The sequence below is a fragment of the Pseudoalteromonas sp. CH_XMU1449-3 genome (genome assembly GCF_037027245.1).
Lineage (GTDB): Bacteria > Pseudomonadota > Gammaproteobacteria > Enterobacterales > Alteromonadaceae > Pseudoalteromonas > Pseudoalteromonas shioyasakiensis.
Genome location: NZ_JAYMDY010000010.1, coordinates 115344 through 173014 on the forward strand (window position 1 = coordinate 115344; position 57671 = coordinate 173014).

49 protein-coding genes and 1 pseudogene (1 of these 50 only partly in view) are annotated in these 57671 nt (G+C 40.8%); 26 read left to right on the forward strand and 24 right to left on the reverse strand.

Translation table 11 applies throughout. From position 1 onward, the window contains the following. From WA256_RS13710 to WA256_RS13735, 6 genes are all read left to right on the forward strand, one after another. On the forward strand, positions 1 to 260 hold the 3' portion of the coding sequence (locus WA256_RS13710; RefSeq protein WP_335992319.1) for a GGDEF domain-containing response regulator. The gene continues 664 nt to the left of window position 1, outside the view; the window shows 260 of its 924 coding nt (coding positions 665-924); its start codon lies beyond the left edge, outside the window; it ends in the stop codon at positions 258 to 260. An 83-nt stretch (positions 261 to 343) separates the two neighbouring features. Next, positions 344 to 1612 (forward strand): ABC transporter substrate-binding protein, encoded by a 1269-nt coding sequence (locus WA256_RS13715; protein ID WP_335992323.1) that lies wholly within the window; start codon positions 344 to 346, stop codon positions 1610 to 1612. A 9-nt stretch (positions 1613 to 1621) separates the two neighbouring features. Continuing rightward, positions 1622 to 3880, forward strand: coding sequence for a hybrid sensor histidine kinase/response regulator (locus WA256_RS13720; RefSeq protein WP_335992327.1), 2259 nt, complete (start codon positions 1622 to 1624; stop codon positions 3878 to 3880). A gap of 1 nt (position 3881) precedes the next feature. Then, positions 3882 to 7355, forward strand: a complete 3474-nt coding sequence (locus WA256_RS13725; RefSeq protein WP_335992330.1) for an ATP-binding protein — start codon at positions 3882 to 3884, stop codon at positions 7353 to 7355. A gap of 238 nt (positions 7356 to 7593) precedes the next feature. Further along, positions 7594 to 9210, forward strand: coding sequence for a TIGR04141 family sporadically distributed protein (locus WA256_RS13730; protein ID WP_335992333.1), 1617 nt, complete (start codon positions 7594 to 7596; stop codon positions 9208 to 9210). A 603-nt stretch (positions 9211 to 9813) separates the two neighbouring features. Then, positions 9814 to 10005, forward strand: a complete 192-nt coding sequence (locus tag WA256_RS13735; RefSeq protein WP_335992336.1) for a hypothetical protein — start codon at positions 9814 to 9816, stop codon at positions 10003 to 10005. Positions 10006 to 10083: 78 nt separating this feature from the next. Here WA256_RS13735 and WA256_RS13740 read toward each other — a convergent pair whose 3' ends face one another. After that, positions 10084 to 11715, reverse strand: coding sequence for a tyrosine-type recombinase/integrase (locus tag WA256_RS13740; RefSeq protein ID WP_335992340.1), 1632 nt, complete (start codon positions 11713 to 11715; stop codon positions 10084 to 10086). 272 nt (positions 11716 to 11987) lie between these two features. Here WA256_RS13740 and WA256_RS13745 point away from each other — a divergent pair, with 272 nt between their 5' ends. After that, positions 11988 to 12242 (forward strand): YfhL family 4Fe-4S dicluster ferredoxin, encoded by a 255-nt coding sequence (locus tag WA256_RS13745; RefSeq protein WP_062565833.1) that lies wholly within the window; start codon positions 11988 to 11990, stop codon positions 12240 to 12242. A 108-nt stretch (positions 12243 to 12350) separates the two neighbouring features. Next, complete coding sequence (locus WA256_RS21055; RefSeq protein ID WP_442961439.1) at positions 12351 to 13670, forward strand: methyl-accepting chemotaxis protein; 1320 nt, start codon at positions 12351 to 12353, stop codon at positions 13668 to 13670. A gap of 31 nt (positions 13671 to 13701) precedes the next feature. On the opposite strand, the gene WA256_RS13760 is transcribed toward WA256_RS21055, so the two are convergent. Both WA256_RS13760 and WA256_RS13765 read right to left on the reverse strand, forming a co-directional pair. Next, a complete protein-coding gene (locus WA256_RS13760) occupies positions 13702 to 13953 on the reverse strand; it encodes a TIGR03643 family protein (RefSeq protein ID WP_062565831.1) in 252 nt (83 codons plus the stop codon). Between the two features lie 45 nt (positions 13954 to 13998). Next, the gene (locus tag WA256_RS13765) at positions 13999 to 14883 is read right to left on the reverse strand and encodes a LysR family transcriptional regulator (protein WP_062565830.1); all 885 of its coding nucleotides are present in this window, start codon (positions 14881 to 14883) and stop codon (positions 13999 to 14001) included. A 102-nt stretch (positions 14884 to 14985) separates the two neighbouring features. On the opposite strand from WA256_RS13765, the gene WA256_RS13770 reads away from it, so the two are divergent. The 3 genes from WA256_RS13770 (at position 14986) to WA256_RS13780 (ending at position 17422) form a co-directional block, all read left to right on the forward strand. Further along, positions 14986 to 15615 (forward strand): NAD(P)-dependent oxidoreductase, encoded by a 630-nt coding sequence (locus WA256_RS13770; RefSeq protein WP_335992349.1) that lies wholly within the window; start codon positions 14986 to 14988, stop codon positions 15613 to 15615. Between the two features lie 68 nt (positions 15616 to 15683). Then, positions 15684 to 16706 carry a Kelch repeat-containing protein gene (locus tag WA256_RS13775; protein ID WP_062565828.1) on the forward strand — a complete coding sequence of 341 codons (1023 nt, stop codon included), beginning with the start codon at positions 15684 to 15686 and terminating at the stop codon, positions 16704 to 16706. After that, positions 16703 to 17422 carry an SIR2 family NAD-dependent protein deacylase gene (locus tag WA256_RS13780; RefSeq protein ID WP_335992355.1) on the forward strand — a complete coding sequence of 240 codons (720 nt, stop codon included), beginning with the start codon at positions 16703 to 16705 and terminating at the stop codon, positions 17420 to 17422. The genes WA256_RS13775 and WA256_RS13780 overlap by 4 nt, the downstream gene beginning before the upstream one ends. Before the next feature lie 33 nt (positions 17423 to 17455). Here the strand turns inward: WA256_RS13780 and WA256_RS13785 are convergent, their stop codons facing one another. Beyond that, a complete protein-coding gene (locus tag WA256_RS13785) occupies positions 17456 to 19051 on the reverse strand; it encodes a carboxylesterase/lipase family protein (RefSeq protein WP_335992358.1) in 1596 nt (531 codons plus the stop codon). Positions 19052 to 19245: 194 nt separating this feature from the next. Between WA256_RS13785 and WA256_RS13790 the strand changes: the two genes are divergently transcribed. Further along, positions 19246 to 20562, forward strand: coding sequence for a methyl-accepting chemotaxis protein (locus WA256_RS13790; protein ID WP_335992360.1), 1317 nt, complete (start codon positions 19246 to 19248; stop codon positions 20560 to 20562). Positions 20563 to 20612: 50 nt separating this feature from the next. Here WA256_RS13790 and WA256_RS13795 read toward each other — a convergent pair whose 3' ends face one another. Next, positions 20613 to 21611: a DUF4382 domain-containing protein gene (locus tag WA256_RS13795; RefSeq protein ID WP_062565824.1), complete on the reverse strand. Its 999-nt coding sequence runs from the start codon at positions 21609 to 21611 to the stop codon at positions 20613 to 20615. A 226-nt stretch (positions 21612 to 21837) separates the two neighbouring features. Here WA256_RS13795 and WA256_RS13800 point away from each other — a divergent pair, with 226 nt between their 5' ends. Beyond that, positions 21838 to 22278: a hypothetical protein gene (locus WA256_RS13800; RefSeq protein WP_269407286.1), complete on the forward strand. Its 441-nt coding sequence runs from the start codon at positions 21838 to 21840 to the stop codon at positions 22276 to 22278. A gap of 36 nt (positions 22279 to 22314) precedes the next feature. Here WA256_RS13800 and WA256_RS13805 read toward each other — a convergent pair whose 3' ends face one another. From WA256_RS13805 to WA256_RS13830, 6 genes are all read right to left on the reverse strand, one after another. Further along, complete coding sequence (locus WA256_RS13805; protein ID WP_335992363.1) at positions 22315 to 24003, reverse strand: methyl-accepting chemotaxis protein; 1689 nt, start codon at positions 24001 to 24003, stop codon at positions 22315 to 22317. A 98-nt stretch (positions 24004 to 24101) separates the two neighbouring features. Next, the gene (locus WA256_RS13810; protein WP_335992365.1) at positions 24102 to 24611 is read right to left on the reverse strand and encodes a GNAT family N-acetyltransferase; all 510 of its coding nucleotides are present in this window, start codon (positions 24609 to 24611) and stop codon (positions 24102 to 24104) included. 3 nt (positions 24612 to 24614) lie between these two features. Next, positions 24615 to 25958: an N-succinylarginine dihydrolase gene (astB, locus tag WA256_RS13815; protein WP_335992368.1), complete on the reverse strand. Its 1344-nt coding sequence runs from the start codon at positions 25956 to 25958 to the stop codon at positions 24615 to 24617. 48 nt (positions 25959 to 26006) lie between these two features. Further along, positions 26007 to 26237, reverse strand: a complete 231-nt coding sequence (locus WA256_RS13820; RefSeq protein ID WP_054562555.1) for a helix-turn-helix domain-containing protein — start codon at positions 26235 to 26237, stop codon at positions 26007 to 26009. Between the two features lie 590 nt (positions 26238 to 26827). Further along, entirely contained in the window at positions 26828 to 27841 is a 1014-nt protein-coding gene (locus WA256_RS13825; RefSeq protein ID WP_335992371.1) for a zinc-binding alcohol dehydrogenase family protein, read from the reverse strand. A gap of 93 nt (positions 27842 to 27934) precedes the next feature. Next, on the reverse strand, positions 27935 to 28366 hold the full coding sequence (locus WA256_RS13830) for a MarR family winged helix-turn-helix transcriptional regulator (RefSeq protein ID WP_332393505.1): 432 nt from the start codon (positions 28364 to 28366) through the stop codon (positions 27935 to 27937). Positions 28367 to 28489: 123 nt separating this feature from the next. Between WA256_RS13830 and WA256_RS13835 the strand changes: the two genes are divergently transcribed. Then, positions 28490 to 28918 (forward strand): organic hydroperoxide resistance protein, encoded by a 429-nt coding sequence (locus WA256_RS13835; RefSeq protein WP_054562552.1) that lies wholly within the window; start codon positions 28490 to 28492, stop codon positions 28916 to 28918. Positions 28919 to 28945: 27 nt separating this feature from the next. Here WA256_RS13835 and WA256_RS13840 read toward each other — a convergent pair whose 3' ends face one another. Together WA256_RS13840 and WA256_RS13845 are read right to left on the reverse strand one after the other, a co-directional pair. Beyond that, positions 28946 to 30679: a GMC family oxidoreductase gene (locus WA256_RS13840; RefSeq protein WP_335992376.1), complete on the reverse strand. Its 1734-nt coding sequence runs from the start codon at positions 30677 to 30679 to the stop codon at positions 28946 to 28948. A 25-nt stretch (positions 30680 to 30704) separates the two neighbouring features. Next, positions 30705 to 32138: a coniferyl aldehyde dehydrogenase gene (locus WA256_RS13845; protein WP_335992378.1), complete on the reverse strand. Its 1434-nt coding sequence runs from the start codon at positions 32136 to 32138 to the stop codon at positions 30705 to 30707. A gap of 107 nt (positions 32139 to 32245) precedes the next feature. Here WA256_RS13845 and WA256_RS13850 point away from each other — a divergent pair, with 107 nt between their 5' ends. Continuing rightward, positions 32246 to 33250, forward strand: a complete 1005-nt coding sequence (locus WA256_RS13850) for an AraC family transcriptional regulator (protein WP_335992380.1) — start codon at positions 32246 to 32248, stop codon at positions 33248 to 33250. A gap of 116 nt (positions 33251 to 33366) precedes the next feature. Beyond that, a complete protein-coding gene (locus tag WA256_RS13855) occupies positions 33367 to 35490 on the forward strand; it encodes a methyl-accepting chemotaxis protein (protein ID WP_269407279.1) in 2124 nt (707 codons plus the stop codon). A 399-nt stretch (positions 35491 to 35889) separates the two neighbouring features. On the opposite strand, the gene WA256_RS13860 is transcribed toward WA256_RS13855, so the two are convergent. From WA256_RS13860 to WA256_RS13870, 3 genes are all read right to left on the reverse strand, one after another. After that, positions 35890 to 36195 carry a DUF6966 domain-containing protein gene (locus tag WA256_RS13860; RefSeq protein WP_335992385.1) on the reverse strand — a complete coding sequence of 102 codons (306 nt, stop codon included), beginning with the start codon at positions 36193 to 36195 and terminating at the stop codon, positions 35890 to 35892. 37 nt (positions 36196 to 36232) lie between these two features. Then, complete coding sequence (locus tag WA256_RS13865; RefSeq protein ID WP_335992388.1) at positions 36233 to 36529, reverse strand: hypothetical protein; 297 nt, start codon at positions 36527 to 36529, stop codon at positions 36233 to 36235. A gap of 384 nt (positions 36530 to 36913) precedes the next feature. Then, entirely contained in the window at positions 36914 to 38386 is a 1473-nt protein-coding gene (locus WA256_RS13870; protein ID WP_335992391.1) for a sensor domain-containing diguanylate cyclase, read from the reverse strand. A gap of 401 nt (positions 38387 to 38787) precedes the next feature. Between WA256_RS13870 and WA256_RS13875 the strand changes: the two genes are divergently transcribed. Beyond that, complete coding sequence (locus WA256_RS13875; protein WP_335992394.1) at positions 38788 to 40305, forward strand: DUF3360 family protein; 1518 nt, start codon at positions 38788 to 38790, stop codon at positions 40303 to 40305. A gap of 45 nt (positions 40306 to 40350) precedes the next feature. Here WA256_RS13875 and WA256_RS13880 read toward each other — a convergent pair whose 3' ends face one another. Then, positions 40351 to 40875 (reverse strand): hypothetical protein, encoded by a 525-nt coding sequence (locus WA256_RS13880; protein WP_199527533.1) that lies wholly within the window; start codon positions 40873 to 40875, stop codon positions 40351 to 40353. A 52-nt stretch (positions 40876 to 40927) separates the two neighbouring features. Between WA256_RS13880 and WA256_RS13885 the strand changes: the two genes are divergently transcribed. Further along, a complete protein-coding gene (locus WA256_RS13885; protein ID WP_335992399.1) occupies positions 40928 to 41287 on the forward strand; it encodes a DUF1294 domain-containing protein in 360 nt (119 codons plus the stop codon). Between the two features lie 19 nt (positions 41288 to 41306). Here WA256_RS13885 and soxR read toward each other — a convergent pair whose 3' ends face one another. After that, positions 41307 to 41762 (reverse strand): redox-sensitive transcriptional activator SoxR, encoded by a 456-nt coding sequence (gene soxR, locus WA256_RS13890; RefSeq protein WP_054562542.1) that lies wholly within the window; start codon positions 41760 to 41762, stop codon positions 41307 to 41309. 76 nt (positions 41763 to 41838) lie between these two features. Between soxR and WA256_RS13895 the strand changes: the two genes are divergently transcribed. From WA256_RS13895 to WA256_RS13905, 3 genes are read left to right on the forward strand one after another with little or no spacing between them, the layout of a single operon-like run. Next, positions 41839 to 42303, forward strand: coding sequence for a flavodoxin family protein (locus tag WA256_RS13895; RefSeq protein ID WP_335992401.1), 465 nt, complete (start codon positions 41839 to 41841; stop codon positions 42301 to 42303). Positions 42304 to 42349: 46 nt separating this feature from the next. Then, positions 42350 to 42874: a DsrE family protein gene (locus WA256_RS13900; protein WP_058584657.1), complete on the forward strand. Its 525-nt coding sequence runs from the start codon at positions 42350 to 42352 to the stop codon at positions 42872 to 42874. Beyond that, a complete protein-coding gene (locus tag WA256_RS13905; protein WP_335992405.1) occupies positions 42874 to 43497 on the forward strand; it encodes an SGNH/GDSL hydrolase family protein in 624 nt (207 codons plus the stop codon). Before WA256_RS13900 ends, WA256_RS13905 begins: the two co-directional genes overlap by 1 nt. A gap of 53 nt (positions 43498 to 43550) precedes the next feature. Here the strand turns inward: WA256_RS13905 and WA256_RS13910 are convergent, their stop codons facing one another. After that, on the reverse strand, positions 43551 to 45809 hold the full coding sequence (locus WA256_RS13910; RefSeq protein WP_335992407.1) for a TonB-dependent receptor: 2259 nt from the start codon (positions 45807 to 45809) through the stop codon (positions 43551 to 43553). Positions 45810 to 46072: 263 nt separating this feature from the next. Between WA256_RS13910 and WA256_RS13915 the strand changes: the two genes are divergently transcribed. The 4 genes from WA256_RS13915 (at position 46073) to WA256_RS13930 (ending at position 50812) form a co-directional block, all read left to right on the forward strand. Further along, positions 46073 to 47080: a LacI family DNA-binding transcriptional regulator gene (locus WA256_RS13915; protein ID WP_335992409.1), complete on the forward strand. Its 1008-nt coding sequence runs from the start codon at positions 46073 to 46075 to the stop codon at positions 47078 to 47080. A 101-nt stretch (positions 47081 to 47181) separates the two neighbouring features. Beyond that, positions 47182 to 48432, forward strand: a complete 1251-nt coding sequence (locus tag WA256_RS13920; protein ID WP_062565806.1) for an MFS transporter — start codon at positions 47182 to 47184, stop codon at positions 48430 to 48432. Positions 48433 to 48441: 9 nt separating this feature from the next. Beyond that, positions 48442 to 49950 (forward strand): trehalase family glycosidase, encoded by a 1509-nt coding sequence (locus WA256_RS13925; RefSeq protein WP_062565805.1) that lies wholly within the window; start codon positions 48442 to 48444, stop codon positions 49948 to 49950. A gap of 163 nt (positions 49951 to 50113) precedes the next feature. Next, on the forward strand, positions 50114 to 50812 hold the full coding sequence (locus WA256_RS13930; RefSeq protein ID WP_062565804.1) for a helix-turn-helix transcriptional regulator: 699 nt from the start codon (positions 50114 to 50116) through the stop codon (positions 50810 to 50812). 116 nt (positions 50813 to 50928) lie between these two features. Here the strand turns inward: WA256_RS13930 and WA256_RS13935 are convergent, their stop codons facing one another. The 5 genes from WA256_RS13935 to WA256_RS13955 all read right to left on the reverse strand — a co-directional run bounded on the left by WA256_RS13935 (position 50929) and on the right by WA256_RS13955 (position 54570). Next, the gene (locus tag WA256_RS13935) at positions 50929 to 51327 is read right to left on the reverse strand and encodes a hypothetical protein (RefSeq protein WP_062565803.1); all 399 of its coding nucleotides are present in this window, start codon (positions 51325 to 51327) and stop codon (positions 50929 to 50931) included. A gap of 112 nt (positions 51328 to 51439) precedes the next feature. Beyond that, complete coding sequence (locus tag WA256_RS13940; RefSeq protein ID WP_054562529.1) at positions 51440 to 52213, reverse strand: CsgG/HfaB family protein; 774 nt, start codon at positions 52211 to 52213, stop codon at positions 51440 to 51442. Next, positions 52213 to 52638, reverse strand: coding sequence for a curli assembly protein CsgF (locus tag WA256_RS13945; protein WP_054562528.1), 426 nt, complete (start codon positions 52636 to 52638; stop codon positions 52213 to 52215). Before WA256_RS13945 ends, WA256_RS13940 begins: the two co-directional genes overlap by 1 nt. Further along, entirely contained in the window at positions 52628 to 53020 is a 393-nt protein-coding gene (locus WA256_RS13950; RefSeq protein ID WP_335992432.1) for a curli production assembly/transport protein CsgE, read from the reverse strand. Before WA256_RS13950 ends, WA256_RS13945 begins: the two co-directional genes overlap by 11 nt. Positions 53021 to 53055: 35 nt before the next feature. Beyond that, positions 53056 to 54570 (reverse strand): curlin, encoded by a 1515-nt coding sequence (locus WA256_RS13955; protein ID WP_063529713.1) that lies wholly within the window; start codon positions 54568 to 54570, stop codon positions 53056 to 53058. A 559-nt stretch (positions 54571 to 55129) separates the two neighbouring features. On the opposite strand from WA256_RS13955, the pseudogene WA256_RS13960 reads away from it, so the two are divergent. Next, a pseudogene (locus tag WA256_RS13960) lies at positions 55130 to 57628 on the forward strand (S8 family serine peptidase). The last annotated feature ends 43 nt before the right edge of the window (positions 57629 to 57671 follow it).

Sequence of the window (57671 nt, forward strand, 5' to 3'; positions counted from 1 at the left end):
AGGAGTTTCTTATCATACTGCCATACACTGACTTCGAAGGTGTTAAATTCATATGTGACCGTATATCAACTGAGCTTGAGACGATTAATATCCCGCATGTTAAGTCTATTTGTGGCCGCGCGACAGTCAGTATCGGTGGGGTTATCTATGAGCATCAAAATAAGGTGAGCTTTAATGAGCTAATTAATTGCGCAGATAAGGCGCTTTATGCGGCTAAAAGTGATGGGCGAAACTGTTTTAGGCTTAGTTTTTGTGATTGATTTAGGCTTTTCTTACTGCTTTTTGTAGAAACCTCAGGAACATAGCCTATACTTTGGAGATTGTTAACTTACCAAGAAATACAATGGAACATTCCCAAAAGCGTCGAGACTTTCTAAAAACACTCGGTGTTGGTGCTGCGGCATCAACACTTGCGTTTAAAGCCCCTTATGTTTTTGCAAAGAACAAAGTAACCCTTCGTGTAATGGGAACACATGTTACGTTGCAAGAAGAGCTTAGACAAAGAGCAATGCGCGAACTAGGTATAAACATTGAGTTTTCGCCAATGGGAAGTGCCGCCGTTTTGCAAAAAGCAGCAGCAGACCCTAGTTCTTTTGATTTGTATGAGCAATGGTCTGACTCTATTAATATTTTGTGGCAAGCAGATGCTATTCAGCCAATCGAGGTTGATAGACTTGTTTATTGGGATGAAATAAACCCACTTTCCAAGACAGGCAAAATTGTACCGGATGCAAAGTTAGGTTCAGGCGATTCACCAAATAAGCTTCTTTACGCACAGCCGGATGGTTCGTTACGAGAAACACCATCCAAATTAATTAGCTTCATGCCTTATGTACATAATGTCGATTCATTTGGCTATAACACGAATGTTATTGAAAAAGGTATTCCCTACGAAACAGAATCTTGGGCATGGTTATTAGATGAAAAGAATAGAGGGAAAGTAGCATTAGTGAATGCACCAACAATAGGCATTTTTGACGCTGCTCTAGCTGCTCAAGCTAAAGGATTAATGAAATTTAATGATTTCGGCAATATGACTATTGCCGAGATTGACCAATTATTTGCCATTTTATTTGAAAAGAAACGGCAAGGTCATTTTTCAGGTTTTTGGACGTCAGTACCGCAATCTGTTGATTTTATGAAAACAAAAAGAGTAAATATCCAAAGTATGTTCTCACCAGGTGTCAGTGCGCTAAATGGGCAAGGCATTCCAGTAACTTATGCATCGCCAAAAGAAGGTTACAGAGCATGGCATGGAGTTATGTGTTTATCAAAAAATACCCATGGGCATGTTAAAGATGCTGCGTATGAGTATATGAACTGGTGGTTATCTGGCTACCCAGGTGCATTTATAGCAAGGCAAGGATATTACATTTCTAACCCTAGTCGTAGCCAACCGCTTATGTCTAAACCTGAGTGGAACTATTGGTATGAAGGACAAGAAGCATCAACTGACTTGAAGGGAACAGATGGAAAAGTATCTATTAAAGCAGGCGAAATAAGGGATGGTGGCAGTTATATTAAACGGTTTTCGAATATTGCGGTTTGGAATACTGTGATGCCAAATTATGACTACAGTTTAGATAAGTGGTATGAACTACTTAACGCATAAGGAAGTAAATTGTTAAGTTTTTTTTCAAAATCTCTTGCAGTCAAAATGTCGCTAGCAATGGTGCTTGTCTTAGTTGCTATGAGCACGAGTTATTTGATTATGAATCAAAGGCTTAAAACGATTGAGGACTCTTTCAATAACATTGGTAAGATTAGCAACTATGCTGTGGATATTTTAAAAATTAATAAAGATATTGTTGAGATGCAAAGGGATATTTCAGTTTATGGTGCATCAGGTAGTGCCCCCGTTTTTAAAAAAATCATGGTAAATTATGACAGTATTGAAAAGCGATTAGCTGAAATTAATGTAGGAAAAGGTGCAGAAAGTATTCAAATTCATCTTAATGGTATGGCGGAGCTTGTAAGTCGTTATGGCGCTAATTTAAAAGTACTGACACTTCGTTTTACACAACGGAATGAATTAATTGAAAAAGAATTACCCCAAGTTTATTTGAATGCAGTTTCACTTCTTGAAAATTTAAAAGCTAAGGCTACTGATACAAATGAGAAATTGTTTGTCACAGAGTATCTTAACCTATGGCACATGCTGCATCGTGATGCTTATAAATTCTTAACAAAAAAAGATTATGCCAAAAGAGCTGAAGTTGAAAAAATACTGAACTCGCTATCTAAAAACGTTGCAGATAAATCTAAATTTAAAAATATGATCGATTTGTCTAATAGCTATCGAAATACTTTTTCAAAAAGTGTTCAGGCTAATCGAAACTATTTAAGCTTAGTAAATGTAGTAATGGCTGGAGATGCAATTGAATTTAGTACGCTTGCGAATAGCTTAAAGGAAGATTCATTAACTCAGCTAAAACAAATAAAACGGGATGCTCAAAAGACGGTTTCAATGACAGAAAGCATTTTAAATGTACTTGCTTTGATAGTTGTTATTTACATTGTCTCTCTATCAGCATTCTTTCACTTGCAAATTACACGTGCGATTAAACGCTTAACAAATAGCTTCACACATTTCTTAGACGGAGATTTGGAAGCACAAATTTATGATTTAAAACGAAAAGACGAAATTGGTATTTTAGCCAAGGCAGCTAATAAGTTTAGAGAGCTAAGTAAAGACCTATCTGAAGCGAAGCAAAGCGCGGAGCATACAACAAAAGTTAAGTCAGAGTTTTTAGCAAACATGAGCCATGAAATTAGAACACCGATGAATGGTATTTTAGGCATGGCTCGCCAGATGAGCCGCACGACACTCACACAAGAACAAAGCAAAATGCTACACCTCATACAGTCTTCAGGTGCAAGCTTATTAGTGATTATTAACGACATTCTTGATTTGAGTAAAATTGAGGCTTCAAAAATTGAACTTGAGTCTGAACCAGTAGATTTAAGCTATCTTTTAGAGGAGCTAAAACACCTATTTCAGGAGCAAGCAGATAGTAAGAATATTCAGCTTTATATCTCTACAACTCCGGAAGTTGAAAAGCTGGCTTTTTTGGCCGACGAAACACGCTTAAAGCAGGTGTTGATAAATTTACTGGGTAACGCTGTAAAGTTCACAGAGAGAGGAAGCGTTTCGTTAACAGTAAACATACAAGAGATTGGGCTTGATGAAGTAAAGCTTACGTTTAATGTATCAGACACAGGGATCGGGATTGCAAGTGAGCACTTGAGTACACTTTTTGAAGCATTTTCTCAGGCAGATACGTCTATTACAAGACGTTTTGGTGGTACAGGGTTGGGCCTCACTATATCAAATAGATTATTAGATTTGATGGAAGCACCTCTACAAGTCGAAAGTGCACTAGGTGAAGGATCTCATTTTTATTTTTCTCTGTTAGCAAAGCGCACACTATCTTCAATGGACTTAGATCACAAAGATGTTTTATTAACTAAACCTAAAGAAGATATAGATTTATCTAATATCAATGCGCTTGTTGTTGAAGATAATGACATTAATCAGATAGTAATTGAAGCGATGCTTAATGAATTTAATATCACCTCTATAAATATGGCAAATAATGGTCAGGAAGCTGTTGAACAATGTGAACTAGGCGTATTTGATATCATCTTTATGGATATGCAAATGCCAGTATTAGATGGCCCCCAAGCCGCTGTAAAAATCAGAGAGTTTTCTGCTTTCAAACATACGCCAATTATTGCTTTAACTGCTAATGTATTAAGTGCTGATAAGCAACGCTGTTTTGACGCCGGAATGGATGATTATATCGCAAAGCCACTCGAGTATGACGCTTTAAGGTCTATCTTGCTAAAGTGGTGTAGAACAAATATTGAACGGACATAGTATGAATATTCATGATAAAGGTGGTGCAAGTTTTGTTGGTTCAAAGATATTTTTAACAATAGTTTCCTTTGTGTTTTGCATTTTTGGCTTATTCGCAGTTTATTTTTTTGAAGGGCACGTTAAAAATGATGTTTTAGGCTCAATTGATCAAGAGTTTTCTGAGACTCAAGAGCGCTTAAAAGAAATAGTAACTAGTTCAATTGCTGAGTCAAAATCAGATCTCCGCTTTTTATACTCGACTCCCCCCATATCTGGTTTACCAAGAGCTGAATTTAATGATGGAATTGATCCATACGATGGTACTACATACAACCAGTGGAAAGAGCGTCTAGAAACCATATTTATTGGCTTTATGGAGAATAATCTTGCTGTTGAGCAACTCCGTGTTATTGCTGTTACGGCCGAAGGTAAAGAGTTAATACGCGTGCAACGGGTAGGCGCATCTGTGGAAGCTGTGCCTGATTACTCATTGCAGGCTAAAAGTGGTGAGCCATACTTTTTACCAAGCTCTCAGCTCGAAACGAGTCAAATTTACATGTCGCCACTTACTTTAAATAAAGAATTTGGTGAAGTGGTTTTTCCCTACCAGCCAATGCTACGTTTTTCTATTCCCATCTTTAGTGATAAAGGAAAGCGGTATGCATTTTTAATTATGAATGTAAATGCGAATTCACTCATTAATAATCTTAAACAAACAGTTTTCGATTACTCTGAGTTAATCATTAGTAGCTCTGAGGGGGACTTTGTTTACCATCCTATTGAAGAATATCAATTTTCACGAGACTTAAATCCTGACATTACGTGGGATAAACTTTACAAGCAGAAAATACAATATCAGGGGCTGTATACGATAGAACCAAAACTTAACCCTGAATTACAGTTTTATGTTCATTCGGAAAAGGTACAAACGAGGCCAGGTAAAAAGTATGGGTATATAAACTTTAGTCTTCTAGTTCCTGATAAACATATAGAGGCATTGATTAATGAGAAGCGTATCATTACATACAGTTTTTTAGTTGCAGTCATAGCTTTCACCTCTGTGCTATTAATCATGTTTTATCGAAATGCGACAAGAAGTCAGTTATTAGCAGAAGCTCGCAGAGAAGCGTCTGCAATAGTTGATGGGTCAATCGATGCAATCGTTGGGTTAAATCTAGAGGGTGAGTTAACAAGTGTAAATAATACGGCGGAGCGTTTGTTATCAATTTCTAAAGTGACAGCATTAGGAAAGCAATCCAAAGATGTTGAGTTTCTTTCAAAATTACCCATCCACACCTACGTAACTGATATTCAAAGCTCTAAATCACAAATTAAAGATGAATTATCTGAACAATTTGGCGAAACAACGCTTCATTACGCTATATCTGTGAGCCCCGTTTTTTCTGAAGACAATAACTTAATAGGGCTTGCTTTAATTATTAGAGATATAACAAAAGAAAAAGATGCAGAGATAAAAGTAAAGCGATTAAACACAGAGCTTGAAGCAAAAGTTCGAAAGCGTACTCAAGCACTTGCAGAGGCCAAAGATGATGCCATTAAGCATAGCGATATAAAAAGTGCATTCATATCGAATATAAGCCATGAGCTTCGTACTCCGCTAAATGGAGTCATTGGCACTTTAAACATTTTAAAACGAGAAGAGTTGTCTGGTAAATCACGAAACCTTGTTGAAATGATGGAGCTAAGTGCGTCAAATTTAAATCTATTAATTAATGACATACTTGATTTATCAAAGATCGAAGCAGGTAAATTGGATCTAAATCTTAAAACAATCAATCTACAACTGCTAATTGAAAGGCTAGTTGAATCGAGTGCTATTAGAGCCTTTGATAAAGGGTTAAATGTATATTTAGATACCAGTGACTTAAACTGTGAGAATGTTAAAACAGATCCGCTCAGACTCACCCAAATTTTAAATAACTTAATCAGTAATGCGATAAAATTTACTGATAAAGGCTATATCAAAGTCATTGTTAGTTCTGAGCGCATATCAGAAGGTACACACAATTTAAAAGTGAAGGTCCAAGATACGGGAATAGGGATCGCGTCTAGTACACAAGGACAATTATTTGATGCGTTTCAGCAGGCAAGTACAGCAATATCAGAAAAGTTTGGGGGGACCGGACTTGGCTTGTCTATTTGTAAACAATTATGCCAATTAATGGATGGAGACATCTCTGTCAGTTCAACGTTAAACCAAGGCAGTGTTTTCACCTTCAATATTAAAGTTCGCTGCAATGCAGAAAGCATTCAGGTTCCTGTAAAATGCTACGAGAATAAAGCCATTTTGGTGGCGAGCAGTAATCCAAATATTTGGGAGGTTTTAGATAAGACAATCAGTTTGCTAGGCGGTATTGTCAGCACATGCTCTATGGCAGAGCTTGGCGCACATAAAAGCAAAGTTTTTGACTACGTGTTCTTAGACTATGAAGATGATACAACGAATAACATAGGTTCTATTATTGAAGTTTTAAGCGAAAATAACCAAAGCGCTCAGTTTATAACACTTCATCAGCCAGGAAACCCACTTCCTAAAGGTATGGCGTCAAAAGTTTCTCAAATTACAAAGCCTGCAACCCAAACAGAGCTGGTGCAAGTAGCTGGCTACGAAGTGCCAAAAAGTGACCCATTATATCTACTTTCTGAAACCAGCGGCTTTGAACTTTCAGATGATGTCATTGAGCAATTAAAAGGTTGTACGGTATTGATTGTCGACGATAACGAAATCAACATTGAAGTTGCTAAAGGCGCATTAGATGAGCTGCTTATAAATATTTTAACAGCAAGTAATGGACGAGATGCAATTGAACTTTTAAATCACTTCAACACAAGTGAGAAGCAAATAAACTGCATACTGATGGACTGCCAAATGCCAATTTTAGATGGTTATCAAGTATGTGAAAAAATACGCACAGGAAAAGCAGGAGAGTCGTTTATTGATATTCCTATCATTGCAATGACCGCAAGCGCGATGGCTGGTGAAAAGGAAAAATGCTTAGCTGTGGGGATGAGTGATTATGTGAGTAAGCCAATTGAGGCAGTTAAAGTATTAGAAAAGGTCGTCAAATGGTCATTATCAAGCTACGAGGGGCAATCTAAAGCAATTCCTCTTGCCGGAAATGAACTCAAAGAAGAAAAGCTCTGGGACCGCGAACAAGCCCTTGCACGATTATTAAATAAAGAAGTCTTACTAAACAAAATTTGTGAAGTGTTTGTTGTTAAAGCGCCTATTAAAGTGCAGGAACTAATAGAGCAACACAAACAAGGGAATAGTGAAGAGGTCCGTCAAATAGCGCATGCGTTAAAAGGGATGTGTGGTGAAATAAGCGCTAACAAATTAAGAGAGTTATTCTCTGATATTGAGGTGATAGCAGAAAAAGGTAATTTGGACATAGGCACTCAGCTAGCCTCTGTTGAACAAATGATACCTAAGTTAGTAGAGGATGTTAAAAAAAGTACAACTTCTAGCAAGTAAACTCAGCTTAAGCCTAAAAGAGGCGAGGTCTAATATCTTAAAAGAGCGTTACCACCTTATGAAATTGTATAGAGCCGTCCGACGGATCTGACACATTTTTGTTCAATTATGAGTTGTTATACCAGCAGGCCGACAGGATAAACAACAAAGGATTACGGACAGTTTACGCAATTAAAACAGCTATTTTGTCTAATCTATGAGAGTACTAGTTTAATCTTACTTATCCGGGAAGGGAGTTATGGAAAAAGTAAAGCAAAACAGAAAAGAAAAACTTTCTATCTACTTGGCGAGAGATGGGAGCAAGCCAGACTCTGATGTTATAAAGTTAGAAAATACTAAGCAACCTATTGAGCTCTACTTACCAGAAACTGAATCAGCCCGTCTTTACATCAAAAAGCAGCCACCAAAAAATTCTCCTCCTTGGACTAGATTGTTTACAACAGATGCCCAAGTTAATGCGTCTGAATTCGGTACATCTTCAAATGTAGGGGCTGTATTTGTTGTAAGAATATCAGGAGCTACATTTGTACTGTCTTTTGGCACTGGTTTTCACCTTTTAAAACAAGAGTCTATTGAGCGTGATTTCGGTCTAAAAGTGACGCTGAACTCGGTAGATCCTGACAAACTTAGAAGCCTAGACAAAGCCAGTTATGACCACAATCCATTGAATTCAAGAACTCAAAGCACACGGGATGTAGATATATTTAATCTTCATCTGGATTCTGAGATGGAGATGCTTTATGCGGTAACAGGCACATCACTTGTAAAAGAGTTTGGTAGTCATGTAACTGGCAGGGATGCTCTGACAATAGCAGTAGAAACTAACCTTTCAGATATACCCGCGATTCTTTCAAAGTCCATCAAGCAATATCGTTCTAATCTTCCAGATAAATTTAGCTGGGTAGAAAATATCAATAGGGTTCGGGATTATGACGAGATTGAAATACTAGATTTGGAACTAGATCAATACTTGAGTAGTAACAATGTTGCTAATTTCTGGTTAGGGGAGCCAGAAATAGTAGACTGGGAAGGTCAAATCGGCTATTCATTTGATATGTATCAGAAAACTCTCCGACATGTGGTTTTATCTTTCGATGACTATATAGCATACCTGAATGATGTTCCCCCCACAGTTGAGTTAATGAAGAGTAACGTTGTTCACTTAAACAACAATGAGTATCAGTCTATTAAAAGTTGGCCTGTCTACCGCTGCTTGTATGCTGAAATTAAATTTGGAAACGATCATTATATTTTAAGAAATGGAGTATGGTACAAAGTAAACTGTGATTTTGTATCAGCAGTGGATGACTACCTCAGCGATATTGACATTCATCCATTCACTTTTCCCATATATTCTCATGACGACGAGGGCGACTACAACGAGCAGGTTGCAAAGGCAAACAGCGTTTTTTGCTTGATGGATAAAAAGAATATTCAGATTGGTGGCCCATATGACAAGTTAGAGCACTGTGATTTGATAAAGGGTGGAAATGAATTTGTTCATGTCAAGTTATACAGAAGCTCGAGCACACTAAGTCACTTATTCTCTCAAGGGTTTGTTGCAGCGGAAGCGTTTATAAAAGACTCTGATTACAGAGAAAAGTTGAACCCCAAATTGCCAGCATCAATCAAATTGGCTGACCCAAAACCAAGGCCTGATCCAAGTGAGTATAGGGTGGTTTATGCAATTGCTACAACCAAAGATATACCGAAAGAGCTCCCATTTTTCTCAAAGGTGACATTAAAGAATTCTTTAAAAACTCTGCGGGCGCTAAATTACAATATTTCACTATCTAGAATAGATATTGACCAAAATTGGTTAAAGACTAAAAAGTGCAAAACAAAGAAAAGCTAATAAAGCACTGCTGTTGGAAAAATTGTCCGCTGCGCTCCAAAATTGCAGCAGAATGCGGCGTTTTGTACCAGTGAGGAGTGTTTTGAAAAAAGGACTTATCTTGATAGTGGCTTTGCTTTTTGAGAGTAATTTATGTGCATAACCGAAGATGAGGTAAATTCGTAAGAAGCGTTATTTTGACTAACCCAACAACTTTCTTCAGTCACGTTAAGAGAACTTGTGAACCTTTCGGTTCGTTTTTTTTCCATCTATTTTTTGTGGGGTGAGCAGTAAATATGGTGGAAATTAAAGCCAACCCATCATTATGTATGATGTAACTCTTTTTATAAATCAAAAAAGGTTAAATAATGTGCGTTTGAACTGATTTTGCTTAATATTTTAACTTCAAACTGATCTGACCAGTATTGCTTTATTCGTAAATTTATTTTTTTTCCATTAATAATCACCAGCTTCCGATTGGTATCGTAATTACTTGTATACACAGTAGTTTTTTAAATGTAACCTTTTTCTCGAGGTATACAGTTCAAATACGAGAGTGGTTTAGATTTGCTTTAAAAAGGCATATTTAGGCATTGTTTTTAGCTTATAATTATTAGGTTTTAAATGACTGAAGAAATAAGGGCAGCAGAAGCTGCTAAGATTCTAAATATAGGTACATCAACATTTAAGCGATATGCTAAAGAGCATAAAAATAGAGATATACTTGTTGTATTTCGTTACTCGCATAAAAATGTTACTTACTCCAAAGAGTCTGTATTAGCTTTTAAATATGCCAATAAAGCTGATGTAAGTTAATAAATTTTATTTGAATCATAACACTTTAAATTAGAGCCACTTACATAGTTTTGTGGCTCTTTATTTGGTAAATTACAACTACAAGCCCAGCTCATCAAGATATTGCTCTACTTGAGTTCGCCCAACATTGGTCAGTATTAAATTTTTAATTGTATTATTTCCAATATAGCGGCTCATAAACTGCGAATATTCGCTTTTATTGTATTTGGAGCGAATTTTTAAGCGAATTTTATCTTTAGCATTATTAGCTACTTTTCTTTCAGCTTGCTCTTTTTCTAAACGAGTTTCCCGAAGTGGTTGAGCACTCAATAATTTGACCTTAGACATAATGCTGTAGATGTGTAGTTTTAGTGCATCAAACTTTAGTTTTGTATCTGTTTGATATAGCTCATCAGACTTATCATAGCTCTCACCATTAGGGTCATCTGTTTTTCTTATATGATGAAGAAGCGAACGTGAGATTGCCTCTGCTTCTAATTTTCGATAACCACTTTTGATTAGAATATCTTTGATATTAGATTTCGCAAAACTTCTGCACATTGTGCAGAAAGCCCCATTACTTCCTTTTACATTGATTTTTTCAACATTGCCTTTTATAGCATCTATGGGGCTATAGTCCTTTATTATTTTATCAACTGACCTTTTGGCGAATGGTAATTTGGGGTTCGTTGGCCGCAAAAAAACAAATTCATCATTGCACTTGTTTTTATTTTGTTGCATCCAATTATGCTGCTCTAAAAAAATGGCCCTCATTTCTTTACTAACAGGTAACTTAAACTCTTTTTTTCCCTTCATAGCATCGGCTGGAAATGTAATAAGTGTTGGAAAAGTAGGTGAGTCGAACCACTCCCACCGAAGTAATCTTGCATTTATAGGTCTGACACCTGTTAGAATCATAAATCTAACAATATTCTTTTGGTGAATACTTCGACAGTTCTCTAAGTTAATCCACAGCTCTGCAATTGAATCTATATCGGTATATGCATTACAAGGTGAGGGTAGGCCAGCTGCTTTAGTTACGTAGCTTTTATCAATGTTGAGCAGTGGGTTTTGACCGTAATTATACTTGTTTGCAGCAAAGCGCCATATATTTTTCATAGCTGCATATAGCTCGTTTGCATACCCTTTAGATTCTTTTTCGATAATCTCATCTAAAATAGTTTCTAACTCACCTGCAGTTAGATTTGAAAATGGTCCATCGATTTTGAAATAGGACCTTAACTTCTTAACTCTCGCTAAATAGGTATTGCACGAATTTTCTCGGAACCCCTCTGGGTTTCTCTTGGTTCTGTCTTTAAGTTGCTGCTCAAATGCCCTAAATACATACTCTATACTGAACTCATCGAAAGTATCATTTTTAATATTATTAGCCTTTTGTCGAGCTACATCTAATTGGAGTTGAGGAAACTCACCAAGCTTTTGACCTTTTAAACCAGGGTTTCTTGGGAAGTGCGCATAAATAGAAACATTCCCATTTACGTTAATAACAATCCGCAAGTTATTGCTCGGCTCATATTTAGTCATGCGCTTTTCTGGAGACTTACTGCTTTTTGAGTTTTTATGCTCATTTAATCGGTAGTTTATTATTGACTTTGCAGCTGTAACACAAGATCTGAGAGTGGTTGCTGTAAAAGGTGCTTCGATTGCTTTCCATTTTTCTTGTGCCTTCGAGTACTCATCCATAGTTACCTCATTCAAAAATTTACTCATTTAATTAAAACCTATTTATTAACAGTAAGTTAGTGTTATTTGAGAGATGTGCATACACATGTCAGCAAGAATGATAAAATAGGTTCGTCTGGTAACAAATTTTAAGATTTTTGAAAATGTAACTTATTTTTTTGTGTTACATTTTTGTGTTACGGGAGCTGAACCTCAACGAGTTTTATTGAGCTAATCGAGTTTTATTGAGCTTTATTTTTTGAGACTTAATCGTACTACAGCCCTAGTAAATAAAGAGTTTTTATAGGAAAAACATAGATATGGCATTACTCATCAATAACAAATGTATTAACTGTGATATGTGTGATCCAGAGTGCCCGAATGAAGCTATTTATATGGGCGCGAAGATATATCAAATAGACCCAAATAAATGCACTGAGTGTGTTGGGCATTACGATAACCCTACATGTGTTAGTGTGTGTCCTATTGATTGCATTAAGCCAGATCCAAATCATCGTGAAACTTTAGATGAGCTGGCTGAGAAATACGTTAAATTGACCTCTCAAGTTTCTTAGTTAAATTACTTTTCTTAATTCTTTTTCCTTATTTTAAAGTAGCGCCCTGCGTTAATTGTTCTACAATTTTATGAACAACAACACGTTAATAAAAAATCAGGGCGTTTTATGTGGTTTAGTAAATCCTTACAAGCTGAAATTGATGCGTTAAAAGCTGAGCTTTATCCGCTAAAAGATCTCACTTCGGGTATTGATGAAGAGATGTTGGTGCTTAGGCTGCGTGCTGATGGCACGATGGCTTATATTAACCAGAACTTTTTAGATGAATTAGGCTACTCGCACAACCAGCTAATTGACTCGCCCTTCCAAGATATTATTACTGAACAATCTCTAAATACTGACCAATTTAAAGACTTAAAAAACGCCATTGAAAATCAGCAGCATGGAGTAGGGCACTTACAAATAACTCGCTATGATGGCAAGCTTGAGTGGCTCCGTTTGATTGCACACCCGGTACACACAGAGCAAGGCGAACTTAATTACTTTGCTATTTACGGCACTGTGCTTACCGATGCAATTTCTACTTCTCGTGAACAGCGCGACACTATAAATGCCATCTATCGCTCGATGGCGGTTATTGAGTTTGACTTAGAGGGTAAGGTTATTAACGCAAATGAACCGTTTTTAGAGAGCATGGGTTATAAAAAAGAAGAGATAGTAGGTAAGCACCATAGTATGTTTTGTGAGCCTGAACTTGCTGAGTCAGCTGAGTATGAGAAGTTTTGGCAGCGCTTAAAGCGTGGTGAGTTTGTTGTTGATCGCTTTAAACGTGTTGACCGTCATGGCAATGAAGTGTGGCTTGAAGCTTCATACAACCCCATTTCAAATGATTTTGGTGAGCTTTACAAAGTGATGAAGTTTGCCACTGTGATCACTGAGCAAGTTAATCGTGAACAGGCAATTTCCCAAGCGGCCGAAATTGCGTATGGCACATCAACAGAGACTGATAGACTCGCTCAACAAGGGGCTGAGGTGTTACAAAACACCATGACGGTGATGAATGAATTAGCCCAGCAGATGGAGCAAGCAGCCCAAGAGATTTCAGCCCTTGATAAACAGTCACAGCAAATTGCAGCCATTGTGCAAAGTATAAGTAGCATTGCGGAGCAAACGAACTTGCTGGCGCTAAACGCAGCAATTGAAGCCGCTCGTGCCGGTGAGCAAGGTCGAGGTTTTGCGGTGGTTGCTGATGAAGTCAGACAGCTTGCTTCAAGAACCTCAAAAGCCACCGAAGAAATTGTTGAAGTGGTAAATAATAATCAGTCACTTACGCAAAATACAGTAAAGGTTATTGAGCAAGGTAAGGTGAAAGCTGAGCAAGGCGTGTCTTTATCAAATGAGTCTGGTCAAGTGATGGAAGACATACAGCACGGTGCCCAGCAAGTGGTTGATGCAGTAGGGCAATTTGCTAATCAACTGAATCAGTAATCTTTTTCATACTAGGTTTAAGCCGAGTAAACTATCTATGTTTATATTGGGTTTTACAATAACCACGGGATATATCTGGATGGCGTAGTTTTAAGTGTTTGGTTTGCCTACCCGCTGCGCGTTTTCGCCAAAGTTTAAAACTCGAAGGTGTTAATTGCTCACGCATTAGCGCGATAACGTTTTTTTCGTTTAATCCAAACTGTTGGTTTATTGCTTCAAACGGGGTTCTGTCTTCCCACGCCATCTCTATGATGCGTGATATTTCATGATCTAAGTGCTGCATTTCGGCTCCTTTTTATAGCCTATACGTATTTGCAGCAGGTTTAGATTATAAAATATCGTGTTGCCAGTGCTCTGCTAAAAAGTCGATGAACGCTCTCACCACATTTTGTTGGAAGTTACGCGATAAATACACCGCCCATAAGTGAGAGCCCATAGTAGTGTGCTCTGGCAGTACTTTTACAAGCTCACCTGATGCCAAATAGTCATTGGCGAGATCACATGGTAGGTGAGCTACCCCGATTCCTTGTTTTGCTGCTTTTAAAAGTACGCCCATATCGTTGGCAACAATGTTGCCCTTAACCGTGACTTTTTGTGTGTTGTCGTCGTGTTGAAATTGCCAAATAGTGTGTTTGTTATGAACAAGGCAATTGTGAACAGATAATTCACTCGGCTCATTAATCGGTGGGTTCGCAGCTAAATAATCGTTAGAAGCACATACGGCGGTTGCGATATACATTAGCTTACGGGCAATAAGACCTTCGTCAGGCTGGTGGATGTAGCGCAAAGCGATATCAACGCGGTCATCAACCAGCTGCGATAAACTATCTGAAAGTAACAGTTCAAAGCGCGTCTGTGGATGGCGTTTGGTAAACTCTTTAATGGCATCAAACAGTTTATGTTGGCCAAGCCCAATCGGTGAGGCAACGCGAATAGTACCCACTAATTCGTTGTTATGGCTATGCGCTCGGCTTTGTAAATCAGATACTTGATTTAATATTTGCTGGCAATAGCTAAGGGCTTCTTCGCCTTGAAGGGTTAAACTTACTTTGCGTGTTGTACGATGAAACAATCTTAAATTTAGCCACTTTTCTATATCTTGAATATGCCTAGAAACTTGTAATCGGCTTAAACCTAAATGCTCTGCAGCCTGAGTAAAACTGCCTGTACGGGCAACTTCGACAAAGCTAGTAATTGAATTGAGTTTATCCATTGGTATCTTAAAGTGAAACAATGTGTATCTATTTAGTGTATTTATCAGTAATTAGTGAACAAGTAAACTGCAATCATTGAAACAAACAACGGAGAATTCCTCATGAAATTAGCAGTTATTGGCGCAACAGGTTGGATTGGCAGCCACATTACTTCAGAAGCAATCGCACGTGGTCATCAAGTAAATGCATTAGTTAGAGACGTAAGTAAAGTAACTCAAGATAACGTTACTGTGACTGAATTTGATTTAACAAAAGACGATATCGCAACTGCAGCTACAGGTAGTGATGTTGTTATTGCGGCAATTGGTGGTCGTGCTTTAGGTAACCATGAAATTGTTGCAAACACAGCAAAGCAATTATTAAACGCGCTTGCAGGTACAGGCACACGCATTTTATGGGTGGGTGGTGCAGGTAGCTTAGAAGTGGCACCTGGTGTAACACTGGTATCAAGCCCAGACTTTCCTGCTGAATACAAAGCAGAAGCCATAGCTCAAGGTGAAGCACTTGATGTATTTAGAGCATCAACAGCAGATACAGCTTGGACTTTTGTATCACCAGCTGCGGTCATTTACCCAGGTGAGTCAGAAGGCCCGTACCGTGTTGGTGGCGACAGCTTCTTTACTGATGCAAACGGCGAAAGCAAAATATCAGTCACTGATTATGCTAAAGCGATGCTTGATGAAGCACAATCGGCAGCTCATTTAAATCAACGTATTAGTATTGCTTACTAATAGCGAGCCTTTCTTCAGGCTCATAAAATGGTATTCTTTAGCGATGTGTTAAGTTACCTATTTAATTTATGAGCCTGTTATTTTCTATTGCACTTGCAACCATACCTGCCTTACCTGAACCCGTCGCGAACAACGCTGTAGCCAAAGTTGTTATTGATGAACAAGCATACTTTTTAAGCTTTATGGGCTTGAGCTCAGGCAAAGCACATACAGATGTTCACAATAAAGTGTGGGTCCTTAAAGTGGGCGATAAGGCGTGGCAAGCAGCTAAAGCCGTACCAAGTACGTTGCCTCTTAGTGGCCGCTTGGCGAGTACTGCGGTGGGTGTGGGTCAACATGCCTATGTATTTGGTGGGTATACCGTTAGCGCCGATCATCAAGAAATCTCTACACCCGATGTATATCGCTATGATGTGCTCTCTAATTCATATACGCAACTGGCCAATATGCCAGTGCCGGTGGATGACAGCGTGGCGCTTTCGTACCAGCAGCGTTATATCTATTTAGTCAGTGGTTGGCATAACGATGGCAATGTTAACTTAGTACAAGTGTATGATACGCAAACGGATACTTGGCAACAGGCTTCGCCATTTTTAGGTCAACCGGTGTTTGGCCAAGCGGCGGCAATTAGTGGAAACACTATATTGGTATGTGATGGCGTTAAAACACAGGCGAATGCTGATAAACGCCGTTCTTTCGCTGCGGTTGCACAGTGCTTAAAAGGTACGATTGATGCTGATAACCCATTAAAGATAGATTGGCGTACCGTGCCACACCCAACAGGTGTTGCCCATTACCGTATGGCAGCAACCAGTTTTAATGGCGACATTTATATGATGGGCGGCTCTGATAACCCATATAACTACAATGGTATGGGGTACGATGGTAAACCAGCGCCAGCGAGTGATCATGTTTGGCGCTTTGATGTTGATAAAAACACGTGGCAAGTGATGCCAAAAGCCGGTACCGCGAGCATGGATCATCGAGGTTTATTAGAGCACCAAGGAAGTTTGTATCGTCTTGGTGGTATGGATAATAATCAACAAGTGACAGCCGATGCACTTGGTTACAAGGTAAAGTTATCTCTATGAATACACTCTATATTACAGGGGCGGGAGTGAGTGCCGCTAGCGGTATACCGACCTTTCGTGGCGAGGATGGTTATTGGACCATTGGCAGCAAAAATTATACGCCGATGGAAATGGCAACGCGTGCTATGTACGAAAATAATCCCCGCGAATTTTTAGCTTGGTATTATCATCGCTTTGCAACCTATCGCCATCACGGTCCCAATGAAGTGCATCATTGGTTGAGTGATAAAAATCTCATTACGCAAAATATCGATGGCCTTGATGGCAAAGCAGGTAACACCGATTTTATTGCTATTCATGGTCGCTTAGATCAAATGACACTATTTCACCATCAAGGTGACGATGTGATGGCTTTTAACGCGCCGTGGGATAATGTCAACGAAGACAACCTCCACAACTCCTTGCTTGAGGTGTTCAATATTAATAATGAAAGCCCCAAGCTCAACGAGTCGTTTAAGCCTTACGTGTTGTTATTTGACGAATACTACACTGAGCTTTATCGAATCTCTGAGGCGCAACAGCGCATGCTTGATGCCGATAAAATCGTCTTTATTGGCACCTCGTTTAGCGTCAATATTACCCAAATGGCACTCGATATTGCACGCAGTCAAGGCACGCCAATTGAAGTAGTAGACCCAGATCCTACTCACGTATTTCATCCTAATGTGACATATCACAAGATGACAGCGCTTGAGTATATTCAGCAGCAAGGATAAAAATAAGGCGCTTATATTAAGCGCCTTATTTGATTATTGTTTTTCAGCTTTTGTTTCTGTGATGTTTAACCGAGCTTGTAAGGGATCCGGTAAAAACTCTGCAGTCCCTGATTTACTCATTTGCAGTATATAAGATTCATCATTTTTATATGCTTGCCAAGTCGGTAAACCTGGGCCATTGGGTGTGCCTAATTTAATAAAATTCGTCACATAACGGTGCATTATTTTAGCGGCTTGCTTATCTTGCTCAGTGGTGACATGACCATATTTCGCTGCCACAGTATTAAAAAAGTATGGAATTTCGCTGGCGTGCTCTGCACCAGGTTTATCTAAGGTTTGCGCCACATAACCAAAACGATACAAAAAGGCATCTTTCCCCATATCTGTCACACGTTTTGCAACGAACCTTGCAGGCTCTTGCATTAAAGCATCTTGACCAACTTGGTAATTGAGTAAAGGCAATGGCGTTTCGCCGCTTGCATCGTAAGTCATTTTTGCTTGTGTACTGTGTGGAGCAAAACTTGCGAATAACGCCTCTTTAGAAGCAAAATTAGCAAAGCCTAAATCCATATCTGCTGTGCCAACCATGGTCGCAACATAGCTAAATGTGCCTTTACTCAAGCGCGCTTCAGTCGCCGAATTGATGATGGTGCCATCAATAATTGGCCCGCCAACGTACGTAGGTTCAACATCATTTTGTCGGTTTAATGTGCTCAGATTTAGGTCATCAACCACGTCTTCGGCAGATAACTCACGTAGTGCAGCAAGGGCATTTTCATCACTGCCTAAAATGGTGTGTTGCTTGGCAAAGTTTTCGCCAATTTTTTCGGCGCTTAATACGGTGTCATCATCACTAGTTAGAGGCAACTGCTTAAAAAGCTCTCGTCCGCCTGCTGACATAATAATCGCTTGCTGGAATAAGCCATTAGCAGCAGGGGTTTGCATCATCGCATGTACCGATGCGCCCCCTGCAGATTCACCCATTAGCGTTACTTTTGCAGCATCACCACCAAATTGAGCGATATTTTGTTTCACCCATTCAAGGGCCGCAATTTGATCCATTAAAGCGTAATTGCCCAGTGCATCGTTCTCAAAACGACTAAGAGCAGGGTGCGCAAAAAAGCCAAATCGGCCTAGGCGATAATTAAAGCTAACAAAAATAACCCCTTGTTTAGCAAAGCTCTCACCTGAATAAACAGCGGGTGATGCGCCACCATTTACAAAGCCACCACCGTGTATCCATACCACAACAGGGTAAGGGGTATCGCTGTGTTTAGTGGGTTTAAATACATTTAAATAAAGGCAATCTTCCGAAGGGGTTGTTGTAAGCGGTGCTGCATCGGCTGCAAATGGTTTTTGCATACAGTCAGGCGCATAATCGTTAAGTACTTTTACATCTTGCCACTTAGGCACAGGCTCTGGTGCTCGCCAGCGTAACTCTCCCACCGGAGGTGCAGCATACGGAATGCCTTTGTAGGCAATAAAACGCCCCTCTTTTTGCCCTTGGATGAGTCCGCCAGTGACGGCAATATGATCAGATTGAGGTTGTTCTTGGCAGCCTTGCAAAAATACGGCAGAGCCTAATAGAAAAGATGAGTAGAAAATCGATTTGAGAATACGCGATGTCATAACAAAGCCTAGGCTGTTTGGGTAAAGCTTATAATATTATATATTTGCTCAATGTTTAAGAAGAAAGCGCTTGAGTGTTAGAACTGGCAGTTGGTTAACCTGTTAATCATTAAGAAAAAAGAACCATTTTGTAATTCTATTTCTTGTGCTACTGAGCTAATATTTATTTAACTACCCTAATAACTGGTGTTTCAATGTGGTTTAGTAAAAATAAAGATCAACTCATTGATGCCTTGCAGCATGATGTTGATAAAAGTCAGCAATATTTAGCTGGGATCAGAGAAAATATTGCTTATATCGAATTTACACCAGATGGAACTGTTCTCGAAGCCAATGATTTGTTTTGTAAAACAATGAAAGTGCAAGCTGGCGATATTATTGGTCAGCATCATAGTAAGTTTTGTGCGCCTGAATATAGCAGCTCAAAAGAGTATCAAACGTTTTGGCAAGATATTGCTAGAGGCCAAGCAAAGTCAGGGGTTTTCTCGCGCATAAATGGTGCCGGCGAAAATATTTGGCTGCGTGCAACCTACTTTCCGGTACGCGGTGATGATGGCAAGGTGCGCTGTGCAATTAAGTTCGCTTCAGAAATTACTAAAGAAGTCGAAAAACTTGATGAAATGTCGGCAATCTATGATGCCGTTAATAAAAGCACCGCGATGATCCGCTTTACGCCGGATGGTCATATTATTTCTGCAAATGATAATTTCTTAAATGTTGTAGGTTACAGTCTTGCTGAAATTCAAGGTCAGCATCACAAACTGTTTTGTTATGACGACTTTTATCAAAAGAACCCCAACTTTTGGCAAGAGCTTGCTAACGGGCGCATTTTCTCTGGGCAATTTTCTCGTAAAAAACGTGATGGCAGCCCGCTTTACTTAGAGGCAACCTATAACCCTATTTTTAATAAACAGGGTAAAGTGACGCAGATCATTAAGTTTGCATCTGATGTCACTGCCAGAGTTAACAGCACCGAAGAAGTTAAACATGCAGCTGAAAATGCCGGCCACACGTCTGAAGAAACCTCGCAAGTCGTGACCAATGGTAAGCAACGAATTTTAAGCAGTGTTGCGTCATCAAAAAAAGTGAGCGAGCAAGTTCATCAAACTCGTGAACTGTCGGATGTGTTAGCGCAGCAGTCATCACAAATAGGTGAAATTGTAACAACCATTAATAGCATCGCAGAGCAAACAAACTTACTTGCCTTAAATGCAGCGATTGAAGCTGCCAGAGCCGGGGAGCATGGTCGCGGCTTTGCGGTGGTTGCCGATGAAGTAAGAAATTTGTCGCAACGTACTTCTGTGTCGACCAGTGAAATATCAGGCTTAATTGGTAAGACGCAAGAAATCGCAGCAAAAATGACGGCTCTTATCGAAGAAATTGAAGCTCTGTCTGGTGAGTCTCAGCAAAATGTTGAAGAAGTCAGCATGATCATGGAAGACATTAAAACCGGTGCGGATAAAGTGGTAGATCAGATATCCGAAGTGATTATTCGTTACGATACACTATAAACAACAAAAAGCCCGCACACAGTGCGGGCTTTTGATGGGGTATGCCAATATTATTCAGAAACAGTGAAAGACACGTCTAAGTCTTCACCCGATGTTACTGTAATTGGTTTTACTTGATAAAGCGTAAATGCTTCGTCTTGCGTTTCTACGTCATCGATGTGCGCTGCACAGGTATAAGCAAGTTGATAATCACCTGGTTGAATGAACGCAAGTTCAAATTCGTATTGGTTATCTTCGCTATCGAAAACAACATCCGCCGTTGCAAGAGGTGCATCTAATGGTGTTTCATCTTCGTTAACCTCATAGTTGTCCATTGGCATTTCAACATCGCTGCTATATAAGTAAACAGCATGACCGAATGAGCCATCTTCTAGTGCGATATCGATATTATCAGTTTCACAGTTAGCGATAAGTACATCGCTTACAGTGCCTTCGATATCTTCAGATTCAGCAAGGTTTTCTAAGCGAACACCGCGTGGTTTTAAGAAGATCTCATCACTATTTTGTGGATCAACTAGTGACTTTTTAAGGTCAAATTCAATAACAAACTCGTTACCAGCTTGGTTTAGGGTAAAACCATCAAGTTGAATTTCACCGATACCATCGTTGCCTTTACGTTTAACAACCAGTGGTGCAATGCTGTCATCTTCGTAAACAACATGCGAAGTCATGGTTAAATCGTTTGTGTCACCATTGATGACATCTGCACGGATCCATTGATATTCACCCGCAGCTACTTCTTCATCTTCTAATAAAGAAAATACATCATCACCTGTGTAGTCTAATAAATTAACCATTTCAGGCATGGTTTCATCATCATCTTCACGGGTCTCAAAAGTGAACTCTTCACCACCTTGGGTTTTCAATGTGATTGAATCAAACACAACATTTACAGCTTTTAAACCTGTCACTGGTGCATCAGACACACCTAACGTGAACTGTGCAGTTTGCGGCTGAGGATCAACTGAATCGTTCTTATCGTCATCTGAGCCACAACCAACAAGTGCAAATAAAACGGCGCTGCTAAGTAATGTAGTTTTAAAGTTCATCATTTCTTCCCTTTGTGTTCTAAAAATTTACTAATAGTGTAATAACTAAAACTTAATGTAACTTGAATTGCTAATGATAAGTTTCGATTAACACCTTTGTACCTTTTATGTAACAAGCTGAAAGTGAGAATAAAATAAATGCTAATTTAGCGTGCTTTTAGGTAAATCCATTTTTCTTCCACATTTTGCTGACACCATCGCAAAAAATAAAAATCTAGGAACAAAAATGAAGGTCATTGATTTAGAAAAGCGCTTTGAGTTTAGGGGATGGGCACTGTTAGCTGCATTTAACGTAATCTTATTTGTGGGATTCATTTATAGCTCATCAGAAGTGAGCAGCTTACTTTTTAGTTTTTTACTGTGCACTGTTTCATTACTATTAGCGCTGTTGGTGTTTAATTCAAAGCGCAATTTAACGGTGTGTCGCCATGGTGTGCATTACCGTAATTTATTTGGACAATGCCGTCATATGCATGCAAGACAAGTGCAGTTTATTCACCATTACTCATTTTTTGGTTTGCGCTTAGTACTTATTATGGGCGAAAAGTATATTTGTATTGCGCCTTTTTATAGCCTTAATGACAAACATCAACAGCGTCTAAAGCGCTACGATAATGATTTGTTCGATTGGTTAAAGAACTTACAAAAGACCAATGATTTTTGTTAAGCAGGCTGCAATGCCTGCCTAACCATCAATCAGTTATTAGGTTTTATAACGGCTTACATTTTGTTCTAACTGCGTTGCCGTGTCTGTTAGTTCATGCATGTATGACGTTGCTACATCGGTATCATTAGCGGTTTTGTTAGCAATATCGACAATGGTCGTCATGTTTTGATTAATCGCTTCAGACACTGACGTTTGCTCTTCAGCGGCTGTGGCAATTTGTGCATTTTGTGATGTGATGGTGTTAACCGAAAGCAGTACTTCATTAAGCGCTTTTTCGACTTCGCCTGCCTCATTAACACTGGTTGCACTGCCAGATTTAATTGACTGCATAATGCTATTTACAGTTGTTGTTCCTTGCTGTACTTGCTCAATCATTGCCTCTATTTCATGAGTACTATCTTGCGTGCGTTTTGCTAGAGTTCGCACTTCATCAGCCACCACTGCAAAACCACGACCCGCTTCACCTGCTCGGGCAGATTCAATAGCCGCGTTCAGTGCCAGTAGATTAGTTTGCTCGGCAATGTTTCTGATCACATCAAGCACACTACCAATTTGACTCGATTGTTGATTAAGCTGATCCACCGCATTAGCCCCTTCATCAACTTGTTTGGCAAGGCCATTAATCACCTTTATAGCAATCAGTAATTGATTGTTAGCTTGTTTTACTAAATGATCGGCATGTTCAGCAGCGGTTGAGGCCTCTTGGGCGCTGCGGGCAACTTCCATTGACGCCGCCGACATTTCGTTTATTGCGGTTGCAACTTGCTCACTTTCTTCATGTTGGCGATTAATACCTGCGTGCATGTTAGCAAGTAGCTCGTTGAGTTTGTGTGACGCTTGATTCATCGATTGCGATGATTGGCGTATATCAATAACCATTTTACCAACGTCATCAGCAAAGCGGTTAAACGAGCTGCCAAGCTTGCCAAGCTCATCGTCTCGTTTCACCATTAAACGCTGGGTTAAATCGCCATCACCTTGTGATATATCGTTCATTGCGAGTACGGTTGTTTGCAGTGGGCTAGTAATACTGCGCGATACCACCACTGCAATCGCTGCGGTAATTGCAACTGCGAATATTGAAGCGATAACTGTGTTTATAAAGGCATTATCGATACCTTCATTAACCCGTTGTTCTGTTACTGCAACTTGTTGCTCAAGGCCACTGATCCAAAAGCCGGTTCCGAGCACCCAATTCCATTTTGGTACCAAAGCGGCATAGCCGAGTTTAGGGTTTACACTGCCGTTGGTATTTTTCCAAGAATACTGCACATAACCACCGCCTTTCTTCGCAGCATCAATCAGCTCTCGTATCAGATAAACCCCATTAGGATCTTTAAAATCATAAAGGTTTTTACCCTCAAGTGAGGCGTTAACTCCATGGGCAATATTGACACCTTTTACATCATAAACAAACACATAACCTGTATCGCCAGCATCATCAAAACGCAAATTACGCAAAATATTTTTTGCTTGGTTTTGCAATTGTTCAGTATTAGAGCCATCATCTTGTGCGATGAGATGAGCAATCGAACTCATGGCAATTTTTTGATAGTTACTGACTTCGGCCTTTCGGTCGTTTTCCATTTGTGTAGCAAAACTTTCAACGGTTTGCGCACCACTGTGTTTTGACTGCACATAGTTGTAGAGTGTCAGCATAATTGCAATGAGTAGGGGGGGAAGTAGGGCTAGAAAGAGTACCCGTTGCTGTATTGATAGCGCCATTTATCGCTCCTAATAAAAATCCGCAGCACTAGTTTAGTACGTTTAAAGATTTTTATTAGTCGACTTTATGATTATATCAATTGGCTATAAAAGCAGATCTAGGCGACTTGCTTATAAAAATACACCGTTGCGTCAAATTCACCGGAGGAACTTTTCGCAAAACCAGGAATCGTGCCAGCTTCAATATAATCGAGTTTTCGATACAAATATGAAGCAGTGTCACCTTGGCGGGTATCAAGTACGAGTAATTGAATTCCTAAGATACGGGCGTCGGTTTCTAGGCTATTCATCAATTGTTTTGCAATTCCTTTGCCTTGATATTCGCTGTGTACCATGAGCTTTTCTACCTCGCCGCGGTGAGTGCCATTGGCTTTAGCGCACAAAGAAAGCTGCACTGAGCCAATCACCGTATCACCATCAAGGGCCAGATAAAGCCTACGGTAAGGCGTTGCTAAATCGCCATCGACCCCTTGCCAGTAGTCATGTGCTGACTGTAATGATAGCGGGGCAATAAAGCCGATTGATGCGCCACTGGCAACGCTATCAATCAGTAAACTATTGAGTGATTTAGACACCCCTTTAATAGAGTGTACAGCTTTAATTTTCATTATTTATTCTTGTTGAAATGGATACACAGAGCCTAAATTAAGTAAGTTGGTTAACTCATCAAGTGCTTGATAGCTTTCGGTTAAAAGCATTGGATCGGCAAAGTCGTCACTACTTAAAGAGTCACGGTAATGCTTATTCGCCCAACTTACTAATTGGTTATATTTTTCTTCGCTGAATCGTACACCCGGATTGACCGCTGCGAGTTCGTCAGTGTTGAGCGCTACACGCAAGCGTAAACAAGCAGGGCCACCGCCATTTTGCATGCTTTGGCGCAAGTCAAAAAAGCGCACTTGCTGAACTGGGTTATCTGCCAAAATCATTTCTTGAATGTAATCGTGAACAGCTTGATTACGCTGACATTCTTTAGGTGCAACCAGCATCATGCTGTCATCACTTAAGGTAATTAATTGGCTATTAAATAAATAGCTGCCTACAGCATCTGTAATGCTCACTTTATTGGTTGGCACTTCAATAATATGTAGCGGCTTGTTGCCTAGGTAAGCTTGTTTAATCTGTTTTAGCGTATCAGCTTGATGCAAAAACGCTTGTTCGTGGCATAAAAGTACATTGCCATTGGCCACAGCGATTACATCATTATGAAAGACACCTTGGTCTATCACATCAGGATTTTGTTGAATAAATAATTGATTTTCTGGCTTTAGCTGATGTAAACGGGCAATTGCTTGCGAAGCTTCAAGAGATTGTCTTGCAGGAAATTTAACGGGCTTTGGCAAGGCGCTATTAAAACTACTTGCACCATAAACAAAGATCTCAAGCCCTGAATCTGCATGACTATCGCATAATCGATTATGATTTGCGGCGCCTTCATCACCAAAAAAACCTTGATCAGGCAAGTGCGCATGATGGCTAAAGTAACGCTCATCGTTAAACATGGCTTTTAATAAAGCCGTAGTTGTAACGGGCTCTAGCGAGCGGTGAAATTTGTTATTTAAGTTAGCAGCCGTAAAGTGCACTTTGCCATCAAGCGTATCGACTGAAGGCGAAATAGTGCCAGCATTGGCTGTCCACATGGCCGATGCACTGTAACAAGCTCGCAGTAAAACAGGGTCGGCTTTAAATGCTTTTTCAATAATTTGACTATCGCTGCCTGTAAAGCCTAAACGCTTTAACACATTAATGTCGGGGCGAGCATGGGGTGCAAAAATACCTTGTTCTAGCCCTAACTCGTGCATTGCCTTCATTTTTTCAAGGCCTTGTAGCACGGCCTCTTTGGGGTTCGAATGCGAAGAGGCGTGACTTAGTGAAGCGACATTGCCATACGATAATCCCGCGTAATTGTGAGTAGGCCCCACTAAGCCATCAAAGTTTACTTCTACTGCGTGCATACTTAATCCATCATTATTGTGCATGTATTTTAACCATACAGAAGTTATTTAGCTGAAGCTAGCTAACTCCATTTCTACATTACGTAGACTTTGTTGAAGGCGCTTCTGAGTGGCAATTAAATACGCTTTTTGTTTGTTCTGTTTAACTTGTTGCTGTCGTGCGGCTTTGTATAACACACGCTTAGGAATGTCGTACTGCTCAGACGCTTCAGTGATTGTCAGTTGATGAACCGAAATTTTTTTAAGCGCTTCAATAAATGCGGGGTCATTATTTAACATAGCGACGCTCCAAATCAGCGACATTATGCGGATCGTTTGCTTCATGCATATGCCATGTGCTGATGTCTAATCGCCAAAGTAGATAAAGAGTGTGAAAGAAGTTAGTCACGTTAGTCTCCTTGTTAGTGCCAGTTCATACTCACTATTGGAAGATCTGTGCCAAACCTTTATTAAATTTAAATGTATTAAAAATCAATCGGTTAATATTCGGTGGTAAGGGCGTCCCTAAAAACAGGCACTAAAATAGTGAAAGGTAAGTGCAGTAATGCACTTTAATGATGCGTGCTTGTATTATTGAACGAGGAAGTACGCGATGTGAAATCGCTGCTACATGCTCGTATCTCGTAACTTGAATCTTAATTTTTTGTTTCGCGCGCCAAGCAAGCGTGACGCCTACAGGTAGCAGCGGCTTTATGCCGCGACATGGGTGGGGGAGGGGCGATACAAGAATAAAACGCGATGTGAAATCGCTTCTCGCAGCTCGCTTCTTTACTCTCGTTTCTCGTTTCTCGCATCTCGCAACTCGTTTTTCGCAACTTTAATCTCGCTAACTTTCCCCTCGCACCTCGCACCTCGCAACTTATTCCTCGTTACTCAAACCCTTCCAACACAAGCTTTCCGCGAGCTTTATGAGACTCTAAAATTCTATGGGCTTTAATAAGGTTTGCTACGTTTATCTTACCTAAATGCTCACCCAATGTTGTTTTGATTGTGCCGTTATCAACTAAGGTCGCGAGCTCTGAAAGAAGCTGATGCTGGGCAATCATATCATCGGTTTGAAACATTGAGCGGGTATACATAAATTCCCAATGCAACGAAATACTTTTACGCTTTAACTTTAAAATATCAAAGCTTGCAGGGTCGTCGATCAGTGCCAATTTACCTTGTGGCTTGATCACTTCCATAATGCTATCAAGATGTTGGTCGGTGTGCGTTAAGCTCACTACGTAATCAAATTCATTCAGGTCGGCCGCAAGACGTTGCTCGTTCAGGTTTTTACTATGATCAAGAACATGATCAACTCCTAAATCTTTAAGCCAGTTGGCGCTTTCTTTTCGTGCGGCGGTACCAACAACCGTTAAATTGGTAAGCTGTTTGGCAAGCTGCACTAAAATTGAGCCTACACCACCGGCGGCACCTATTACTAATACAGAGGCTGGCTTATTGTTCTTAGATTTTTCAATCTGTAAGCGGTCAAACAATAACTCCCATGCCGTAATACTGGTTAAGGGCAGGGCGGCTGCTTCACTATTACTCAGGCTTGTTGGTGCAAGACCGACAATGCGTTCATCAACAAGTTGCAGCTCAGCATTACTACCTTGGCGCGTTAAGTCGCCAGCATAAAACACACGATCACCGACATTAAATAATGAAACCTTGTCGCCAACAGCTTTAACCGTCCCCACGGCATCCCAGCCAATAACTTTGTAGCCAATGTCTGGTGACACATTAGCGCGAATTTTAGTATCAACGGGGTTTACTGAAATTGCTTCTACGGCTACAAGAATGTCGTGACCTGTGGCAACGGGATCAGGTAATTCAATCGCTTGTAGTGATGAGTCCGATAACGTTGGGGTTGCTGTAGTGTATCCAAATGCTTTCATGATGGTGTCCGTATTGATGAGTTTTGAACACTATAGCGCATCTAGTTTTATTAAAAAGCAGTGTAATCCAAATTCACTTTCAAATAATTTTTGTTAATTGAGGTCACTATTTACTAAATCGAGTAATTCAATCAGTTGCAGTGCTTGTTGTTCGTTAATGCTTGGGAAGCGACAACGAATTTGCGACGGTATATCGGCGGCTTGATCTTGCATCACCTTGCCTTTGGCTTCGAGCTGCACGAGTCGTTTGCGTTTATCTTGGCTATCTTTGGTGATCGACAACAATGCTTTATCGCTCATTTTTTTCAAAATTTGCGTCATCGCACCGCCATCAATGGCAGTTTTTTCAAGTAATTCAGCAATGCTGATCTGATCTTTTTCCCACAGCGCCATCATCACTACGTATTGCGGGTAGGTTAAATCTAATTGATTGAGAGAATCTCGATACGCACGGGCAATCCCATTCGATGCCATATATAAGCGATGGCATAGCTGGTTATCTAATTTTAGTTGTGGGTATTTCATACTCGATCCTCAAAATTCAATACGAGTATTTTAATTTGCATACAAAGTATTTGCAATCCCGAAAAAGCTGATCTAATATATTTTGCATGCAAAGTATATTTTCACTCAATTAGGAGAGTAATCATGAAAGAACTACAAAGCGTCGCATACACAGCAAAAGCAACAGCAACAGGTGGCCGTGAAGGCACAGCAAAATCAGATGATGGTCGTTTAGATGTGGCACTATCAACTCCTAAAGGGTTAGGTGGTGATGATGGTCAAGGTACAAACCCTGAGCAATTATTTGCTGCAGGTTACGCGGCTTGTTTTATCGGTGCATTAAAGTTAGTGGCTGGCCAAGCAAAAGTTAAATTACCAGCTGATACTCATATTAACTCTGAAGTATCTATTGGTCCTATTGAAGGTGGTTTTGGTATTGCTGTTAAGCTTGCGGTATCGGTGGGTGATCTGGATAAAGACACCGCTCTTGCACTTGTTAATAAAGCGCACGAAGTATGCCCATACTCAAACGCAACGCGCGGTAACATTGCTGTTGAATTATCAGTGATCTAATTGCTATTTATCAAAATAGGCCGTGCTTTATGCACGGCTTTTTTGTTTTTCAGCAATCGATTTTGCTAAATCACCTGAACCCGTAAGCGCAGATACTAGGCCTTCGCGTGGTTCACTAAATTCTATTGGTTTTATCTTGCTTGCTCGGGCTGCATCGAATACCGGTATTTGGCTCATTGCGTATTCAGACAATGCGGTAATGGTTAAAGATGGGTTTACCCCTAAATTACCCGGTATGATTGAGCCGTCAATAACTCGTAGGTTTTGATAGCCGAACACTTCTCCAGAGCTATCAACTACGCCGTTAGAGGCATCAGTCCCCATGGCGACTCCACTCATTATATGCGCCGTCATTGGAGCACCAAAGAGCACTTCAGATAAGGCAGAGCCTGGCACGCCACCGAGTTTTTCGGCGTAGAGTTTGGTTGCTTCTTCTGCTTTTGGAAAACTAACGCTAAGCGGCGTGTCATTGTCTTTTTGCACCGCAGTAATGCCGTTTTTAAATAAGCGATACCATTTACGTCGCCATTCTAGGTGAATAAACGCCTCGGATTTTTGCATCACCAAAAAGAGAATTGAGCTGCGGGCTTTTCCTTTTGGTCGCAAGACTTTGGCTGTTTTTATTGGATGGCGCAGTGTATTCACTAAAAACTTAGCAATACGCTTGAGGCCTTTTCCAGTCACCATGGGAACGTAAGGTAAATATAGCCATGTGCCATCGGCGCCTTCTCTAAACCGGCAAATTTCAATATTGGTGTCTTTGTCGACCGAAATAAATGAGCTGATCGCAACACCATCATCAACTTTTTTAGTAGTGTTGTTCGCGGTGGTGAGGGTTTCTGAATTAGTGCGAATTTGCTGACCTAGCCAAGCTGAAATATTGGGCAATGTTTTGTCTTTATCGCGCATTTTTAAAAGCAAAGGCACGGTGCCCATGACCCCCGCGCTTAGCACAACGCCACGTGTTGTTAGCGTATAAATATGGCTGTTGCGATGACTGGTATCTTTAATCTTAATTTTGTATCCGGCGCTGCCATCTGCATTGAGCGGGGTGATTTTGATTACTTCAGAGCTGGGTCTTATCTCTACGCCATTACGTTCGGCAAAGTACAGATAGTTTTTCATTAAGGTGTTTTTGGCATTATGGCGACAACCAATCATGCAGCTACCACAGTAATGGCAGGTATTTCGCCTTGGACCATCGCCATTAAAGTATGGGTCGGGTAACTCTTTGTTATAGGCTTCGCCGGGTTTTGCAAAAAGTACCCCAGTGTTCACGGTTTTGAATGAGTCACCTTGACCCATCTGCTCTGCAATCTCTTTTAATGTGTGATCGGCAACATTGGTATAGGTATTTTTGGCACTGCCTAACATGCGCTGTGCAAGGCCATAGTAGGGCATTAGGCTTTCTTTCCAGTCTGATTTTATTCGTGTCCAGGCTGGAGATTGAAAGACCTCATCATCAGGAATAAGGTGCACATTGGCATAAATTTGTGAGCCACCACCCACACCCACACCATGCAGCACAGTGACTTTACTGGTAAACGAAAATTGAATGCAGCCTTTAAGGCCAATTTCTGGCTGCCACATATAATTTTTGATATCTAGGTTGGTCTTTGGAAATTCTTTATCGTCGCGCCGTAGGCCTTTTTCGAGTACTAAAACCCGGTTGCCTTTTTCGCTTAGGCGAAGCGCACTCACAGAGCCACCAAATCCAGAGCCTATAATAATTTGGTCAAAATCAAATGTGTGTTGCTGCATTATTATCACCTGTTGGTGTTTATTGTTATGAATTTAATTTACTCAAAAAGGCTAAAAGCTTATCGGCAAACCTGCCGTAAGGCGGCATTAAAAATTTCACGCTCGAAAACTTGGCTTGATAAAACACCGGGCGTAATTTTGAAAAGGTTAAAAATCCTTCATAGCCATGGTAATGCCCCATCCCACTGGCACCTACGCCACCAAAAGGTAAGTCGTGCTGACCAACATGAAACAGGGCATCGTTAACGCTTACACCCCCCGACATCACCTGCTCAATATAAAAGTTAATAAGCTGTTTGTTGTAGCTAAACGGGTAAAACGCTAAAGGTTTATCTCGCTCTGCAATATAATCAACGACCTGCTGCGAGTCTTGATAGGTTTTTACCATTAAAATAGGTCCAAAAGTCTCGCGGGTATCAATGCTCATACTGTCATTGCTATTTAAAATTAATGTCAGTGGCAGTTTTCGCGTGTTGGCATCTGCCACTTGGTCGCTAAGCGTAATAACGTCAGCGCCGAGTTGTTTGGCTTCTTCAATACAGTTTGTAAGGCGTTTAAATGCGCGGTCATCAATAATGGCTGTGTAATCTTGGCTATGAATATCTGGCACATGTTTCTTCGCCCAGCGTGTGGCTGTATCGATAAATAGCGCAAGTTGAGACTGATGCACAAATACATAATCAACATTGGTACAAATTTGCCCTGCGTTCATTTGCTTTACATACATGATGCGCTCAACAGCTTTTTGCATCGGGTAATCAGTAGCAATCACAGCAGGAGATTTACCTCCTAACTCAAGGGTTACAGGCGTTAGATTTTGCGCTGCGGCAGCCATCACTTTTTTGCCGGTTTCACCTGAGCCTGTGAACATTAAATGATCAAAGGGAAGCTTTGAAAAGGCGATGCCTACTTCACCAGTCTCACAGTAAAATTGCAGCTTTTCGGGCTTAAAATAATTGCCCACTAGCTCGCCTAAAAGCGCGCTTAAATGCCGAGAGTTTTCAGACATTTTAACCATCGCCTTGTTACCTGCTGCAAATGCTGCGGCTAATTGACTAAAGGCTAAATTTATCGGGAAATTCCATGGCACAATTAACCCTACAACACCAAGCGGCTGGGGAATAACTCGGTTCTTTGCCCCTAAATACATACGGTGATCAACATGTCGCTTTTGCACTTTCATCCACTTTTTAAGGTGCTTTAAAGTGCTATTGATATCTGCACAGGCATTAATGATTTCGGCAAGTAAGGTTTCATGGCGAGAGCGATTACCATAGTCTTGATTAATGGCCTCGATAATACGTGCTTGGTTCTCAGTAATCATGGCTTTTAACGCAAGTAAGTGTTCACGTCTTTGCTGGTAGTTTTCAATACCTGCTGCTTTGGCATGGCTGCGCTGCGCAACTAAGTCGGCCATTAAAATGCTATCGATGCTTACTGGTTTTGTGGCAATGTTCATCTGTAAGTTCTGTTTGTCAGAGTTTGTTCTAGCATAAATAAATCGCTTGCAGTTGATTTGACTTTTTAGGACACTGAAATGACTCTTTAGGACAAAAGGCACACTGCGTGGAAAGTTTAATTCGCTCTTCTAGTTTAGCTGGGTTTGAGAATTTAGTGAGGCAATATGGCGTAAATCCAATTACTTTGTTGGAGAAAGCAGGTATTTTACCCGCACAGTTACGCGACCCAGACAGCTTTGTTGTTTACGCTCATTACCTTGAATTACTTGAGCTTGCTGCTCAAGCGTGTGATGAGCCATGTTTTGGCTTAAAGCTTGGCGCATCACAAAGTATGAGTACGGTAGGCTTGATTGGTGCTTACATGTCGCGCCAACCTACGATTCTTGATGCCCTCAATGTTGCCCAAAAATACATATACCTGCATGCTGAAGGTATTGTGCTAAACCTTGCCCTGCTTGGGCAAACGAGTTGTGAGGTACGTTTTGTCCGACTGTCTGACGAAAAACACGAGTTTGAGCAAAAGTCTCAGTTGGCAGTGTGTTTGGTCAATAAAATATTAAAAGAATTAGTTGGCCCGAAATGGCGGGCCGATAAAGTGTGCTTACGGCAATCTGTGGCGGTGAAACAGCGGCCATTATTTAATAAAGTGCTTAATTGCGAGGTTGAGTTTAACAGTGACGTAGATGCGATTTACTTTTCAAGCGCATTTTTATCCTATAAACCCCAGCTCAATGATGCCATTTTAGACACCCTAATAGCGGATCAACTTGAGCTACAACGCCTTAATAAACTCCCCGATGAAATGCTGCAAATAGAAAGTGCGATGAAAATGTTGCTAGCAACCGGTGAGTGTAATAAAGAAAATACCGCGAAAAGTGTAGGGCTACACCCCAAAAAGCTGCAGCGCATATTAACCGAGCATAAAACCAGTTATCGGCAATTATTGGACGAAGTTAGAAAGTCAGAGGCAATGCGGCTATTACAACAAAAGCACATCAATATGACCGACTTAGCACTGCGTTTAGGCTATGCGGAGCTGTCGATTTTTAGTCGTCGCTTTAAGTTATGGTTTGGTATGTCACCCACCGAATGGCAGCAAAACTTGGGCTAACTTAACAAAGCGGCTCAATCACAGTAAAACTTCATACTTTTTTTCTAATTGTCCCTATGTAGTCATGCAAATGGTCTAAACTATTAGCAAACCTACAATAAAAACAGGAAATGTCGATGCGGCAGTTAGCATTAGCGAAAAAGTTATTATGGCTTACGGTAGGCAGTATTTTTATTACTGTGTTTGTTTTATCAAGTGTTTTATGGTGGCAGCTGTCAAGCAGCAACCAGCAGTTAGCTGCGCAATCAGAAAAGCTGATTGTTGCAGAGGTGGAGGATAAACTTGCCTCAAATGCCGCCGCATATGGTGAACAAGTTGCTGGGTTTATTAATGAAGCGTACCGAGTGCCTTATTCATTTGCCGCTATCTTAGGTGACAACGATGCGGCAGCTACCTTAACCCGCGATGCTGTGGTTGAGTTGAATCGCTCTCTATTACAAAAAAATGATATTCTTTCATCTATCTACTCGCAATTTGAAGCAAATGCGTTTGATGGCCGTGATGCTAATTTTATCAGCGGGTATGATCATTCTGTGGCAGGCGTTGGCACACTAGAAATTTATTTCACGCGCAACCGAGACGGCGTAATTGAGCAACAAGTGGTTGACGATGTAGCTGAAAAATATGTGGATACGCTCAATGAATTTGGCCAGCGGGAAGCTGAGTGGTACTTGTGTGTAAAAGACACCAAAGTGCCCTGCATTATGGAACCCTACCTATACGAAATCACCCCAGGTTATTCTGAAATGATGACCTCTCTAACTGTGCCCATTCTTCGTGATAACGAATTTATTGGTGTTGCTGGGGTTGATTTAACATTGCCTGTATTTCAAAGCATGACCGAAAAGCTCTCAAAAGAGCTGTATAACGGTAAAGCCCGTGTCACCTTGCTAAGTTCACTTGATTTAGTGGTTGGTAGTAGTCATTACAAAGATAAGCTAGGCAGACCGTTAAAAGAGGCGGTGACTAAAAACATTTTAGACAATTACGTTAAAGCGAAAAAACAAAGTGGTGTATTTAAAGTTGGTGATGAGTATTTAGTTAACTACCCAATTAGCATCAAGCTTGCAAAAACACAGTGGAACCTATTGATTGAAGTACCCGCTGAGCTTGCCCTTGAAGGGCCTCATGCGCTAGCAAATAGCATGAGCGAAAATGCCAATACACTAGGTGGCTTAATCTTGGTGACGGGTATTATTATTGCTGGTGCCGCCTTTGTTATCATGACCTTAGTGATCCGCACCATTGTGGCACCACTACAGCAAATTCAACAGCGCGTTGATAACCTTGCGAGTGCTGAAGGTGACTTAACTCAAACCTTGCATGTTGATACCCACGCTGAGCTAATCGCATTGGCTACAGGCTTTAATGCATTTCTTGCTAAATTACGAGATTTAATTGGTGAGCTTAAGAATGTATCAACGCAAACCAAAGAGCAGGCCCAATTAGCAACCAGTGTTGCTGTTGATACTAAACACAACGTTCAAGCGCAGTTCCAAGAGATTGAGAGCGTAGTAACCGCCATGAATGAAATGAGCGCGACAGCACTCGAAGTAGCAAGAGCCTCAGAGCAGTCAGCGCAACAAGCCGATGAAATAAACAGCCTTGTTGTGAGCAGTGAATCGAGCTTGTCGTCCGCGGTTACCCAAGTTAAAACCATGTCGGATGAAATCAAAGAGGCCAATCAAGCGGTTGAAAAAGTCGCGGCTCGCAGTAACGACATTACACAAATTTTAGATGTGATCAGAACAATTGCAGAGCAAACAAACTTACTTGCACTGAATGCAGCAATTGAAGCGGCAAGGGCCGGTGAACAAGGCCGTGGCTTTGCGGTAGTGGCTGATGAAGTAAGGGCACTTGCTTCAAAAACACGTTCATCAACCGATGACATCAGCGGCTTAATCGACAGCTTACAGCTAGAAGTAGGTAATGCATCTAAAGTAATTGAACAAGGTGTTGTGCGTGCACAAACCGCGGTAGATGAAACCTCCGTTGCATTTGATGCATTACATGAAGTTGTCGTCAAAGTGGATGAAATCACGCAGCAAATTACCCACATTGCAACGGCTGCAGAAGAGCAAAGCTCAGTCACAGAAGAGATAAACCGCAACCTGACGTTAATTTCAGATGCCGCATCGCAACTAGCTGAGCTATCTACCCAAGCCGGAGATGGTAGCCAAACACTTAATGCACTCGTTGCACAACAAGATGATGAATTGAATAAGTTAAAGACGAAATAGTTGCTAGTTGCTAGTTACAAGAGTAAAGGGGCTAGGTGCTACATGCTCGCACCTCGCATCTTTACTCTCTTAGGAATGACTTTAGTCATGAATAATTAACCACCACACAAAAGTTAGCTCCTTGGACGTAGGCGTGAAACTTGTTTCGCGCGCCAAGCCTACATGTAGCAGCGGCTTTATGTCGCGTCATTGGTGAGGTAAGGGCATACGAGAATAAAACGCGATGTAAAATCACTGCTACAGACTCGCATCTCATTTCTCATTTCTCGTATCTTTACTCTCGCAACTCGTATCTAATACCTTGTTTCACGCGCCAAGCAAGCGTGACGCCTACAAGGTAGCAGCGGCTTTATGCCGCGAAAAAGGGTAAAAACACCGTGATGTAATGGTTTGCTTTCACTATTGCTCTATGATTCGCTTAAAAAAACTTCGCTTTAATTTACATTCATTGAATAAGCTGGCAGTTAACTTAAAACCTAGTTTAGCTTCTTGCTTATTTGCACCCGTAAAAGTTAAAGAATCAGTGACACTGCCCATACCACCAAATGCAGCAAGTGAATGATAAATAGTTTTTTGAGGCTTACCCACATAGAGTAACCCTAACGATTTTTGAAAATAATTAGCCCAATGCGCTTCATTAAATTCCCGAAGTAATTTTATGAGATTTTCTAAATTATCTTGATAATCGACATAATTAGATTTCATGAAAGTGCTCGTCATTTGAAACATCTCGCTAATAATATTAGGCCTTGTTAGAGATAAGCAGAATTATCTTGGTTGCCCACTTTTCTAAAAGATTGCTAGGTGCAAAAGATAGGAAAAGACCAAACAGAGGAAATAGCGAAGTGAAAATTACTGATCCAACTTTTGCAGTAAAATCCTTTGTTGGCACACCATTTATTTCAATCGCTGCATTTGGGTCTTGCGCAGCCTGAATAAAAAAGAAGACTATAATACTCCCAATGATAATTAGCATGCCTCCAGCGAGGCGGCTTAGCCCAACGACAACATCTACTTGTTTCTTTAATTCTTCATCCATAACCATCTTAATTAGAACATTTTTATAGCTATTTAAAGCTCTTTATTAATTGCCTATTTTTAACAGAGCCGTTAATTAATTACTAGTCGTATAGTGCAAGGAATCTTAGGCTCGCATCTCGCATCTCGTTTCTCGTAGGAATGACTTTAGTCATGAATGATTAATAACAACGCAAAGGTAAAACCTTGGACGTAGGCGTGAAACTTGTTTCGCGCGCCATGCATACAGGTAGCAGTGGCTTTATGCCGCGTTATTTTTGGAGTAAGGGAGATGTGTGATAAAACGCGATGTAAAATCGCTGCTACAGACTCGCACCTCGCACCTCGCATCTCGTACCTCGTCTCTCGTAACTTTACTCTCGTAACTAGCAACTCGTAACTCATTCTAACTACACTGCGCCTGATTACGGCCTTGGTTTTTGGCTTGGTACAATGCTTTATCGGCGCGTTTTAACATCGATTCTATATGCAGATCGCTTGCTTGTAAGGTGCTTACGCCAATACTCACGGTGAATTTAACGTGTTTGTTGTCGGCGATGATGTCTTGCTGTTCGATATCGGCTCTAATCTTTTCTGCGATAGCAAATGCCGTGTGGTTATTTGCCATAGGTAAAAATAAGACAAATTCTTCACCACCAATGCGTCCCGCAATATCTGATGCTTTGCTATGTTGGATGAGCTTATGCGCTGTGGTTCGTATTACTTCATCGCCAGTAGCGTGGCCAAATTTATCGTTTATAGCTTTAAATTGGTCTAAATCTAGCAGTAAAAGAGAGCAGGTACATTGCGCGTCATGATATTTTGCAAACTGCTGATTAACCTTTTCGAAGAAGCCGCGACGATTATAAAGTTGTGTTAAATGATCTGTCACAGATAAGGCTAATGCTTCATGCTTAGCACGTTCTAGCTCATAGGTTCGTTCTTCTACTTTTTGTTCGAGCATGGTGGTCAGCTTTTGTTGTTCTTTCTTGCGTTGAATAAACACGGCTTGAATGAGTAATACCGCTGAAAGAGTAAATAAAAAGAAAAACTGCATGGTCACTTCTGCTGTTTTAGGATGATGATAATAAAAATACCCCCAGCCTTGATTACTTCCGACCCAAGCTGCAAAAAACACCAACATATTCATGCAGCTGGTGGCAGTTGGTGATAACCGCGTAGCTGCATAAAGCAGCGGAAACAACAGTAATGCAGGTTGTAAAAATGGTAATGTCATGGTTGTGTATGCGGGGCCAAAAATAAAATAACACAACAAAACCACGGTCAAAGTAAGCAACAAAAGTTTAGAAAATTCACTAGGGGTGACCGGGTGCGGCCAATTTCGCCATAAAAAGTAAAGGGCAGGGGTGAACACAATTGCTGCTAAGGCATTGCTAATACTCCAATTTAATATGCCTACATACAAGCCATTAAACCACTCGATACCAACTAGTGAGTATATGCCCACACCGAAAAGCGCAGAAATCACGCCAATCGCAATGCAAGCAACAATAAACACTCTGGCTAAACTGGTGACGCTTGTCAGCAGTGTGTGTTGTTTAAGTTTTCGGTTAATTAGCCAAAATGCAGTTAAAGCAGCGAGTGTATTACCTGTGGTTGTCGCGGCATTTATTGCTATGTATTTAAAAGTGAATGGATTTAAGCCGCTTAGATAAAAATAACAAAGCACAACTAAACAGGTGCCTAATGCAACGCCCAGCCAGGCTTTACGACCAAATAACATCAAGCCTGCCAATGCGACTCCTGCTGGAGGCCATACCGCCAGTGTTTTTAACACTTGCATAGTAAACAAGCCAAACAGCAGATAAACAGAGCAAACAATGATATTAAATTGCCAAGGCTTGAGCTGTGTGTCCATACATCCCTTTATGTGCTTATGTAAGAAAGCCACCGATCGGTGAGTTAGCATTAATCAAGCTACTAATAAATTAGTATATTAGTAGTTGGAGAATAGGCAAATTCGATTAATTTAAAAGTGGTTTTTCTCTAGCTGTTTGCTATTCATACAATTTATTAGACTAATAGTTAATGTGCTTAAAAAACAATCTTTTGCTTACTCTTTAAAAGCGCTAAATCTAAATAAATCATTAATTATCAATTGCTTGAGTGTGTTTTATGAGTCTCTCAACTTATTAAAAACACCTATTTTATAAATTCATACCCGACCTTTTGCCTAATCGTGTTTTGTATCTGACTGCTTTACCCTAACTGCATAATAAAAACTCACATAATTTTTCAAGATAGGTAGTAGGAGAACTCATGAATACGAGGCAGCAATCAGCGTCAATAACGCCTGCTGAACAAGGATCGGATACTCATACCGACCAGCAAAGCTATCAAGCTCTTCATAAACCCAGCAGTGAATTTTCGAGTCGTGACGAATACCTTGAACACGAATTACAAATTATGCAGCCTAAGCGCTGGCGTCCTAACTTACCATTTCGTGATTATCGGTTTGAATTAGAAGACTCTATCCCTGCCATGGCAGGGACCATAGGCAAGGTGGTTATGGTGGGTGCAATTGCTGCAACGTTTGCAGCGCCACTGGGCTTAGGTGAAGGTTTTATTCTAGAAAACGTGCGCTATGAGCTGTTAATTGTATCGATCTTCATTTTATTATTTTCAGGCTTCTTTTTACCAACAGCAAACTTAGCGGGTACGCATGGGCCGCTTATTCCTTTGATCCCGATTGTGGTTGCTGCGGGTGGTCACCCAATGGCCTTCGGTTTACTGATAGGGGCGTTTGGCCTATTACTGGCGCTTAGTAAAGGCGGGAGTTTACTGGCGGGGTTAACCAGCCGAGGCGTGTGTGGCGGTTTACTGCTTTACCTTGGTTTTATTGGCACGATTTCGCAGGTTAAAAAGCTATTTGCATGGGCTGAAGGCATTGATATGACCCATATCGCTTTCATTGTGATTTTGTCGACTATCGTGTTGTATGCATTACTTGAGCACTACAAAAAACGTTGGTTAGCCGTGCCATTAAGCTGTTTACTTGGCGGTTTAATTGCATTTTTACTGGGAGCGCCGTTTGAGTTTAAGACCGCACCGGGTTTACCAAATATGAACCCAATGTATTGGTGGGGTGAAAACACCGGTTGGATGCTGGGTTTACCAACCCTAGAGAGCTTTGTGGTGGTATTGCCATTCGCGGTGCTTGCGGTTGCCATGTGGTCACCTGACTTTTTAGGGCATCAAGTATTCCAAAAAATTAGTTATCCTGAGCGCACAGAAAAAGTACAAATGAACATTGACGATACCATGTTCAGCGCTTCAATCCGCCAGACATTTGGTTCCTTGTTAGGCGGCTCTAATTTTACCTCGTCATGGGGAACCTACATAGTGCCAGCAGCCATCGCTAAACGCCCAATTCCTGCCGGAGCGGTGTTAACGGCATTATTTTGTATTATTGCCAGTATTTGGGGTTACCCAATGGATTTAGCTATTTGGCAACCCGTGTTATGCGTCGCCTTGATTGTAGGTGTGTTTATCCCACTTCTTGAAGCTGGTATGGAAATGACCCGTGAAGGTAAAACCACCCAATCGGCTGCTATTGTGGTGTTTTCATCGACTTTGGTGAATCCTGCATTTGGTTGGTCGTTAACTATGTTGCTCGACAACCTGGGCTTAATTGGTTGTAAAGAGCGAAGCTCTGAACTATCACCAATGAGCCGTTGGATCATTCCATTAATAATGTTTGTAATTTTAACAAGCGTGATGGCGCTGGTGGGTATGCTGCCAGGGATCCCAGCATTAATGGCTGACTTTAGGCATTGATATATAAGGGTAAGGTGATAAACGCCTTACCCTTTTTCAAAGCTGTTATTTAAACTTAACTGTTTTTTCGCTGCGGATGTAAGTTCGGGTATCTGGTTTTGTCCATTGACCTTTTTTAAGGTAAGAGGTCGACACTACAAAGCTGTTGTTTTTAAACTCGCTTGTCGATTTCACCTTAGTGATCCCTTCTTTATTACCCGTTACATTTTCATAAGCAACAAATTGAGTAGGGCTAAGTACATTCATTGTACCTTGGGTATAAAAACCTGCCGTAGTGAAGTAATAAAACACCAAAGACTGCTTTTTATTATCCCAAAAAATCATCGATTCACCACCATATTCACCTTCATTGATAGAGTGAATGGTTTTAATAGCCGTGCCATTGAGCGCGCGTTGCCAGGTACTCACATCTTGCACCGCAGGTTTACCTGCTGCGACATTAAAGTCAGACTGCCAGGTGCCTAAGTAAGGCTCAAACACTTTTAGCTTGTCATCAAGTTGTTGCTCCGCCGCCAAAACAGAAAGTGAACATAGGCAGATTGATAGTAAAAGTGATTTTAGGTATGCCATAATAGCGTCCCGATAAAATTAATTTGTTTTGCAAAGTATAGGTGATAATTCGTTGATTAAGAAAACATTAATTACATTTTCATTGTTGTTTTTAGCGCTGTTATGGCTGGTATCATGGCAACTTAATATTACCTACTTTATTGCAGGCACTTACAGCGTAGCGAGCTTAATAAGCTTTTTGGTATACGGCTGGGATAAACGTTTAGCGATGCAACATGGCGAGCATACAATAAGAGTACCTGAGCGAACACTGCATATTTTAGGGTTAATCGGTGGTTGGCCAGGTTCATTAATTGCACAGCAATGGTTAAGACACAAATCCAAAAAACGCAGTTTTATTGCTGTGCTTTGGTTAACAATTATTGTTAATGGCGGTGCACTGTCGTCACTGTACTATTTGCAGTTAATTTAAGAGCACAAACAGTCGTGTATTAATCTCTTTCTAACAGCACAGCGCCGCTGTGCTCTTCACCTAAATAATCATCTTTGTTGTAGATAGGGCATTTGGCCATTGATAAACAGCCGCAGCCAATGCAACCGTTAACGCGTTCGCGCAATCGTTGCATGTATTGAATACGTTCATCTAATTGCGTTTGCCAGACTTTAGAAAGAGCTGCCCAATCTTGTTTAGTGGGTGTGCGTTGCTCGGGTAGGGTGCTTAACGTTTGTTTAATGTCTTCAAGAGTTATGCCCATGGTTTGCGCAGCTTTTATAACGGCAATTCGACGTAATACATCGGGTTTATAGCGGCGCTGGTTACCGTTATTACGCCAGCTGCGAATAAGCCCTTTAGACTCATAAAAATGCAAAGTTGAAACTTTTACGCCACTGCGTTTTGCCACAAAGCCAACCGCTAGGTTTGCATCAATAAGTTTCTTATCTGACATAATTTGCTCCAATGTGTTGACCTAAAGTTAGCTTGAGGTTTTACGCTGCGCACATCATAAAAAAGGAGTGATAGCCTTGCAACAAAAACCAATAACAAATACGGTAATTATTTATTCAAGTGCGCGAAAAAAGGGTAATACGAGTTTACAAGTTAATGATTATAAAGCGCAGTATGGCGGCGATGTAGTATGTCTAGATGACTATGTTATCTCGCCTTATTGCTACGATAAGCAATATAAAAATGATGATTTTTATGCGGTATTTGAAGCGCTGTTGAATTATCAACACTGGGTGCTGGCATCGCCAGTGTATTGGTATAGCACCACACCGCAGTTTAAAGCATTTTTAGACCGGATCACTGATTACATGGATGATGAAACACTCAGGCCAAAACTGAGAACATTGCGTGAAAAGCAGTTTTCATTGCTCTCAAATGCAGGATCTGCTCACGCGCCTAACGCGTTTATCGAGATGTTTAAAAACACTTTTAATTACTTAGGCATGACCTTTAAAGCGCACCAGCATATTGATGCTAGTTAAACGGGTTTAAACAAGGTAGGCTAGAGTAAAAACAACAGGAAGTTATATGAAATCAACACTGTTAGGTTTATCTTTAGCCTTATTATCTTCGTTTAGTCATGCAGAGCAAGCTGAGCCTGCTATTAAAGGTTTTGGTTTTTATTATGATGTGCCAAACCATGCAGAAATCTCTGATCAAACGGTTTTCAAAGTGGCATTTGATGTAGCTGATGCGGCAGAAAAAGGGGCGCAGAATAACAAAATGAACTCATTAGCACGGTTCATTAATATGCATATAGCCCATGGTGTGAAGCCTGAGAACATTCAACTTGCTTTAGTTGTGCATGGTGGCGCAAGTGTTGATGTACTGGAAAACAGTTTTTATAAACAGCGCTTTGACAGTGACAATAAAAATCAGCAATTGATCTCACAATTGTTGGCACATAATACCGTTGTGTATGTGTGTGGGCAGTCTGCAACGCACATGAAGGTAAAACAGCAGCAGCTTATTCCTGGTGTGCAAATGGCGTTATCGGCAATGACCGCGCATGCACAGTTGCAGCAGCAAGGTTACACATTGAATCCATTCTAATGAATATTTTATGTTTTGGTGACTCAAACACTTATGGTATTTCGCCCGTCGATGGTAAGCGCTTTGCAGCCGATGAGCGCTGGCCTAGTTTACTGGGTATTAAACTAGGTGCCGGCTACCAAGTTATTGAAGCCGGCCAGCCCAATCGTACACTGGTGAACGACCCACCTTTTAGTGGTGATAAACTGGGCATTAAATACCTAGAGCCTTACTTAGCGGCTTATCATTTAGATGTGATTGTTATTCAGCTCGGCACGAATGATTTAAAGCGCCGTTTTGCACTGTCGGCTGCTGATATTGCCAACGCACTAGAAGCACTTATTTTAGATATAAAAAACTACTATCTGCACCGCGAATTACCCAAAATAATGATACTAAGCCCGCCAGCGGTGTATGAGGTTGGCGCGTATCAATCTATTTATGCTGGAGCGGCTGCAAAGTCTAGCGAGCTAGTTGAGGCTTTTTCTGAAGTGTGTGTGAAACAGCAAACTCTGTTTTTGGATATCACAGCAATCGCTACGCCTTGCCAGCAAGAAGGTGTGCATTTAATTCTTGAATCACATAAGTCTTTAGCAGAGCATTTACAGTTCTTGATTGTAAAACAAAAAAGCCACAGGTTATAAAACACTGTGGCTTGGGTATTGATTCTTTCAATCAAGGGGTTTGGGAGAATCGCTTAAAACTCGTAGCTAATGCTTAAGCGTGTAGTACGAGGCATAATGTAACGACCATTCGGTGCATCAGCATTACGAGGGTCACCTTCAGTGATACCTTGCTCGTCAGTTAAGTTATCAACTGCTAATTGCACTTTAATACCTTCCATAGGCTCAACAATTAAGCCAATGTCTACTTTTTCGTAACCTTCTAACACAACAGTGTTTTCGTTGTCGCCCCAACGATCATCAACCGCTGAGATTGTGCCGTATAAGGTTGCATACATATCGCTTACTTCAAAGTCATAGCTTGGTGTTACACGTACTTGCCATTTTGGTTGACGTTGGCTTTCGTTACCTTCGTTGCTTGGGCTTTCTGTGATTTCTGTTTCTTGAAGCGTTGAGTTTAAGTTAACTGAGAAACCAGATTCGTGGTTGTAGTTATAATCAAGCTCAATACCGTATGCTTCGTTGGTTAAGATTTCAGCTGGTACACCAGGGCGACGAACAAAGGTGTCACCTTTTACTTCGTTAGTGAAGAATGTTGCATAGAAATCGGTGCTATCAGTTAATAGCTTATAACCAAACTCGGCTTGTGTTACTTCTTTAATTAACTTTTCACCACCTTCGTATGCGCTAAAGTTATCGCGGAAGTCGTCAAAGTAAGGCATTTTGTAACCACGGTTTACGCGGGCAAATACACCCATGTCATCGTTAATTGAGTAGTTAATACCCGTTGTCCACGATGTTTTGCTTTCGTCATATTGAACAGACTTGTCGATTACGCCATCAAGACCTTCATCAACCGAGTATTCCACTTCGTGGTTTTCAAAACGAACACCGGCATCAAGCGTAAAGTCATCGTTGAATTTATATTGAGCTGTTGTGTAAAAGGCATTGGTACGTGCATCGCCTGTAGAGTTGATATCGTAGTTGAAGTCACAACCATCAACACTTGCATTACACTCGATGCCGTCTAGCATTTCGCCGCCTGCTTCAAGGACGTGATACGCTGTGTTACCTAAGCTCCACCAGTCATTTGCTGATGTGCTGGCTGTGTAATAACCAAAGGCCAGTGATAAATTATCAAGCTTTTTAGCAAATGCTAAATCATTAGTGAATGCGCTAATTTCTTTTAATACCACCCAACGACCAAGTTGTTGAACCGCCGTGTCTGCATCGTATTCTGTGCCAGTTACTGCACCTGTTGCTGTTTCACCGTTATCAGCCACTGCACCAACGGTTGTTGCAGAGCCTGCCGGTACTAAGCCATACGTGTTTGCATCACCTTTGGTGATGTTGAAGCGATCTGTGAAGCTCCAACCGTTATCGAATTCAAGTTTGATACTACCGCCAGAAACATGACCTTTCCAACCACGGCCTTCACCTAAGTCGATTTGTTGCTCGTCATTATTTGTGCCTGTGTAAATAGTCGCTTGGCGATTTAAAGTACCCAACTGCGTGTAGCTTGCGTCAACACCGTCAACATTTAGTGGTGTTGGTAAGTACCAAGCACCATGGTCGTCTGTTTGACGTGTGTATAAATTAATGGTGCCGTTTTCTAATTCTTTAGTGATATTAATTGTGAACTGGCTGCCTTTTTCTGATGTGAATCCAGCATCACGAATACCTGGAGAGCTTTTAACATAACCACCCACCATGAAGAATAAGTCATCAGAAATCTCACCACTTACCATAGCGTCAATGCGTTGTAAGTCGTAATCTGAAGTTGTGTATTTGAATACACCTTCGGTATCTTCACTACCACGTTTAAGGCGGAAGTTAGTTGTTAAACCTGGTTGGCCATTTGATACAACAGGGTTTGGACCACCGCGTAATGCTTCCATCGTTTCAATTGTTTCATCTAAACGGAATAACGACGAGTTTTCTAAAAATGACAAAGTAGGCGCAGGGTAAATTGGCGAACCTTCAAGGCTTAATGTTAAGAATGGTGCATCACCACCACCAGGGAAACCACGTACAAATACGTTCGCGCCAGACTCACCACCCGAGCTTTCTACCCACACACCCGGCACGGCTTTGAATAAATCAGCTGTACTTTTTGGCGATAATTTAACAATTTGATCTGCATCGATATTGGTTACTGCATAGCCAGCATCAATTTTACGTACGCCAATACCTGCAGGTGTACCAGATACAATAATTCGTTCTACTTTTTCTTTAGCTGGTTGCTCAGTTTGCTCTTCGGCCATAACTGTTTGGCCACTCAAAGCTAGCAAAATAGCAGAGGCTAGCGCACTGCGTGTGTATGTAGTTGTCATTGTGTGTTCCCATTTTTTATGTTGTTGAAAGCAATGTATTAGCGAATATTTTGCAATTGTTAACACCTTGCTTTTATAAACCATAAAGATTTATGCAAACGTTTGCAATTTGTTTTTTCAATTTTTTGTCCTTTTTTTACCCACAGGATGAGTTGGTCTGTTTTGCTTACTGAAAAAATATTATGCTCTTTGGCGCAGCGATTTGGTCGAAATGGTGGTATATTGCCAGCATATGTTTTAAAGGAAAGCAGTGTTTCAGTATCATGAATGATAGAAAATTAAAGTTAGCCGATCTTGCGAAATTAGCCGGTGTTTCTACGTCGACAGTTTCCCGTGCGCTCAATGATAACCCATTGATAAAACAGGAAACTCGCGACAAGCTTAAACAGTTAGCAAAAAAACATAACTTTAGTTTAAACACGGCTGCTAGCCGCCTTCGCACCCAAAAAACCAATGTTGTTGCGGTTATTATTAACCTCGATGGTGATACAGAACAGTCTATTAACGACCCTTTCTTACTTAAAATTGTTGGTGAAATAAATTTAGCGCTAAATAAATTTGGCTTAGAGTTATTACTTTCTAATTCGTTTATGGCCAGCGATGATTGGGCAAATTACTTTATTAATAGCCGCCGCGCCGATGGCATTATTGTGGTCGGCCAAGGTAAAAGCCAAGCAAATATTGAAGCTGCAGCGAGTGCTGGTGTTCCTCTAGTTGTGTGGGGCGATCCAAAAACACCCAGCAGTTACCCAATTGTTGGCAGCGATAATTATTTAGGTGGTCGCCTAGCGACTGAGCACTTATTGGCAAGTGGCGCTAAAAACATATTGTTTTTAGGTGACCCTGGGCACGCGGAAATTAGTGAACGCCACCGTGGTTATTTAGATGCTATTAATGAAGCCAAAGCCACTCCTCACGTGGTTTCTATCGATATTACTAGTAGTGCTGCTTATAAAGGAATTAACCAATTGTTGGTAGAAAAAGGGCTGTGCTTTGATGGCATTATGGCATGTAGTGACATGGTGGCTTTAGGTGCGATGAAAGCCCTGAAAGAGCGTTACATCAGCATTCCAAACGACGTTGCCCTTGTGGGCTTTGATGATATTGCCATGGCAGATATCAGTCATCCTTCTTTGTCGAGTATTAAACAAAATACTCAACGCGCTTCAGTTATTCTTGTTGAAAAGTTGTTAGCCCAGTTAGCAGGGCAGTCGGTAGAATCTCAAGTTGTTGAAATAGAACTAGTAAATAGGCAGTCGAGCCAGCGCTAAGCCTTTTGAATGTTAGCAATATGTGTAATTTTAAATGCAAACGTTTGCATTTTGTTTTGCGCTAAACTAGACTGAATAAAAATAATCATAGGTTGAAGTGAATGAATCCTATAAGAATAACTATCGCGCTGGCATGCAGCTATTTTGTCTTTGCTATTATGCTCAATAGTGTGGGCACTGTTATTTTACAAGCAATCAATAGCTTAGATGTAAGCAAAACTCAGGCGTCTGTTCTTGAAGGATTTAAGGATCTTAGTATTGCCATTGTGTCATTTTTAGTGGCGTCATTTATCCCTCGTATAGGCTATAAAATTGCCATGCTTGGCGCTTTATTACTGGTTGCAGTGATGTGCTTGGTTGTTCCGAGCATTGCCGACTTTTGGGTATTAAAAGCGCTCTTTGCCGCAATTGGTTGCAGCTTTGCTGTAATGAAAATCTCTGTTTACTCTGTTATTGGTCAAGTGACTGATAATGCTAATAAACATTCAGCGTTATTAAACACCATTGAAGGGGTGTTTATGCTAGGTGTGCTGTCGGGTTATTGGATTTTTGCGTTATTTATAGACGCTGATGACCCGCAAAGTAGCCACTGGTTGAATGTTTATTACTTGCTTGCAGCGATTGTTGCGGTGGCGTTTGTTTCTGTGCTTGCGGCACCAATAAAATCGCCAGAGTTAAAAACTAATCAGCAATCGCAGCTTCATGATTTTATTGACATGTTAAAGCTGACTTACCAACCCCTTGTGCTTATTTTTGTTGTTAGTGCATTTATGTATGTACTAATTGAGCAAGGCGTGGGCACTTGGCTGCCGACCTTTAATAACCAAGTTTTAAAATTGCCTGTTGATGTCAGTATCCAACTTGCCAGTTTGTTTGCAGCTGCGTTAGCGCTTGGTCGTTTGGTAGCAGGGCAAGTACTTAGGTTCATTAGTTGGTTTAGTTTATTAATGGGCTGCTTGGTCGCTATGGGTATGCTCGTATTATTGGTGCTGCCTTTGACTCACGATGTTGATGGTAGCCAAGTGAAAAGTGTGTTTGATGTGCCTTTTGCAGCATACATGCTGCCGTTGATTGGCTTTTTTATGGCACCGATTTACCCGTTACTTAACTCTGTCATGCTGAGTTCACTTGCTAAGCACAAGCATGCGGCTATGACAGGCTTAATTGTGGTTTTTTCAGCATTAGGTGGAACAACAGGCTCAATTATTACGGGCTTTGTATTCGATAAATTTAGCGGTCAGCATGCGTTTTATCTCACATTAGTGCCAATAGCCTTGCTATTAATCACCGTTTCAATCTTTAAGAAAATTACCCTAAAACCACAGTATCAAGCGGCTTCAAGCGCAGAATAAGGGATTGTCATGAACTTCGTTAATAGCCAATTATTTAAAGACGTACAGCTAGCAGAAGTGTTTGCTGATTCAAAAATGTTTGCCGATGCAGTGCCAAATTTATCTTGGCAAAGTGCTTGTGAGTTGTATCAACTTGTAGGCCCTTTAAAAGGTGATGAGCTGCGCGAATTTGTTATGTCGAACTTTTTGTTTGCTGATCAGACTATTCCGACTGCGAAATTAGATACCACTTCGGTTAAACAGTATATTCTTGATTTATGGCCACACTTGCATCGCAATGCAGATACAGATTTAGCAAGCTCACTAATGCCCTTGCAGTTTGACTACATTGTACCGGGTGGTCGTTTTCAAGAAATTTATTATTGGGATAGTTATTTTACAGCCTTGGGTCTAGAAGATTGTGGCGACCTAGCCACCATTGAAGCCATGGTTAATAACTTTATAGACCTACAAGAACGTAATGGCTGTATTCCAAATGGTAACCGAGTTTATTATAGCTCTCGCTCGCAACCACCTGTTTTGGCGTTAATGATAGCGATGCTATGGGACGCAAAATATAAACAAGAAGCAGATTTAACTTGGCTAGCAAACGCGGTAAAAGCACTTGAAGCTGAGTATCAATTTTGGATGCAAGGCTGTAACGACCTTAGCAGTGAAACGCCTGCTATTAGGCGCGTTGTAAAAGTGCCTAATAAGGCTATTTTAAACCGATATTGGGATAGTGCGGCAACACCTCGTCCAGAGTCATTAAAAGAAGATTTACATGACGCTGAAGGGCTAACAACTGAGCAGCAACAAAGTTATTTTCAACATATTCGCGCTGCATGCGAGTCTGGCTGGGACTTTAGTAGCCGTTGGCTAAGCGATCATAGTGACCTAAAAAGTATTGAAACAACCAATATCATACCGGTTGATTTGAATAGCTTACTGTATAACTTAGAGCATACGTTATCTCGTTTTTACCGTTTACTTGGTAAAGAACAAAAGAGCCAGTCGATTGCTGAGCTGGCTACACTGCGCTTAGATGCAATTAATACCTATTGTTGGAATTCTGAGGCGGGTGTTTATCGTGATTACAACATTAGACTCAATCAGCAAAGTAGTGTCGATTCGATGGCAATGGCTGTTCCTTTGTTTGTAGGCGCTGCATCTGTACAACAAGCTCAACAAGTGAAGCAAAAACTGATGAATGAGTTTTTAAAGCCCGGTGGTTTAGTGACAACATTGTGTAGTACATCACAACAATGGGATAGTCCTAATGGTTGGGCGCCGCTACAATGGTTCGCTGTAAAAGGTTTAACAGAGTATGGCTTTGTCAGCGAGGCACAGGCGATCATGAAAAACTGGCTGAGTATGATCGAAATGCGTTTTGCAGAGGATAAGTGCCTCCTTGAAAAGTACAATGTGTGCGAATTAGTTAGCCGTGCAGGTGGTGGCGAATACACAGTACAGCAAGGATTTGGTTGGACGAACGGTGTAACATCACGTTTTTACAAACTACTTAATGACTCACTGTAAAGGGGAGATGCGAGTATTGTTGGTTTACATTTTGTTAACTTTGGTGTCTGGCCATCCAAATGGGTTAGCAATGTTGTAAATTGCCAAAATAAAGGCTTATGAACGGTTGAATCATGTATCTAAATTAGGTATTGTGAATAAAATGTTTCAAGGAAGAAATGAGATGATTCAACCAACTTCTGTATTTCTAAAAACACAGCCAAGGTTACAAAACCGCAGTCAAAATTATCAATATTTAATTAAAATACTCGATGCGTTTTTTATGCGTGTGAAAGTTGATGCAAGCTTGCCTCAAGAGTCTATGCGCGAAGAGTTTAACCTTTATTTGATTGATAGCACTGACGCACATTGGAAAGACTTACTACCTGCAGAGTTAGTGCAACTTGCTAAGCAACATTTAGTGGTTATTTTTAATGCGGACGCTAATGCAATTTGCGAAAAAAACTTACTTTTAAATGGTATTAAAGGGGTGTTTTTTGCAGATCAATCACCTGAAGATATTTTTGCAGGGCTGGTCAGAGTGATCAATGGCGAGCTGTTTTTTAGCCGTAAAAGTATTTCTTCTACCTTTAACCATATGCTATCTGCAATGTCTCGCAGCCAATTCAATGCTAGTAACGATTCGGTAAATACGGATATTGACCTCAGCTTACTGACTAAACGAGAAAAATCAGTGATTCACTTACTTGCCCAAGGTGCGAGTAATCGAGATATCGCAGAGCGTTTAAATATCAGCGATCATACAGTTAAAACCCACCTGTACAGTGCATTCAAGAAAACGGCATCGCGTAACCGCGTGGAGCTGGCTAATTGGGCACAAAATTACATGGCAGTGAGTTTGTCTTTGCAAAATACACAGTAACAAACTATAACCAGTTTAATCCCTGTGGTAGTGTTTGCTATTAAAGCTCGTTTAGCACTTGCTCGATGCTTAAAAATCCAGCTTCGAGCAAGTATCCTTCAAAATCGTGTTTCCGTTTAGCTTCCATTATTCGAGCCTCGGTTCGATTTAGATGTGAGCTTATTCATAAAGTACAGTGGAATACAGAGTATTAATAATCCCAGCCATTGCCATAATGGCGCAAAAAGAAACACCAGCGCTGATTGTGCATCATGAGAAAAATAGATTGAACCTATGGTCACAGTACCAAATAAGACACACATAATAGTGACAATAAACGTGGCGATTTGTGCCACTCTTGTTTTACTGTGTTCAACCATCCATGCCATTAATAAATAAGGCGAAATACCCCATAAAACAAAGCCAATTGGCAGGCTTTTTGAACTGTCAAAATTATCAATTGTGATGACTAGGGTAATCAGTGCGGCTAAAACAATAAGAGAATAAGCGCATTTGGAGAAAGTAATCCATTTCATAAATAAAACTTAATTGACTGAATGCTATAAGTATTTATTTCGATCGATAATTAAGCAGAAAGTTCAAATTGGGCGCTGTGATGTTCAGCGCCACACTAATATACTCATTAAATTAGACCGCTTTTGCAGACCAAATGCCTTTGTTGATACCTTTTAATACAAGGTCGCTAAGCGCTTTTTCAATTGCTTGTGTTACGCAAATACTCATAGGTTCATTGTCGGTGAATCCGGCTTCTGCTTCTGCAAGACGCTTGTAGCTCACATAGCGAAAGAAGCCTGCGCGCATTTCTTGACTGAGCACTTTTTTACTTGTCGCGACGGATAACAAAACTTGGCCTGTGCGAACATCGACAGCGCGTAAATAAATTGAGATTGCATCTTCACGATATAACTCTGATGCGCCAATCCCGAAGTATTCCATACCAATCCCGCCGGTTTTGATATTTGTGTCGTAACTAATAATACCGCCTTCTAAGATTATTTTTGCTGTTGTGAGCGGTGGTAATTCAGGTAGCTTATCGTTTTCGGCTTGCGCAGCGCGAATAATTTTACGCTCAGTTAAGATATTTTGTAGACCTTCGCGTTCTACCGGAATAAACCAATCTGATTCATGCAATGCTTGCACTAAAATAGAGTTAGCGCCTTGTGTTACTGCGGTAGAAAATGAGCTTACATTTGCCTGTGGTTTGTATTGCCCAGTTTGGTCACGAAATGAGTACACTGACACAGGAATGCTTCCCATTGGTTGAGGAAGGGCCTGCAAAGCCTGGAAAGTTTCGGTTGGCTCAAGAGAGTCTGCTAGTTGTTTAGTCGGCGGGATTAAATTGCCCATTGATGAACAACCCGACAGAAGTAATACCATTGCTGCTAATGTGAGTGTCTTCATTATCCAAACCTCGGTACTTCAATTACTGTCACTGTGCCATCAGAGGTGTTGGTAATTCTAACGGTGATTGTGTCACTGGTACTGGTGATAATTTGAATTTCATAATCACCCGTCATAAAGGTCGAGTCACCATTAAAGATGCTGTCGTCGATTTCGTCACCAAATGCCATATCTGTGATTTCTCGTACCATTCTATTTAAGTAGGTACGCTCTAACGAATCTTGAAATTTTTCCCCGTAGGTTTGTTCGATAACCGGCGCTTTGTGCTTGTTTTGTGATTGCGCTTTATTAAGTAGCATGCTGGCATTTAATGGGCTGCCACCAAAGCTTGGGTTAATTGGGGTATAAACGAGTTCGGTTGCCCAACTAGAAAGAGGGCAGAGGATTATTATTAGTGTTGTTAAGTATTTCATTTTACCATCCATTTTTTGCCATATCGGGTGTTGATTGCTGCATTTGACTGCGTGCCATGGCATCCATCACGCTATACATGGCTTGTTTTACACGTTCATCTAATGGCTCTAAGCGACGTCCTAGATAGGTGACGTACACTATTTGGTTATTCATTTTTAAGACAAGTCGAGTCCCCGCTCGGGGTAATACCGTTTCTTTTATTTCGATATTAAAACCTGCTGTTGAAGGTAAATCGCGCCATAGGTTGGCAAACTCAAAATAAAATTGATGGCCAAATCGGCTAATACTTCTATCGAGTACTAAGTCATCGATTTCGAGGTCTTCGCCATAACTAGCCGTACTTTGAGCTGCAAGCACGATGCAACATATGCGTAGTAAGTTTCTTATTTTCATAATGGAATGAGGGAGCAAGGCTCCCTCTTAAGCGATTATTCTTGGGTTACAGTTGCGGTATTGCCATCACCTAGTTGAGTGATAACAACTGTGCTGTTAGAGCCAATCATTGAGCCTTCAACAAGGTTTGCGTTGCCGTCTTGTACAACGACAAGTGAGTTACCCTCACCACCTAGCAAGAATGCACTTTGACCTATACCTACAACAAAGTTTTCTGAGCCTGTTTGGCTAATATCAACAGAGTTGTTGCTACCTTCCATAATCAGGTCGATGGCATTGAGTTCACCAACTTGTGTGAAAGCAACTTGGTTGTTGTTGCTATCAAGCACGCTTGCGAATGTTAATGCCGCTTCGTTAAGGTCACCCAGCTGATTAACTGAAATGTCATTATCGTTTGAAGAGAGTGAGTCGTCTGGGTATGAAGACTGAACTAGTACAGTGTTTTCATTGCCGCCTTGAGCAATATCAACGTTGTTGTCGCTACCATTGAAGTTAGCAACGTGAGCACTGTTTGCGTCACCAATTTGGTTAGCAACAAACTCATTGCTATCGCCAATAGCACCTAAGTACACATCATTACCGTTACCATTTTGGAATGCAGTGAGTTCGTTGTCGTTGCCAATAGCATCTAAGCCAGCGGTATTACTGTCATGCTTTTGATTGACCAATAATGTATTGCCATCACCAACAATCACGCCTGATTCAAAGCTGTTGCTGTTGCCTTCTTGATCAGACTTAACCTCGTTGTCATTGCCTGTGATTTCTGCAACTAATGCGCTATTAGAGTCACCATCTTGCTCAAATTCAACTTCGTTATAATCACCATGCAGCGAAGTAAGCTCAGCGCTGTTGAAGAAACCTGTTTGGTCAATAGTAATTTCATTGCCGTTGCCAATTACTTCATCAGAGGTAAACGCATTGAAAACACCCTCTTGCATTACTTCGATGCTGTTGTCATCACCTCTAATTACATTGAACGTTGCTTCATTTAGTAAGCCGCTTTGCTCTGCGCTGATTGTGTTGCTGTTACCTTGTAAGTCAAAGTTGTAGAACCAATGGCCACCATCACCTTGCGTTACAGTTGCGCTATTTTCATCACCAACCATGACGTTGATAGCTTCGTTGTTAACACCAAAGAATCCTGCACCTTCTTGCTCAACGCGAACAGCATTGCCAACACCAACGGTTTCAGATAATGCGCCATTCATGGTGCCGTTTTGGCTGTGCGAAACAGTATTATCGTCACCTGTGTTGTAGATAAGAGATAAGTTAGATGTTTGTGCTTGGCTTACTTCAACCATGTTGCCATCACCTACACTGACAGTTTCTGCACGATGACCTGTACCTTGTTGAGCAATAACCGCATCGTTACCAACACCGGTAACCGATACTTGATCTAGGGTAATTGAGTTTGATACACCCAGTGTTGAAACTTGGCTTGCAAGCTCAGTGCTAGATTGTGTTTTATCATCTGTGTTTGCACTTGCTGCAAAGCTTGAACCTAACGCAATAGTAATTGCACAGGTAAGTAGAGACTTTCTTAACTTCATGATTATTTCCTTTAAATTATTATTAATCAAAGCTCTAAAATTATTATTTTCGCTTTTAGAACCATGTACCAGCATGCCTTGCCGGATTAATTTCTGTGATATTCAACTGTTAGCTAACAATCAGAAGTGAATGAAGCAACTTTGTTATTTGCGACTATGAGGCCATACAAATAACAAGAAAATTACTTTAGACAGATTTGGAATAATATAAAATCATCAGTTTTTGTGGTTTTTATAAATTATTTATTTTCAATTGGTTATGTGTGTTTGTTTAGGTTTTGGTATGGGTTTTGATTTAAAAGTAGTAAAAAAGTTGGGGAAATATTGATGGATCATTGAGGGTGCTTTTTTCACAAAAAAGTGTGAATTGGACGTATTTTTATTGATTCAATCAGCAAAAAAGTATGGATTTAAACTTAGCATCATTTTTTTTCTTGCCTGTTATCTGCAATTTGCCATTTATGAAATATGCCACGTGATATTCATCATTCAGAAGTAATGAGCTTTGGTGGTCGGATCATAGTGATTCGATCAGTTCAACAAATTATGGATAGTAAATATGAAAACTAAATTATCTGTATTAAGCCTAGCCTTATTACCATGTTTAGGTGCTGCACAAATCAGCACACCAGCAAAAACAACCGTCGTTGGTGCAAGTGAAGACTCTGTACTTGTTATGTATAAAAAAGGCACCTCTGCTGCAATGCGTGCCCATGCTCGTAACTTAGTTAAAGCCACCATCAGCGATATCAACAAAGATGGTGTCGATGATAACTATTCAGCTATTTTGTCTGGCCGTTTAGCTAAATTTAAAATTGCAGGTATGAGCAGCAAAGAAGCTATCAAGCGTCTACAAAACCATGCTGCTATTGAATATGTAGAGCCTGACTACCGTGTATCGATTGCCAGTGTACCTAATGATCCTGATTTTTCTTCGTTGTGGGGTTTACACAACGAAGGTCAAACAGGTGGTGTCGCCGATGCTGACATTGATGCAGTTGAAGCATGGTCAATCTCAACCGGTAGCCGCGAAGTTGTTGTTGGTGTAATTGATACCGGTGTTGATTACAGCCACGAAGATTTAGCTGATAACGCATGGATCAACCCTGGCGAAATTCCGGGTGATGGTATCGATAATGACGGTAATGGTTACATCGATGACGTGCACGGTATTAATGCGATTACCGACTCAGGTGATCCAATGGATGACCAAGGCCATGGTACTCACGTATCGGGCACAATAGGTGCGTCAGGTAACAATGGCACCGGTGTTGTTGGTGTGAACCATGAGGTATCAATTGCGGGCTGTAAGTTCTTAAGTGCAGATGGTACAGGTTCAACTTCTGATGCAATTAAGTGTATCGATTACATGGTTGATCTTAAAAACCAAGGCGTAAATGTACGTGTTTTAAATAACAGCTGGGGTGGCGGTGGCTTTAGCCAAGCACTGGCAGATGCTATTACGGCAAGTGAACAAGCCGATATTCTATTTGTAGCAGCAGCGGGTAACGATGCGGTTGATAACGATCAAAACCCTCATTATCCGTCTAACTACGAGCATGACAGCGTGTTATCAGTTGCCAGTACTGACAACAGAGATAACATGTCGAGCTTTTCACAATGGGGTTTAACAAGTGTGGATTTAGGCGCACCAGGTAGTGCAATTCTATCAACGGTACCGGGCAATGGTTACGCTAGCTATTCTGGTACATCAATGGCAACACCGCATGTTGCAGGTGCAGCAGCACTCGTGCTTTCGATCAACCCTGATTTATCAGCGCTTGAACTTAAAGAGTTGCTAATGAATAGCGGCGACCAAAATGAAGCGCTGCAAGGCAAAACAGTGTCTGGCAATCGCTTAAATGTGAATCAAGCACTTGAGCAAGCAGATCCGACTCCAAGCTTCAAAATCTCGGTGTCGCCAAGTTCACAGCAAATTACTGCTGGTGAAACTGCAACATATACCTTTGAAATTGGTTCAATCGCCCAGTGGGATGGTGTCGTTAGCCTAGCACTTCAAGCTGATTTAGCGGGCGCAACACTATCGCAAACAGAAGCTGTACCTGGTGATGTAGTTACACTAACGGTACCAACACAAGAAGCAACAGCATGGGGCAGTTATAGTTTTGTTGTTGATGCAACATCAGGTGAGTTAGCTAAACAAAGCAGTGCGTCACTGTTTGTTAACCCTGTTGGCTTAAATGACTTTACTTTCTCAAATGAAACACCAGTGTCTATTCCAGATAACAATGACACGGGTATTGATTCGGTGATTACGGTAGCTGATGAACTTACTGTGTTCTCAACGGATGCAAGTATTGATATTACTCATACTTACATTGGTGATTTAATCGTCACATTAACGTCGCCGCAAGGAACAACTGCAACACTTCACAGCCAATCTGGCGGTGGTGCTGATGATCTAGTACAAAGCTACTCGCTGGCTAACTTTAATGGCGAAGTTGCGACAGGTGATTGGGTACTCAATGTCAAAGACGTACTGTCTGCTGATACCGGTACTTTAAACAGCTGGTCACTGACGTTTAGCGCTATTGGTGAAGTGAGCCCGTAGCCTCCACAAGCTGGCTTTGCATTTGAAACATCAGGTTTAGATGTCACTTTCACTAATACCAGCACAGATAGCAATGACGATATTGTTGCTTGGGCGTGGGATTTTGGTGACGGTGCTTCATCAACAGATGCTGATCCTATGCATACTTACGCACAAGCAGGCAGCTATGAAGTGACGCTAACTGCGACAGATAGCGAAGGTCAAACAGATACGTTCACGCAAACGGTTGTGGTATCTGATGTTGAAATTGAGCTATCGGTTAAACGTGCTAACAAAACACGTTTAGGTACTATGCGTGTTGATTTAAGCTGGCAAACCGTGGCTGATCAAGTAAGCATCTACCGTAATGGTGAACTACTTGAATCAGTAGCTGATCGTGGTTTCTATCGCGATGTAGAGCGTAAAGCTGAGTTACCAAGCTATGAATATCAAGTTTGTGTATCTGATACTGTTTGTTCTAACCCAGTGACAGTGTCCTTCGACTAACATTGTTTCACTGCTCAAAGCCCAGTTTCCCCACTGGGCTTTT

Excerpts from the sequence above, each read along its gene's own strand:
- WA256_RS13715 (WP_335992323.1), top strand. The coding sequence starts at position 344 with ATGGAACATTCCCAAAAGCGTCGAGACTTTCTAAAAACACTCGGTGTT.
- WA256_RS13725 (WP_335992330.1), top strand. The coding sequence starts at position 3,882 with ATGAATATTCATGATAAAGGTGGTGCAAGTTTTGTTGGTTCAAAGATA.
- WA256_RS13730 (WP_335992333.1), top strand. The coding sequence starts at position 7,594 with ATGGAAAAAGTAAAGCAAAACAGAAAAGAAAAACTTTCTATCTACTTG.
- WA256_RS13735 (WP_335992336.1), top strand. The coding sequence starts at position 9,814 with ATGACTGAAGAAATAAGGGCAGCAGAAGCTGCTAAGATTCTAAATATA.
- WA256_RS13740 (WP_335992340.1), bottom strand. The coding sequence starts at position 11,715 with ATGAGTAAATTTTTGAATGAGGTAACTATGGATGAGTACTCGAAGGCA.
- WA256_RS13745 (WP_062565833.1), top strand. The coding sequence starts at position 11,988 with ATGGCATTACTCATCAATAACAAATGTATTAACTGTGATATGTGTGAT.
- WA256_RS21055 (WP_442961439.1), top strand. The coding sequence starts at position 12,351 with ATGTGGTTTAGTAAATCCTTACAAGCTGAAATTGATGCGTTAAAAGCT.
- WA256_RS13760 (WP_062565831.1), bottom strand. The coding sequence starts at position 13,953 with ATGCAGCACTTAGATCATGAAATATCACGCATCATAGAGATGGCGTGG.
- WA256_RS13765 (WP_062565830.1), bottom strand. The coding sequence starts at position 14,883 with ATGGATAAACTCAATTCAATTACTAGCTTTGTCGAAGTTGCCCGTACA.
- WA256_RS13770 (WP_335992349.1), top strand. The coding sequence starts at position 14,986 with ATGAAATTAGCAGTTATTGGCGCAACAGGTTGGATTGGCAGCCACATT.
- WA256_RS13775 (WP_062565828.1), top strand. The coding sequence starts at position 15,684 with ATGAGCCTGTTATTTTCTATTGCACTTGCAACCATACCTGCCTTACCT.
- WA256_RS13780 (WP_335992355.1), top strand. The coding sequence starts at position 16,703 with ATGAATACACTCTATATTACAGGGGCGGGAGTGAGTGCCGCTAGCGGT.
- WA256_RS13785 (WP_335992358.1), bottom strand. The coding sequence starts at position 19,051 with ATGACATCGCGTATTCTCAAATCGATTTTCTACTCATCTTTTCTATTA.
- WA256_RS13790 (WP_335992360.1), top strand. The coding sequence starts at position 19,246 with ATGTGGTTTAGTAAAAATAAAGATCAACTCATTGATGCCTTGCAGCAT.
- WA256_RS13795 (WP_062565824.1), bottom strand. The coding sequence starts at position 21,611 with ATGAACTTTAAAACTACATTACTTAGCAGCGCCGTTTTATTTGCACTT.
- WA256_RS13800 (WP_269407286.1), top strand. The coding sequence starts at position 21,838 with ATGAAGGTCATTGATTTAGAAAAGCGCTTTGAGTTTAGGGGATGGGCA.
- WA256_RS13805 (WP_335992363.1), bottom strand. The coding sequence starts at position 24,003 with ATGGCGCTATCAATACAGCAACGGGTACTCTTTCTAGCCCTACTTCCC.
- WA256_RS13810 (WP_335992365.1), bottom strand. The coding sequence starts at position 24,611 with ATGAAAATTAAAGCTGTACACTCTATTAAAGGGGTGTCTAAATCACTC.
- astB (WP_335992368.1), bottom strand. The coding sequence starts at position 25,958 with ATGCACGCAGTAGAAGTAAACTTTGATGGCTTAGTGGGGCCTACTCAC.
- WA256_RS13820 (WP_054562555.1), bottom strand. The coding sequence starts at position 26,237 with ATGTTAAATAATGACCCCGCATTTATTGAAGCGCTTAAAAAAATTTCG.
- WA256_RS13825 (WP_335992371.1), bottom strand. The coding sequence starts at position 27,841 with ATGAAAGCATTTGGATACACTACAGCAACCCCAACGTTATCGGACTCA.
- WA256_RS13830 (WP_332393505.1), bottom strand. The coding sequence starts at position 28,366 with ATGAAATACCCACAACTAAAATTAGATAACCAGCTATGCCATCGCTTA.
- WA256_RS13835 (WP_054562552.1), top strand. The coding sequence starts at position 28,490 with ATGAAAGAACTACAAAGCGTCGCATACACAGCAAAAGCAACAGCAACA.
- WA256_RS13840 (WP_335992376.1), bottom strand. The coding sequence starts at position 30,679 with ATGCAGCAACACACATTTGATTTTGACCAAATTATTATAGGCTCTGGA.
- WA256_RS13845 (WP_335992378.1), bottom strand. The coding sequence starts at position 32,138 with ATGAACATTGCCACAAAACCAGTAAGCATCGATAGCATTTTAATGGCC.
- WA256_RS13855 (WP_269407279.1), top strand. The coding sequence starts at position 33,367 with ATGCGGCAGTTAGCATTAGCGAAAAAGTTATTATGGCTTACGGTAGGC.
- WA256_RS13860 (WP_335992385.1), bottom strand. The coding sequence starts at position 36,195 with ATGAAATCTAATTATGTCGATTATCAAGATAATTTAGAAAATCTCATA.
- WA256_RS13865 (WP_335992388.1), bottom strand. The coding sequence starts at position 36,529 with ATGGATGAAGAATTAAAGAAACAAGTAGATGTTGTCGTTGGGCTAAGC.
- WA256_RS13870 (WP_335992391.1), bottom strand. The coding sequence starts at position 38,386 with ATGGACACACAGCTCAAGCCTTGGCAATTTAATATCATTGTTTGCTCT.
- WA256_RS13875 (WP_335992394.1), top strand. The coding sequence starts at position 38,788 with ATGAATACGAGGCAGCAATCAGCGTCAATAACGCCTGCTGAACAAGGA.
- WA256_RS13880 (WP_199527533.1), bottom strand. The coding sequence starts at position 40,875 with ATGGCATACCTAAAATCACTTTTACTATCAATCTGCCTATGTTCACTT.
- soxR (WP_054562542.1), bottom strand. The coding sequence starts at position 41,762 with ATGTCAGATAAGAAACTTATTGATGCAAACCTAGCGGTTGGCTTTGTG.
- WA256_RS13900 (WP_058584657.1), top strand. The coding sequence starts at position 42,350 with ATGAAATCAACACTGTTAGGTTTATCTTTAGCCTTATTATCTTCGTTT.
- WA256_RS13905 (WP_335992405.1), top strand. The coding sequence starts at position 42,874 with ATGAATATTTTATGTTTTGGTGACTCAAACACTTATGGTATTTCGCCC.
- WA256_RS13910 (WP_335992407.1), bottom strand. The coding sequence starts at position 45,809 with ATGACAACTACATACACACGCAGTGCGCTAGCCTCTGCTATTTTGCTA.
- WA256_RS13915 (WP_335992409.1), top strand. The coding sequence starts at position 46,073 with ATGAATGATAGAAAATTAAAGTTAGCCGATCTTGCGAAATTAGCCGGT.
- WA256_RS13920 (WP_062565806.1), top strand. The coding sequence starts at position 47,182 with ATGAATCCTATAAGAATAACTATCGCGCTGGCATGCAGCTATTTTGTC.
- WA256_RS13925 (WP_062565805.1), top strand. The coding sequence starts at position 48,442 with ATGAACTTCGTTAATAGCCAATTATTTAAAGACGTACAGCTAGCAGAA.
- WA256_RS13930 (WP_062565804.1), top strand. The coding sequence starts at position 50,114 with ATGATTCAACCAACTTCTGTATTTCTAAAAACACAGCCAAGGTTACAA.
- WA256_RS13935 (WP_062565803.1), bottom strand. The coding sequence starts at position 51,327 with ATGAAATGGATTACTTTCTCCAAATGCGCTTATTCTCTTATTGTTTTA.
- WA256_RS13940 (WP_054562529.1), bottom strand. The coding sequence starts at position 52,213 with ATGAAGACACTCACATTAGCAGCAATGGTATTACTTCTGTCGGGTTGT.
- WA256_RS13945 (WP_054562528.1), bottom strand. The coding sequence starts at position 52,638 with ATGGATGGTAAAATGAAATACTTAACAACACTAATAATAATCCTCTGC.
- WA256_RS13950 (WP_335992432.1), bottom strand. The coding sequence starts at position 53,020 with ATGAAAATAAGAAACTTACTACGCATATGTTGCATCGTGCTTGCAGCT.
- WA256_RS13955 (WP_063529713.1), bottom strand. The coding sequence starts at position 54,570 with ATGAAGTTAAGAAAGTCTCTACTTACCTGTGCAATTACTATTGCGTTA.